Raw genomic sequence first — 54,131 nt, 5'->3', positions numbered from 1 at the left:
CACTGACTGGAAGCAAACACTATTAGATGCAATTCCTATCAACAGACACCCATTGGATGATTCAGACAGCGAATTCATTCAAGCACTTGAAAAATCAGTTGAAACTCTTGAGCAGCTTGTTGAGATTTATCCCGAAGATGATGGCCTCTTCTATGTTCAGTGCTATATGAAGATTTTTGAGCCCTTGGTAACTGATCAACACACGGAAGATGCTGAGGAAATTTGCAGATTTTTCAAAACAAGACGAGATGCCCCACAGTTTGTCAGAGCAAGACTTCATCGATATTTACAATCAATTGAAGTGAAAGACAACCACTTCACAATGGAGACCAAAAGTAAGGAACTTCATGCCATCAATCGTATCAGACTTAGCGGATTCAAGGCTTCGCATTCAGAATACTACAAATTAGCCAGCGATATTATCTATAGCCACTATGAGAGAGAGCTTAATGGCGATACCGTTCTTTATTTAGCCAGAGATGGGAAACAACCAGAGGATTTCAAAAAGGTGACTTGGTATGACGAAGCATCATTGAGAAGACATCATAGAAGTCTTGAAAGAGGTCCGCATGTCCCATTCATCGGCAAAATCTTGAGACAACCTTCTCAAAAACCAAAAATAATCATTGAAGACGAAGCCGTGTTTGATGAGCTTCAAGACATTCGCTTCTACAAAGCTCAGTTCAGATTGCTTGAAGAGACCAACAAGTTTCGTGTCAATCCCATCCTATTGCTTGGCTCACCAGGTATCGGTAAATCACTATTTACCAAGAAACTTGCTGAAGCTCTTCAAACCAGCATGACCTATGTGGACATCTCATCAGCAACAACAGGACGTTTATTAAGTGGGGGAAGCTCTACATGGAATGATGCTAAACAAGGCAAGATCCTTGAAGCTATGGTTGAGAGTTCAACAGTCAATCCAATCGTTGTCTTGGATGAGATAGAGAAGCCCGTTAGAGAAGACAATGATCCCAAGGCACCTCTCTACCAGTTACTTGAAGAGAACACCGCCAAGACCTTTACAGACGAATTTATAGACCATCCAATCGATTGTTCAGGTGTTATCTTCATTGCTTGTGCTAATGAGCTTGAAGGCATTCCAGAGCCATTATTGACCCGATTCAAAGTCTTTGATATCCCAAGCCCAACCAAAGAAGAAAGAACCTCTATCTGCAAGAAAATCTACAATGAGGCAACAAGAGGATCAGCATTGTTCAATCCAAGCATGAGCGAAGATTTGATTGATAGTCTTATGATCAAGTCTTTGAGAGAGGCAAAGCAATATATCAATGATGCCGTTGCCAATGCTCTTCTTGAATATACCAAGGAAGAGTTGAAGGAAATGAAATTCAACGGGGATATGATTGAGGTTCAAGCAAGACACATGAACCTACCACAACAAGAAGCCAAGAGGAAATTCGGATTCTAATAAACAAAAAAAGCTCCAACTTGGGAGCTTTCTTCATGCCGTAAGAATGTTAATCGCACAGATCGACTCAGCACGGAGCTAAATGCTCTATGTTGTTGACGATAACCCTAGTCCGTGTCGTCAAGATGCTTGAAAAACTCTGACGGCTTCATCTGAAGCGCAACAATAATCTTGAGGATGTTGATGAGGGCTAGATTGTGTTCCCCTCGCTCAATACCCCCCATGTAGCTTCTATCTATGCCACAGAGATCTCCAAAGGTCTCTTGCGAGTTGCCCCGTTCTTTCCGTAGACGGCGAACAGTGGCACCAAACAACACGAGAGCAGGGTTTTTTTCATTGCCTTGAACCATGCGCCCATACTGGCCCGTTGATGCACATAGCACCACGGGATATGATTAGCAATGCGGGATATGGTTCCCATTTCGGACCACCCATTCCCACATTAGCGTGACCAGGCACGAACTCAAGCCAGGTTGACCATCCCTTGCATTTGGAGACCCAATGACACACTCAAAGCTCTTCGCAACCGTGGCCGCAGTGCTATCGCTCACGGTTTGCACCACCGCCCTTGCCGACAGCACCGGCATTGCTCGCCGGTCCTCAGAAGGCAAGGTCTACGAGACCACCTTCGATATGACTTCCCAATTCAAAGATGGGGATGCCACCTACAACACATGGCGAGACTTTTATTGGTCTAAAGCCAAGAAGGATTATCAAGGACTGGCGGAAGATTTCTCCTTTGAATACAACAAGAACTCAAATGCCTTCGGCAAGCAAGATCTTCTCAAAGCACTGACACCCAAACTTGACGCCTCATATAGCACGGCACAACGCATCAAGAATGTTTCAATCAAAACACCTTTTACAGCCAGTGTAAAAGCCTACCAACCCGGAAAAGGCTTTGCCATTTATGCCTCAGTAAATAAAACCAACTTCATAGACAAGTACCGCAGTCTTGGATATGGCAGTGGCCGATATTACCTTGTCTTGCTCAATCCCAGCTTCAAGACAAACGGCTTCAATCAAGCCACCGATTACTTCTTCAATCCCGACGAGCAAACAGCACGGAAGCTTGAAGGCTATCTATCGGCTCACCGAAGCAATGCCAATGACCTTGTTCTCATGGATATTCAAGTCAATGGCTATGTTCTCTACACAGAATCACAAGGCAATGATCGTTACACGGTAATTGCCCCAGATTCCATTACTTTGCTTGGCAAGAACCGAGAACCCATTGTCACGATTGAAAGCAAGTACATGGACAAGACGGTTCTCATTCAGAACGACATGGACGGCGACCCGACGATTAAGGCAATTTTTCAGAAGATCAAGAAGGCGTTTGGAGTCAAAGATGCTCCTAAAACTGGCGGCGTCTATTTGAGCTAAACAATCAATCAACAAGGGGAAAGTAATGAAAAAAGCAGCACTGACCACGGCTACCATTCTCACCATGATTCTTGCTGGATGTGGTGGAGGTGGAGGCAGCGATAACAACTCGCAAACCAACACCCAACCTTCACAGCCTCAAATCAGCACCACTCAAGCGAATTCTCAAGCCACTGCCTCAGCTCTCGGGGCAACCACTATCAGCACCGACAACAGCAAGGAAGTGTTTGACCTTGCCGCCGATATTGGAGATACATGGCGACTGACGGTCGACACCAAAACGGGCAACTATCAAGTAGTTCCGAACAACTCTCAATATGGAGTTGCTACCGAGTCGGGAACACTGACCCGCACGGTTTTGGGCAACTTCGTCAACTACACCCTAGCGGGCAAAATCAGTCTCTATCAAGACCTTCAAACAAAGACGATATCGGGGACTATGACCGTTGGAAGCAAGTCAGCTTCCGTTGCTGGCTCTCCCTATCAAGTAGCGAACATGACGGCTCTTGCTGGCACCTACAACTTCCTTGGCACCACACGAGACCCGCAAGGAGGAACCCCAGCAACATTCCTTGGTGGACAGCTCCAAATCAACAGCGATGGAGCTACAGGAACCTATTGCCTTGCTGGGACGGTCTCCAGCTCGGGATGTAACCAGATTGACCCCGCCAAGCCCACGGAGAAGCACAACCTCACTCTGAGCAAGGATGTGAACAGCGGCATCATTACCATGAAGCTTGATGGCGCCAATTTCGGCAATGTCTTCGTGCAAGCTGGTGATCGTGGTCCCGTGCTGGTTGTCGACCACTATGCAACCGTTGCCCCTCTGACCGTTGGCAACCTCTATGCAGTGAAGACCCAAGCTCTCCAAGGCAACGAGTTTGATGGAAGCTGGCTTTGCTCGTATTTCGGCAATCTTGTAGGCACCCTCAAGAACAGCGGAACGACTATCAATGTCACCCAAGGCAACAGCTCTTGGCAAGAAACACTGACCTTGAACAAGGTCAATGGAGCCAGTGCAATGTACGACTTCACGGGCATGGCAACCTCTACCAAGAACGGCGAAAATCAGCTCACAAGTGGAGTTCTTGTGTTGCCTCTGTCGGCAAGCTTGGCAGTGATCGAGAACGACGGGCAACATGCCATTTCCGTTTGCACCCGGATGAATTAAGTTAAGCTCAGCAACACCATGAAAAGCCCCCTAGAGGGGCTTTTTTATTTGTCTGGACAAGTCGCCCCTTCATCTTCAAAAGAACATTCGTTCTTTGCGAGTCAAGCTCGCTGTCAAAGTCTTCCCACCCTACGGGCTTCCTTATTTAAGAAGCTCCAATGCATCCTTTTATCGTCAAGTTTACCGTTTATCTTAAAGTCAATAAACTATGTTGACATATTCCGTTTATTTGTTAAATTAGGTATATATAGATAACAAACAAGGAGAATAACATGTCTATCGCATCATTAAAAAGAAAATTCGCATATTGGGAAAAAGAATTCAAAGATGAATCCAACAATCTATCAACTGTAGATTTCATATTTGGATTTACCTTGCTTGTAACATTAATCAGCATGGCAGCAATTAACTTGGCTCAATCAATCTAAGTTCCTCAACCAAACAATAAGGCTCCCAAGTGGAGCTTTTTTGTTGCCCTCAATAAATCCCTATCTTGCCACTTATCGCTAAGTTTACCGTTTATCTTAAAGTCAATATAAACCAGTTCTTTATGTTGACAAATTCTAAATAATCGTTAAATTGAATAATGAAAGAACCATTTAGGAGAATACCATGACTACAAAAACAGAAATCAAAAGTGCTTTAATTACATTGGCAAAAATTTGGGGCATCAATAACCATTCAATCAAATCAGAAGGCGACACATTCACCTTGATCGACAAATCAAGTGAAACAATAGCCAAGATATATTCTGGCAACAAAGATGAAGTCTACGAAGCAGTCACAGATGACATGCATGAAATCGTATGGACTGACAAGCCCGATTACAACCCATTAACAGATGCAGTAAGAATCGCTTAATACCAACAACTACAAAGGAGACTAGAAAATGACAACCATCACAATCATCAACAACTTAGACAAGTACAACTTCAACTCCCACAAACGCACCACAGCTCATTTCAATGTGTGGAACGACGATGGCAGCGTCTTGTATAGAAACATCAGCTTATGGGGCAATCTTTCAAAAGCAACATGCCTTAAAGTCATCTCAACCAACTATCTTTCAGACGAAGAATACTTCGAGCAATACAAGGAAACTCGTGAAGAAGGACGGCAATGGGTACGAGAGAAATTTGTCGAGAAAAACGGTTCTTATTGGGACTTATTTGCAGAATGAACATTAAACCAACAAAGCCCCAATCAAGGGGCTATTAAATAACGAAGGAGACAACATGAAAACAAACCAGAAGAAAGCGGGAATTGAGAAGATCAAGGCCACAATCAAAGAACTAGGCGAAAGTGGCGTAAAGACCACCCAAAGCAATGTCGCTCAAACATTGGGTATCAGCCGTCAATCAGTAAGCAAGACCCTTGCTTACAACAACGAGAGCAATGAGAAGTATCGCCTCAGTGAAGACGAGCTCGCTATGTTCGTCGGGCAGTTGAAGAGCATGGACACAGCAGCCAAAACCATCAACGAATTGAAAGAGGTTGTCGGTTATCCCCGCACAGCTCAATCCTTCTACAAGCTACTTTGCAAGCACGAGATCCCCTTTGACGACTCTCGCTTTGCCAGTGCTCAGCGATCCAAGGCACGACCAGGCGGGACCAGGCACAAGCTTATCAATCTGAAAGAGGATGTGAGCAACTTGACTATTCAAGAGCTACACAAGCTTATCGATTGCCAAACATCCATTCGTTCATTGCGAGTCATTTGCTACCGCAACAACATCGAATACAAGAAGCTAAGCAACCACAAAGGAGGCAAGAAAAATGTTTGATAGCAACCTAACCCCAGCTCAGAAGAAGAAACGAGCAGCAGCCCAGGTGCAAGGTCGCAGAGAGGACGAGGCTTTAGAAGAGCAGAAACACCAGAAAGACCTTGAGGATGTGACATCCACCTTTGAGATGCCATTGCTTCTTAAAGCCGCAGAACTAGCAGGATGGAAACCAACCAACCGAGAGGAATCTATGAGAAAGCAAGCCGAGGGAGCAACACTATTCTTGATGTCTCTTGCTACTGAGAGCAAGCACAAGTCATGTATGGAGCTTATCACTCAGCTCATAGCAATGGATGCCATGAACAGCAACTACGAACCAGAACCACAACGAGAAAAGAGACCTAGTCCTTTCTTGATAAGAAGACCAACCATGAGATAAGGAGACTATATGGGAAAACACACACAACCAAAAGCACTAAAGGAGATTTACGAAGCCATTGAATCATTGGAAAAGCAAGGAATTAAGCCAACGATCTCAGAGGTTGCCAAATCACTTGGCAAGGCTTATGACACAATCAAGGGCACACTCAACTATCACAAGCAAAAAGATTTATTGACCAAGTTGAGGACCTACCAAGAATATCCAAAACAGAATCGTTCTGACAAGCAAGCAATACATAGAGTTAGAGAGGCAATCGCGGAACTAAATGCCAAGGGAACAAAAACCACCACAGCCTCTGTCGGCAGTCACTTGGGCATAAGTAGACAAAGAGTTCATCAAATCTTGAATGAGTTTGATGAGTTCTCAAGCTTGGATAATTTTCAGCAACGAGATGAACTTGAGCGAATTTCCAAAGAGTTGAAGAATTTTGACACAAAAAGCTTACTTCACTCAGACATAAAGAAGCTACCAATAGATGGTCTAGCTAGTCTCAATTCTTACCAGATGAGTTTATTGCTATCCAAATACAAAATACCTCATGCCAACAACATCATCGATAAAATTAAGTTAATTGACAACACAGAGCAATACACCGCTCAAGAGCTACACAAGATTGTCGGGGGAAATTTCAGAAGATTAAGAGAAGTTCTCTATGCTGAAAAAATACCCTTCAAGAATGGAAGAAGAAATAAAGACACAGTTGCAACTATTCTTCAAAGAATCAGTGAGATTGATACTTCAAAATATACATCACGAGAGCTTTACAAATTATTGAAAATGGATGGATCATTAGCAGCATTTTACAATCTTCTTAGGAGCCACAAGATTAAATGCGCAAGAATAAGAAATAAAGACACAGTTGCAACTATTCTTCAAAGACTCAGCGAGATTGACACTTCAAAGTACAACATAAGTAGCTTGGCTAGGATGATTGGAACCACTCGCCAAACACTTTCCAAGATTGTTGCCGAGCATAATATTCCAGTTTTTAGAGATCGTCGCTCAAAGGATGAGTTTGTGCAACCAGCTTGCAAAAAACAAGATTCCATACAAGAGAGTCAAACCTGGACCCAAGAAAAAATAAGACAGCCAACTAATAACAACTATAAGGAGGAAATATGGCAAAAAACACACAACAAAACATTGAGGAAGTAAAGGTTGCAATCGGCACATTGTCTGAAGCCAACAAAAAAATAACGGTCAAAGCAATCAGCGAGCTTACTGGCATCACTAAAGCCGCCATCTACAAGTATGAAGTCGCTAGGCAATATGTACGACATCACAAGGAGTACAGCCCAAGAGTTTTATTTGTACCTTCCTCCCCACAAGAGGACGACGAGCTAGACAGGATATTGGCTTCAATCGATTCAGACAATCCATTCAATGAACCTGAGCCAGCCAAGGTCAAAGAGAAGCCTAAAGCTGAGTCTTATGAGTTACGCATTCCAAATGCCTTTGAGCGGCAGCAAATATTTCTTGATGTCGTTTCCTTCCGATATTGATGACGAAGACAAGCAAGACATCGCTGATTATCTGGCTATCGTATTGAAGAGAAAGCTTAAAATCTAAAACCTAACCCCTCGGTCTTCAGGGGAATGATTATCAGATTAAATTAAAAGACAACCCATTGAGGTTGTTTTTTTGTTGTTGTTCTTATTGATGTTTCGGGGATATTGATGGATGAAAGACTAAATTTGGTCTATAATTAGTCCTGTAGTCACCAACCAGGACGAAGCCATGAGCGACACCCCGAAGCTGATCCCCTCTGACACTTGGCAGACCCAAGCCCGAGGCGACAACGACAGCGAGTACCAGATCTACAAGACGAATGCCGAAAGCCTTGGCTGGACGGTCAAGACTTACGAAGAATGGCTCAACAGCTAAGAGGAACGGACACCATGAAGCTCTCTGAACAGATCAAGCCCATCTCTTACTTGAAGTCTCACACCGCTGAAATCGTGAAGGACTTCGCTGAGAACCGTAACCCGCTGATCATTACCCAGAACGGGGAAGCCAAGATGGTAGTGATGGACATTGCTACCTACGAAGAAACGCAAGAAACAATGGCTCTCTTGAAGCTCTTGGCTCTTGGCAACAAGCAGATCGAGGAAGGCAAGTTCGTGACCGCCGAAGCCTTCTTTGCCGAGATGGACAAGGAAGGTGAGGAATGACCCGCCCCGTCTTTGTCCTGAGTGCCGCCAAGGAGGACTATCGGGAGATCCGAACCTATGTGCGCAAGAACTTCGGCAACACGGTTTGGCAAGAGGTTGATGCTGAGTACAAGAAGGTTCTCAGCCAACTTGGAGAGATGCCCGAAGCTGGCTCTATCCCCCAAGAAATCGTGACCCTTGGATTGACCGATTGCCGTCAAAGACTCGTGCGACAGACCCGAGTGGTGTATCAAATCAAGGACGACGGCATCTATGTTCATATGTTCGTAGATACCAATAGAGACTTCCAAACCATGCTCTACAAACGACTCATGAAGCTGGTTTAATAAGAGCCCCAATTAGGGGCTTTTTTCATGGTTTCTAGCCTCTCCAATCAGTGAGGTAGACCTACGGCACCACCAACAACAAAAAAGCCCACGTAGGGGCTCTTTCGTGAGTTTCTGAGGGTTCTATTCTTTGGGATAGCTGGGATGGTTGCTTTTGACCCAGATTCCCACCGCTTCCTCACATTCCTTGTTGAACTGGAAGACCGCTTGAATCGGCATATCACCCGTTGAGATCTCGGGGAAGTTCTTTGCAACCTCATCCCAAAATGCTTGTTGAGCTTTCTCAGCCACTTCCTCAACTTGCTTCTTGATATCTTGAATATTCATGATTAACCCATCTTGTTGAATTGATGGCTAAATCATAGCGTACATCTTCAAGACTTGATCATCTTATTTTTCTTGTTAAAGTATATTTATTTATATGAGGAAGAAGAATGAGACAAGGAAGATATGAAAGCAATGGAACCGTTGAATATTTCAAGGACGACAAACTACACCGAGAAGATGGACCCGCCATGATTGATGCTGACGGCTACAAGGTATGGTTTGTCAATGGACTTCGCCACAGATTAGATGGTCCTGCCGTTTTGGGACCAGACGGACATCAAGCGTGGTATGTTGAAGGAAAGCTTCACAGAGAGGACGGACCAGCCCTTATTCTCAAAACTGGAACAAGAGAATGGTTCATTCATGACAAGAGAATCACGGAGCAAGAATTCAATCAATATCTCAAAGCAAAAGAGCTTTGCACTGACAAGACTCCACCACAAGAGCAAGAGAAGATTCCAGCACCTTTCAATACTCAGCTACAAACCAAACTAGCCGCTCTCAAGTGCTTGAGATCAGATAAGCAATCCAAGACCATTGAGCGATAAAAAAAGCCCCGATTTAGGGGCTTCATTCATTCTTGGGGGCTATCACTTCCGAGACTTCTTGATGTCAGCCCAACCCTCAAGCTCATCATTGAGGAAGACGGTTTCGGGATACTTGGCGAGGATGTTTGCCCGCAACTCGGGGCTATCGGGAGCATTCCACGAGCTGTACGACTTGGCGACACCGTTCTCATCAAGCTCGCCCTCTTCAGCCTTCATGAGCTTCTTTTTGGCTTGTTTCTTGAGCTTCGCAATCGCCAGCTCATAGTTCACGAGATCACCGAGGAAGCAATCAGCCGTCGCATATTGGAATTGCGGATAGGTTGCCTTGGCATGGTCATACAAGGCTTGCTCATCCTCCTGATTGGTGAAGCTCACATGAACGGCAGCACCATCGCCGTAATCAGCAGCGTCACCGAGAACCTTGCCATCTTTCATGATGGTAGCAATCCAGCCAGAACCTTCAATTCCAGTCGTGTTCTTGATACCTACGGCACGATAACCAGCCGAGAACTTCTTGATAGCCTCAATCATTTCTTCACCTCATCAATAAAGTAGATAGTGAAGAAACTTTAGCGTACATCTTGCAAGAAGAGTCAACAAGAACAACAAATATTAGTCGTCCAGGAAAAAGCCAGGTATCGCCCAGGTCATCTTAAAGAACATTCGTTCTTTGCGAGTCAAGCTCGCCGTCAAAGTCTCCCACCCTACGGGCTTCCTTATTTAAGAAGCTCCAATCCATCCATTTATCTTGAAGTTTACCGCTTATCTTAAAGTCAATAATCTATGTTGACATAATCCGTTTATTTGTTAAATTAAATATATAACCAAAACAAACAAGGAGAGCAACATGGACTTATTGGCATACTTCAAAAGACACGAAGAAATCAAATACACCATTTTTAGTGAAATTGCAGGATTCTTCAGAATTGAGCTTTGTGTTGGCAAAAGCGAAGAATACTTAATGGATGACTTCAACAACTATTACAATGAAATCGAATATTACCACCTTGCCGATGATGAATTTCTCGATGAGTTTTACAAGCTCAACCAAGGAAAAATCCAAGAGTTTAGCCACAATTGGTACGACTTCAATCAAGTTCCTGAAGATCGAAAGAAAATGACTTTATTGGACTACTACATGAACGAAATGGCGTGGTCCAACTACAACAACATCTTACAGATGGCAAAGGAAGCAGTCTAAACAACAAAAGGACTAACCCACCTCAACGGGCTATCCAATAACAACAATAACAGGAGAAACCACCATGAAACCATCAATCATCAAATTAATCACTACAGCATTGTCAGAAAAAGAGTACAAGATTCACAAAGGCAAAAACAATTGGGACGGGAAAGTTAACTATGTCATCACTCACAAAGACGGCATTACCATCAGATTTGAGCCTTCCGACAACAAAACAATCCAATCATTGATCAATGAGCAATATTACATGATCAATCATTTTGAAAACGAGATAGCCAAGCACGAAAAAATGATTGAAGACGAGCTTGTTGATATGCACCTATTTCAATACAGCCACTCAAAAATGACACTCAATGAAATATGGAATAAAGCAAAAGAGGAATACGATCAAACCATTCAAGGGCATACTCAAAGCATTAAAAAGACAAAAGAAGTCATTGTCGACCTACAAGAGCTATTAGCATTAGCAACCTAAACAGCCCTAAGACCTCCCAACTCACTAGCTCGCTATATGCGGGCTTTAGGGGTGAACAGACAAGGAGGTCATATGCAATTTGAAGTCATAACCGAAAGAACAAAAACCATTACAGAGACCAGCATCCAACTTGTAGAAGCTGACTCCAAAGAAGAAGCTATCCAGAAAGCCGCTGAACTTCCTCATACCAATGTCTCATGCGAATCCACAAACAAGGAGATCACATTCGCAGTAGAAGACCTACCTGGTGCAGAAGAGGGAATCAAAAAATGCCGCTGGCTTCTTGCCAGCATGTGTGCCAAAGACGATGCTGAAGAAGAAGAGGATGATCCAGCCATCTACGACGAGAAATATTTTCAGTTTATTGATTGGTTGAATAAGAACGGTTAAGAACAAGAATAGGAAACCGCCATGTCAAAAAGGCAATGGCCTTAGAAGAGGTCAAGAACCAAATCACCAAGTACGGCTTTACTCTCAATGACCTATCCAGAGAGCTTGAGCAAGGCAAGCAAAGGAAGAGAAAGGCCAGATCGATAAGCGTTCCCGAGGCTACCAATAACAAAATCAAGCTTGACCCACCAAGCCAAGTCAAAATCAAACTCACTGACGAAGACGATTGAGTTTTCAGTTTCTTAAATGAGGATGGTTCATGCCATCCTTTTATCGTTAAGTGAACCGTTTATCTTAAAGTCAATAATCTATGTTGACATAATCCGTTTATTTGTTAAATTAAATATATAACAACAAACAAGGATAATGTCATGAGCTACACCATTTTACAAAGCACAAAAGTTTTTCAATTAGTCGATCAAGACGGCAAATCAATCATTGCCAGCGGTGCCGTTTCAGAAGACAACAATGTTTCACCAAAACGCTACGACACTATCTATTTCAACGCAGCAGCAAAGACAAAAAGCCAGCTTGGTGTTGAAACAGCTCACTATGCACACTCAATCTTAACTGGTTGCCTTCAATTGAAAAATGGAAACGGCATATCAACAGAAGACGATGTTAATACAATCACCCGCCGTTTCTTAAATAACCTTCAAAAAGCAAAAGTCGTTAATGTGGAGAAGATTATTTTCTCCGAGAAAAAGGTCAATGTGATTTTCGGGGAAGAAGGAATCGCACAACTTAAAAAGCATGAGCCAAAATTCAGATTCTATGATGATCAGATGGATGGCACTTGGGGAATGAGCTTGATCCAAGACGACGAGGATGAATTCAAAGCATCCAGTTTCTTAGTGAGTGATAGAACTATTGAGCAATCAATCGAATTATCAAAAACAGACAGCTATCTTCCAGTTTTATTCAAAAAAGGCACTATCACAGAAGACCAGCTTGCAACCCTTATCAAAAATCTTGACAACTGGGTTTATGGCAAGCTTTTACAGAGAACAGACACCCGCTTGAGCCAAGAAAACTATGACAAGCTTATGGCTGAAATGGAAGGAACCGACAACTTTAGATATATCGATTCCAAGCAATTCTTAGCCAAGTAAGAAACACAAGGATTGGTCCACCTTACGGACCTTCCACTTATAAAAACTACAAAGGAGACCTACCATGAAACAAGTTTATGAAGTTTTACTCAATCAAACATACATCCATACCGCTACCGTTCACATTGAGGCAGCATCAGAAGAAGAAGCCAAAACTATTGCCTGCCATATTTCAGACGACGATCTTGCTTCCATAGATTGGGATTGCGAGCCAATCAACGGCACCGAAGCATCACAAGCAAGAGCATTGGAAGAGGAAGAAGTTGAAGACTGGAACATCATCAATAAAGTTCAAGTTGTCGTGAACTTCCATCAACGCGGAAAAAATTGCTATGTTGTTAAACAGCTTGGAAGATGGGTCAAGGGCAACACCTACGAACAGCAAAGAGACAACAAGGGCTTTTATTTATACTTGAGCGAATGCTCAAACATAGAAGAAGCCAGAGCAAAGATGGAAGAGCTAGGATTCTTTGATATCAAGGATTGGAACGATTGATGGCAGACAAGGACTAGCCCACCTACAACGGGCTACCCATATAACAACAAAAACAAGGGGAAAACATGAGCAACTACATTATTTTAGATACAGAGACCACGGGGCTAGACAACACCGCCGAAATCGTTGAAATCTCAGTCATAAACGATCAAGGCGAAGTCTTGCTTGATACCCTAATCAAGCCCACCAAGCCTATTCCTCGAGATGCCACCGCTATCCATGGCATTACCAATGAGATGGTGGCCGAGGCGCCTACATACGACCAGGTACACCACGAGCTCATTGCCCTACTAGAGCAACACACCTGCTACATCTACAACAGCAGCTACGACACCAGGCTCATTCGTCAGACCGCCGGCCTCTATGGTCTCCAGTTTGACAGCTCCAAGTGTTCCTTCTCTTGTGTCATGGAGGACTACTCAGACCGCTTCAATGACGGCTACTGGTCCAAGCTCATCCATGCCTACCACCATGCAATCAGTGTCACCAAGAGCGAGCCAATCACTCTCAAAGCTCACAGAGCCCTTGCAGATTGCCTCATGACATTGGAAGTCATCAAATTTATGGAGCAAGAAGAAGAACAATCAGACAAGGAGGCTTTATGAGCAAGCAACCCATCCACAACCTAGACGAGCTCATCAGATCTATAAAGAGGGGGAAAGCAGTCAAGTTCACCAAATATGACGAGATCCCATTTCAGACATGGTTGACTGACTACTTACAGAAAACAGAGGCTAATTTCTATCATGAATACACCAAGAACGGCTACACCTTCTTTAATGGAAATGCCCCCGTAATCATGTTGTTTCCAGAGAAAGATGGAACTATCGGATGGACATGGTAATAAAGGCTCCCTAGTGGAGCTTTTTTTATTTATGGAGATGGAAACCTACATCTCCCTCTAAGTCATCTTTAAGGAAGCATTCGCTTCTTGCGTGTCAAGCACGCTTGCCTAAGTCTTCCATGCCTACGGCAGATCCGCCAGGAACAACCCCAAAATCTTCCTAAAGAGCCGCACGGCGATTGAATGTACCATCACTTTATATAAACAACCTTCTATCTTTAAGTTTACCGTTTATCTCAAAGTTATATTTAATCTTGATTTAATGTTGACATATTACTTTTATTTGTTAAATTAAATATATAACCAAAACAAGGAGACAATCATGAGTTTATTAGTCAGAGCAGAAATCATCAAAGTCATCATCCAATATCTTCCAGTAGTTCCAAAAACCAACTACTACAAAGACAAGAGCTACACACAAGAGCTTTATGTTGAAACAGCTTGCGATAGATTGGGGGTTGACTACTTCGCCATGCCCAACTATGTGAAACATGAATTATGTGACTTTGCCCACGAGGCTATCGTTCGTGAATACAAGAACATCGCAAAGACTCAGAAACAAGCGGTGTTAGCTTAAGAAATAGGACTAGCCCACCTTAAGGGCTACTCAATGGTTAAATTAAAATACAACAAGGAAAATCAACATGAACTTAAAACAAAAAATACTTGGCATCTTCAGCGATGAAGACATCATAGACAACGGCGAGTACAGATGGATTTCATTTCAATACACCGTCAAGCAAATTGAAGACTACTTCTCAAAACACTTCCCCAATAGCCTCTATGTTGCCAATCTTTCTGGCTATGTTGATCCAGGCGATAAAAGACCATTACGCCACCACTTGAAAAACTTCACAAATGAATCAGCCAACGACATTCTGAGACAAATTGGCATCTACATGAGGAAGAAAGAGCTTTTAAAGGCAAAGAACTATCCATTCTATACAGATGAACCAACCCACTTGCCAATGGATTGTGTTGCAGAAAACAAAGCTTTAATAGACGACGAGGGAAACTTTCATAGAGACTTGGACACAACCATCAGAATCAACATATTGCAAAATTCTTGTATGAAATGGGCAGCAAGAAGATTTTGCTATAACAGCGAGGTCTTATTAGCAGTCTTATGCCAAGGAGAATTGCTTAATGCTTTTGAATGGCACCTTAGAGAAGACTACGCCTTTCTTCAAGACCCTTGGTTTATTGATAAATACAGAGATGGCGAATACTACACTTGCGACAAAGAAGAAATTATTGACTTCATGATCAAGAAGCTCATCCCTATTGTGGAATACGAAAAGCCAATTATTCAGCTATACGAAGCAGCAAGAGGGGCAATCATTGAAGAATCACTCAAAGACTATCTTCCTCACTCCCTAGCAATTGAACAAGTGATGAAGGACGATAAATCAAGAGCTGTTTTTGAGCAAGCTATTGAAGCCGATGAAAAGATGGAAGGTGGAACAAAAATCCAAAACCTTGAATTACTCAGAAAACAAGCGATGGCTCACAATTTGGACAAGGAGCTTCCAGCAAAAGAAACCAACACAAAATCAAGATGCAAGATATGAAAAAGAACAACGATCACACCGCACTTGAGATGCACGAGGAAGAGTTTGACTTATTCAAGATATCAAAACCAAAGCAAGAGCCAGAGACTCATCCCAGCTAGAAACAAAAATATGCTCTACTGGAAGGATTGGACCCAAAGAGCTCAATGCCATTGCTCAAAGAGTGCAAGAAGACGCGATAGTAGCCAAGATAGTCGCTAAGAAATAGACAGCCCCAAAGGCGGGGCTAGTTTGTCCCGACAAGTCGTCCAGAGGGGTAGAGAAAGCATTCGCTTTCGTTGCGGTCAAGCCGCTTGCTGACGCACCAGGCACAGCCAACCCGAAACCTCACACCGCCACCAGGTCGATTGCCACGAGCTCATACAGCTTCACCAGGCACACAGACCATTTCCCAGCTCGGGATCTCCCACATCCCCTCAGAAGAGCTCCAAGTCCCGTTTCTGAGCCTCAGATCTATCCCGCATTGTAAAAATCGACACAAAGGCACTTTTTAGCCCCGTGGAGCGATTTTTCCTCTCAGACACACGAATGCACCAACCAGCCAGAGATATCGCCTTGTAGCCCCATTCTCGCAAGCCGATTCTTCCAGGTTTCCGCTTAAAAGTCGTTCAAGAGTCATCCTGGCGGGGCCAACCCCTCCCGCTGCGCTCGGCTCCAATTTAATGACAGGTTGTCACCTCTCTTCTCAAACAGTAAGTAAAAAGCATCCAGTTATCTTGAAGTTTGCCGTTTATCTTAAAGTTATATTCCATCTTGCTTTTATGTTGACATATTACTTTTATTTGTTAAATTAGATATATAACAACAAACAAGGAGAATTTTATGTTTAATTTTTTTATACCCTTAAATTTGGCACAACATTTTGAAACTCAAAATATTGATTTCAAAGAAAAGCCATTAGAAACCATCGTCATCCATGTTGAAAAAAGAGAATGGAACATCGATGCAATAAACGAGTTACTTGGATTCGACGAAGAAAATCCAGAATCAATGAGCAACTTAGAAATTGCCACCATGCTTCAAACACAAGCTTATTGGGAATACAGAAGACACCGCCATCTTCTAGATTGCAGAAAAGAATTTGTATTGGGATATGCAGCAGAAGATTCAGAAGATGATGGATACCACGACTAAGAACAACAAGGGCTGGCTCACCTATAACGAGCTAATTAACCAACTAAGAGGACACTATGAACAAACTTATTGAGAAAATATTTGAGATGGAAAAGCGTGATGTATTTTATGGGTTGTATCTTTTCTTTTTCCTTGCCCTTGGAACAATGAAGGTCAATGAATCATTTGGCGTATTTTTACTTGCCGTCGACATTTTTTCTCTTGTCGCCTACATCAACATCAATTACTGGGCAGAGATATGTAAGAAAGACGTAGAGCAAGAACACAAGGAAATTGAGCAAGAGTTAAATGGCAGTGAAGAGTTCCAACCCTTAAAAAACAAAACAACCAACAACACCAAAAAGGGGATATTATGAGCATACTTAAATTTATATGGGATTTATTCAAGAACATAGGAAGAGGCTTGATCGTTCTCTTGGGCTTCATTGCCGCACCAATTTTTTGTCTTTTGTTTTTCCACTTCTTCCTTGAAACCGTGCCAGATTGGTTCTTACAGATCTTTTATGGAAGCGCCACAGCTATCCATTATAGAAACTTTGCCGACAGAACCGGCTTTGTAGACATACTTTCTATCTTATTTTATCTATGGTACTTGGGCTATTCAAAGAACGATTAACGATCAAACAACAAGTCACAAAATAAAAAAGCCCCCAACTTGGAGGCTTTCATTTACTTGCTCGCACGAGTTCTCTTTCTTCTTCCCGCCTTATCAAGCTCCTGAGTTGTAATTTCAAACTCAGCCATCTTTCCCAAGATGAGAGCTATCGCTTCTTCTCTCTCTTGTTGGCGTATCTCATCAATCTGAGCTTGAAGCTTTTCCCGTTGAGCGAGTAGTTCCTTGTAGCTTGTTGCCATAGCTTTTATTAGCACCGTTTAGGAAGGCACAGAATAGCACAAGTCGTCCACACATCTTCAAGAGAACATTCGTTCTTTGCGAGTCAAGCTCGCTGTCAGAGTCTTCCAGCCTACGGCACTTCCTTATCTAAGAAGATCAAAAACCTTTTATCGTTAAGTTTACCGTTTATCTTAAAGTTATATTTCATCTTGCCTTTATGTTGACAAACTCAATATAACCGTTAAATTGAATAATAAGGGAATTAAAACTATAAAGGAGACAAATATGGAAACATTCATTCAATGCATCTTGCTTGTGATAGCAATGATAGGGGTAGCAGTAGTTTGGGTTTTAGGTGGGCGAGCATTAAAGGAATTGCTTTGGGATGTCTTGGAGTTCATCATCAAGGTAATCGAGTTCTGCATCAACAAATTGCTTGGAAAAGAATAACAGCAATCAAAAATAACTAGAATAACGGAGAAAATCATGGTCTTAGTACAAGTACAAAACTTAAAAAACGAAGAATACAAGTCAGCACTCAATCAGATGATTGAAGCACTCATCCCCAGCGAAACACCAACAGCGAATAATTGGGAAGTCGGCTTCTTCAATGGGGTAGCAATCAAGTCAGACAAAGAATTCAATGCTTGGAATGAGAGGATGCATCAAGACTGGTTTGAGCTAACTGGCGAACAAGTTGATCTTCACAAGTTCATTTCAGAGTATGAATTAGAGGAAATGAAGAAATCTATCAATGATGTTCATGTCTATGTTGAGAAGATGTCCATCAAAACCCCAGGCATCAAGCTTGGCAAAACTTGGACAAGTGGCTCATTTCAGTTCAGCAAGAGAAAGGCAGCAGACTAAACAATCTCCCTAGTCTATAAAGGTCCTTTTCTCCCAAAAAAACTAACCGCCTTTACAGACTACAAAAGCTCCATTGCGGAGCTTTTTCTATTTATGGAGATAAATCTTTTAATATATCCGATAGATTAGATTGACAAAGCGATTTTTTTCTTTATAACTTGAAATATAACTTTGAACTATAAAGGAGATCGAATGGATGAAAAATCAATCATAGTTCGTGTGCCAAGTTCTTTCTTCAAGCACATGAAGAAGGTCAGTGCTAAGGAGAACACAAGCATACGAGAAATTACAGTGTCAGCTCTACTTAAAGAACTAAAAGCATTAAACCAGGAATACGCATCACCAGAAGACTTCAAATTCAGAAGATTCTGCAATATTCAAGATAAAACCAAAGGAGACAATAACGATGAGTAAGACAATGAGTAAAAAAACAGAGATAGCCCAAGCAATTGAGACAGATGACTTTGATTCCTTGTTGGGGATTCAACATGTTGCAGAGCCAGACAAAACAGCCTTCTTATTTCTAAGTGATGAAGGTAAAGCTGGTAAGTCAACAGCAGCTATCGCCTTCACAACCATCTTGAGAAAGCTTAACAAGACAGTTGATGCTTGGCAGTGTGACCCCGACCACATGAAGCTTTATTATGGCTTCGGAAAGAGAGATGCATCAGGAACACTTATCAGCAAAGAGGCACAAGTTCCTAGTGATTGCGGGTACTTAAATATTCGCACCGAGAGCTTCAAGTTAGTCAACTCTTTGAAGTCACCAGCAAAATACAAGATCTATGACTTGCCCGCAGCTTCAATTGATGAGCTTCCAGAAATCTTCGACAGTTCAGACAGCTTCTTACAAGCCTTTGTGAACAACAATACCAAGATTGTCTTTTGCGTTCCTTTTATCAACGGGATTGACTCTTTATTAGCAGTTCAGAAGTTGAAGAACCTATTTTGTGGGGTCAACAGCAATGCGGTCATTGAATTTGTCTTGCTTCTTAACTACTCAATGATGATTGATGAGAGCGAAACATTAGCGGGGTTAGACTCAGCAATCAAGGGCATGAAAGAAAAGGTCTATGCCGCACACATTAAAACAAAATTCACACCAGGATTTGAGAACATCATTGACTACACAGAAGATGGTCCAAATAGAGACTGGTTTAGTATTCTTGGAAGCCTTGATGAAACAAGCAAGATAACTATGGGAAAATTCCTAAAAGATTATGTAGATACCGTTAAGGCAGTTTATTGATCGAAACACCAACAAGAATCCCCCCAAATGGGGGTTTTCTTATTTCAATCAAAGTTCAAAGCCAACATTCTCCCGCTTGGAGCGAATCTCCCCAATCACTCTCTTGATAGTGCCACTTTCAATTATCTTGTTGAACTTCCAGAACTCAGTCTTGATATTGATATTGTTTTCAGCACATATCTGCATCACATAAGCCCAAATCTTCTCATCTTGCTCAGTCCAATCGTCACCACCACTATTTAGACGTTTGAGCTCTTCAGCCCATTTCCAATCTACTTCCACCATAGGGGTAGGGGAAGCCCCACCAGGCACAGCACGGGGCTGAGAAACACCTACAAGGCTAGTCGTATCTATGGGGCTAGTTATGGGCTTTGATGCTTGCTCAAGAGGGTTAGGAAGACCTGATGTCACATCCGCCTTTGTGCGCTTGCTACGGACACGGCGAACGGTGTCATAGAGCTTGTCGACAGTGAGATTGACGAAGCCAACCTTCATCAAAATCTCTTCAAGCACGAATTGGTACTTAGGCACCCCGTATTGCTGGCACAACGGAAAAATCTCTTGCTCCCAGAAGTCAAGTTCAAGCTCCACGGCATACCGAGGATTGATCAGCTCCATATCCTTGAATCGAGAGATCGATTGTTTACCAATCTCGTGAAGCTCATTCTTATTCATACTCACCACCTTCGGCTCTCATTTTCTTCTTGATATTAGAAATCATCTTTCTCAAATAATCTGGATTAACGTCATACCCCAAAGGAGCAAGTATTTCTTCACAAATAAACTTGTACCTTGGAATCTTGCGAGCAATCAATGCAGGATAAAGCTCGTTCTCTAAACCTGGCAAATATCTCTTCAATTCCTCACGAAGAGAAAGCTTGACCTTACTATCAGAAGAAGCAACCAACACGGACTCACTCAACTTGTCAATGTCCGAGTAATCAATATGCTTCTTGCGAGTTGCCTTCCTACCATCAAGTTTCTTGGTTTTTCTATCAAAACCAATTTCCTTTGCCACCACGGATAAGTTATATCCAATGGTCGAATGAGAGACTTCATATCCAGCCTTAAAAAGAATTTCTTTTATCTTATCGTAATAATCATCCTCTCTACACCATATTCTTAACTCAGTCTCCCAAAAGACAAGCTCTTCTCTAAAAATTTGCTTAAGAGACTTCTTCCCACTCACAGATTTTCTCTTAACTTCATCAATTGCCGACAAGCCTAATTCTCTTATATCACTCATTTAATTGTCTCCGTTTTGTAATAATAACAATTCTTTTATAAGCGACAATTAAATAAAGTCAAGTTTAGATTGCAGCGACATAAAACAAAAATAGCCCAAAAGCACACAAATTAAACCGAAACAAACCAGATATGCCCAGATTTAACCGAAAGAGACCAAAACCATATAAAGATGGTTGTTTTTTTCGGCGGTAAATCTTTTAAAGCACTCATTACATTAAAATGTGGTTCTCGCTAAAATCTCAATAAAATCCTACGGCAATAAGTTTCTTCACGGGAAAGAATAAAAAACCAATACCCGATATGTTTGACAAGCCAAAATTTTCCTTTATAACAAGAAAATAAAACCAAAAAAGGAAAATACATGAGCACAACAATAATACTATCTATCGCAGTCGCCTTCTTGTTCCTTGAAGTCTTTCTAATGAGACTCAAGATTAAGGAACTCCAACAAGTGATAACTTCAGTAGGAAAAGTTGGCTTGATGAATCTCTCATTGCTAACTTCCCAAGAAAAGATCACCGAGGAAGACAAGGCCAAGATCCAAGAGGCATTCAACCATCTACAAGAAGAACAAAACAAGGGGCAAGCATGAGCAGATTAGAGAAACCCTTTGAGGAATACACCCCACAAGAGCAAGTTCTTATCGTTGGACGAGAACTTAAACGCTCCTTTGAGTACAACCAGCAATTGCAAGATGAAATGAAGATCAACAATCTTGCCCTATGCTCACTCACAAACAAGATTGATGAGTATTCAAACTGGAACTATCGCTTATGGGCTCTAGTCTTCGCCATGTTTTTTGTTGGATTTTTAATAGGCAAGGTGTAAGTATGAGAAAAACAACAATCATGGAAAACAACCACGAGGAAGCCTATATCGACAACTGGATGAAGACACAACCAAAGATTGTCAAAGGCAAGCAAAAGGACGTGAAGAGAAGTTCTTTCTATCATGAGGCTATTGCCCTACATGCGAAGTACAGCCTTCAAGACCAGTTCGCGCAAGTCACTGATGCAGAATTTCAGAGACTTCATGACCTTATCAATAGACTCACTGAAGAGAACGAACACCTAAAATTTCAAATTATGGCAAAAGGAGAATGACAATGAAAACAGTACAGGATTTTATGAGCAAGAACTTGGGTGATCTTCAAACAACATTATTGCAAGATGAACTTGACCCCATCTACTTGAGCAATCAACAAAACGGGACTGTTGTTTCCGGCTACGCAAATGGCGAGCAATCCCTCTTCCTAAAAATTGGAGGCAAGGTTTTGCTCTCGGAAGAGCTTCAAGCAAAACACAGAAAGCAGCAGGAAGAGATCCGAGAAATCAAGGAAGAATGCAGCCAAGCCATCAACCAATTCATCGTTTATTTCAACAACGAAATGACGGGAACACCTTGGAATATTCAACGAAATTACTTCAAACAAAGTGGCAACAGAAGAAGCTTGCTACAGCTATCCATTCCCAATACTCAGCCCTATGCAGACCAGCTAGACAAGAATGGAAACACCGATCTTGCTACACCAGGCGAGCTCTTGGCACTGATGGCAATTCTTCAGCACTACCAAGATGAAATCTTCAGAGCAAAGCTTAGTGCCTCGTTGAATCAGAAAGTAGCCAAGACAGTGCGAGGACAGAAGATATGATGCTCATTGACTATATGACCATGAAGAACGGCGATTATCACGAGAAGCAGATCGCCTACAACATGGCCGCTATCTTGAATGAAATCAAGAAGCAATATCCAGAAGACCTAGAACCAGACCTTGATGATCCTAAGTATGCGGATATCGTCAAAGGCTCTCCATATGCTCCCAAGGTGATGGGAGGTTTGGCGAAAGATTTAGGGATACAAGACAGACTCATGACCCTTGATCTTTGGCGAGACTTGTCCCATGGCTACTGCCCCGCTGAATACCTTCCAGAAGACTCCCCATTCAAGAAGCAGATCAAGGACACACCACGAGGCAAGATGGTTGTTCTCAATCGCAATGCTTCCCCTATGGACGAGCTGGGCACCTACCACCCAGAGGAAGCCAAGAAACAGCGTGCTATTGGCACAGAATTCGTTTTTGGCATGGGTGGAAACTTCAGCAAGACATTGGCTCGCTTGGCTACCGAAGACCCTTCCTATATTGAGAAATTCAACGAGATAGCCAACCGAGTATTTAGCGAGAAGGTCATGCCACTTGCTCTTGAGTATGCAATGGTCAGAACTGGCAAGGATGGAGAATCCTTGAACTATGCTCGCTCAATCATGGCCGTCAACTACATGCACATAGAAAACCGTGGCTCAGAACAGAACGGAGTTGAGCCCTATATCCACTTTCACTTTGATGTATTGAATGTGGCAAGAGGTTTTGACGACAAATTGACCGCCTTGTATATGGGTGAAGTTGCCAAACACAAGGACACCTTGAATGCTTGCTTCCAGGCTGAAATCAAGGAAGAGCTTGAGAATAAGATGGGCTTTGTGTTTAAGCCAGTGATTCTTGATGACGAGAAAAACGACGACTTCATACCCGACGACGAGAAAAATATTTGCTCTTATGACCTACCTGATGATTGGGTTCCCAAAATGGTTCAAGACTTCTACAGCAAGAGAAGTGAGGAAATGGCAGCAGCCCAAAAGGGACAAGGTTTCATAGCAACTGAAATCGCACGTGTTACCAGCAGAGACGACAAATCAGAACTCTCTCCTTCCGAAATGTTAGCCAAGTGGAAAGCAGAAATGGATGGCATGGGCTGGACCTCTCAATCCATCAAGCAAAAGTTGGACTTCAACCAGGTGCGCCTTGGTTACTCAACGAGATCTGATGAGGCATTAACCAAGGGCTTTGTTCGTAAGTTCCAGAAAACCGAGATGGACAAGAATGGTCCTGTTGAATATGGAGCCGTTGAGAACGATCCAAGAGAACGAGACCAGCAACTTGTGAAGGGTTTTCTTCGCAAAATGAAAGAGCTTCACTTCACCGAAGGGCAATTCAAAGCCCATATGGTCAAGCAACTCATCAACGATATGGACAAGGACAAGGCTCAACGAGAAGCAGCCCGTATCTTTGAAGAGCAATGTGTCCACATGATCGATAAGACCAAAGTGGACTATTACAAAGACTTCCTTGCTGGAAAGATTACTGACCCGCACGAATACCGCCAAAAACAAATTCGCTATACCCGTGAAATGAGCTTCACAACCAAGGAGGTTTTAGCTCAAGAGCAATACATGCACGAGACAGCCAAAGCTAGATCTGGTGAAGTCCAATTCACTATCCCAGAACAAAAGGCAGCTCAGAGACTTCTTGCTTTTGAAAACCAGATGAGCCGTGAGCTTAACAAGCCCGTCAAATGCTCCAAAGGGCAGAGAGAAAGCTTCATGTCGATCATGACCAAGCCAGGCTCAGCACATTTCATTATGGGTGATCCAGGTACAGGAAAATCATTCGTTGCCCGTGCTATCAAAGAATCCTACGAAGCAGACGGCAAGAATGTTTTCGCAGTGGCACCAACCAACAAGGCAGTCAAAGGTTTAGCCAATGATGCTCGCTTCCAAGAAGGCTCTTATGGAAGTTTGGCGAAGGTGTTGAATGACCTCGACAAGGGCAAAGTGAAGTGGAACAAGGATACCGTAGTTATTGGGGACGAGATGGGCATGGCTTGCCTTGACGACTACCACCGCTTAATGAAGCACGTCAATGAATCTGGTGCAAAAATAATCAGTATCGGAGATGCCAAGCAGATTCAATCAGTAGCACATGGCGGAACATTTAGAGTCATGTCCAACGATTTTGTTTGCGAGCAGCTAACAGAAATCAACCGTCAAAATACCGCTCGCCACCGTGAAATGGTTCAAGACTTCGGATATGGCAGAGTCGGCAAAGGCATGAGAACCTTGTTTGATGAAGGCAGCATCATTATCTGCAAAACTGAGGAAGAGAAATTCCAGAAAATAGCCCAGGACTACATGGAAGATCCAAATGCTTTCATGAAGAAGGCCGCCTATGCTGGAACCAACGCAGATTGCGACAGAATCAACAGCATTATTCGTGACACTTTGAAAGAGCAAGGTCTTCTTTCAAGCGATCCCAAGGATGAGGTAAAGCTTCAAACCAAAGACGGCGAGAAGTCTTTTTGTGTTGGAGATCGTATTGTCTTCACCAAAGGTCAGCTCAGTGACGATGTGGAGCAAGAGAAGGTTGTCAACTCAGAGCTTGGAACCGTGACCGAGTTCAAAACCGTCTTCAACAGACTCACCAAGAAGCATCAAGTTAATGCAATCAAGGTATTGATCGACGGAGCGAATGGAGACGCACCTAAAGAGGTATGGTTGTCCACCAACAAAGAGCACAACGTCAATAATGGATATGCCACCACAATCCACAAAAACCAAGGCTCTACTTACGAAGCTACCGAATACGCACCAACTAATCTTGACAACATGCACTTGGCTTATGTTGGAGTTTCACGCCACAAGAGCGGCTTCAAGATGTATTTGAGTGACGAGCTTGCTAACAAATGGGCAGAAGAACTTGCCGACAAGGAACCCACCAAAAAGATGTTGAAGTGGGCTGAGGATGTAGCAGCCAAAAATGGAATCACTCTTGACGAGGAAATGAAAGGCTCTTTTGTTGATATTCGAAATTTCTTGAACCAGCATGTTCCTCAAATTAAAGGCAAAGAAACTGAGCCAAGACACAGAATGGACGACTTTGCTTCAATCATTGAAGCCATGTCCACTACTGCCTACAAGAAGAGTACCTTCGATTTTCAGATCATGGATGGTTTAGCAGTAGATAAATACTACGATGCTCTTAAACAGAGAAGTGAAGTTCAAAGCAATCCTGAAGCTCACAAGGTCGAGGTTCAAACCAAGGATGGCAAGGAATATTCTGGAAACGAGCCAGTGCTTATCAAGAAGGATGAGATTAAACAGACTGAGGCTAAAGCGGAGCCAACTATCAAGGATTCCAAGAAGCCAGCCAAGCAGAAAACCAAGGCTTCAAAGAAAAAATCAGAACCTACACAGCTTGCCAATAAACAGAAAGACAGTCTTCAGACCATCATGAAAGACCAGGCTAAAAAGACAGAAAAACGCAAGAAGAAGGAAAAAGATGACATCATCCGTTGACAAATCCATTTTCTTCCGTATAAAGAGTTGAAATATAACTTTGAACACGGAGAGGCAAAATGAGATTTTACAAAAAGGAAGAAATTGACGAGAGAGAGAAGGAATTCCAAGATAACTTATCACAGATGACTTGGAGATTTGACGAAGAGCCACTTGATGGAGCTGGGCTTGAAGGTTTCGGATGGAAGACATTCAAGCAAGGATTCACATTGAAGAATCTCTTCTTCAGAGCAAAGCAAAAGCTTGGCCTTGACAAACCTTTTAAAGTTTAATAATTGACGGTCTCCATATAAACAAGCCCCTTGCAAGGGGTTTTTGTTCATCTACAGCCTTGTAGACTTGAACAAATGAAATAATCTGCTAAGTGTATGTCTACAAAAACAAAAAAGGACACACATGAAGCAGAAGCCAGTTTTGAAGTTGCCAGGAACTTCTTATTTAATTGATGGGCCATATATCAATGTCGGCTCAGTAATCGCATTAGTCATCTTATCGTTTTTCTTTTTCATGTCGGCAGCACTTCTATTGAGCTGGCATGACATTCCACTGCTACCACTCCCAACAAACAACCGCGTACCGCTCTACCACCTTCTCATGTTCTACGAGATGTGGTTCGGCAAGCTTGTTCCATTTTTCCAAGGCGAGAACTACCAGCAGTACGGAGCATGGATTAGCTGGCTAGGCGACAGAGGCGAGCTTGGAAGGCTTGGGTGGAGATGGTTGTTCTCTTTCCTTGCGGGAACCATTGCGGCCGTCAAGATAGGTTTTGCAGCTTGGAAAGCCACTGAGGTTGAGATTCAGACCCGTGGCCGTGAGCTCGTTGAGGGAGAGGACGCTTATCCAACCTTCAAACGAGACCTAGCCAACCAGCTCAGACGAGAGGCAGATGACGGCATCGAGCCAGCCTTCATCATGGAAACAGACAACGGCTACAACCCCAATGACCCCGATCTGGACCAGCTCAAGCCCAATGAGAAGGTTTGTATGCCAGATGGTCAACGCAGACCTCACTTCCTTTTTGCAGCAGGCTCACGCCGAGGCAAGACGCAAGTTATCAAAAAGAGAACACACGAATTCAAACGAAGAATTCTTGCTGGGGAACTCATCAAGCTCTTCATAGTGGACACAGCCAAGGCAGATTACAGCCGAGACATACCCATTGAAATGATGCATATGATTGCTCCACATAATAAAAATGGAGTTGCCTGGTGGGTGGCAAAAGATTTTGAAAACAAGCTACATGCTGAGGAATTTTGGAAAGGCCAAATTCCCGACAGTGACAAAGACCCATTCTGGCCTAACACCGCTCGCTCAGTCGGTGTAGGTTCAACAGTAGCGCTTATCGACACATGCGGAACAGATTGGAGTTTCAATAATGTCGTTCACTACTTGAAGCTCACACCTGAAGAGCTTGAGCCCATCATCAGACGCCACTATCCCGAAGCACTTCAAATTATCCAAATGGGGGAAACAACTCTCTCAAACGTGCTGGGAACAATGGAGAGTTTCACAAAGCACTTGCTTCAATTAGCTGAAATCTGGGATGGCTATCAATACAAGCGAGACATCAATCAAATGTCCGTTCGCTTACTACAAGACCAATACGACGAAAATCAGATTCGCCTTGCTGAGCATCTAATTCCGATTTTCAAAGAGAAAAATAAAGATGGAGAACCACCAGTCATCGTTGAGAATGTCATTCCTCACCTTGTTTTTAGAGGGCTCATTCGCTCATTAAACAAGGACATTGGCAACGAGGAAGGCTTAAGATGGAAATGGGCGAATATGGTTGAAATTCTCAAGAAACCATACCGTGAAATCTTCGCCTTTGCTATTGAGTCATTGACCCCAGACGAGAGGACTCTATTTATCAATGATGCCATCAAGCTTCCCATCACTCAAGCAACCATGCGATTGCTTCAGCGAGGATTCAGCTTCAACACCGACGATGACATGATTGAATTTGTCGGCAAGCAGTTCTCAAAGCCAGAAGAGAAACAAGCAAACCTTGTATTCAGAGCTTTGATTAGAAAGCACAGACACGACGAAATCCCATTTGTCGGCATGGTCGAAACCTTGGAGCATTGGGAGGATGTGATTCTTGATGTGGTAGCAAACAATCTCAGTAGTCACGAGCTTGCTTCAATTACGAACACGAACGACCACCAAACCTTGATCACCAAGCTCGCACCAATTTTCACGTGGTACGACACATGGGACAAATTTGAGACTCAACCTAGATTCTCATTTAGAGATTGGATCTACGACGAGAACCCAGAGAAAAAGATATTTGTCTTGAAGACTTCTGGGCAATATTCAACATTAACCAATCCCCTTGTCCGAGGCATGTTGTTCTATGCCAAGGGTATCATTGACGATGACGCTTTCCTAGACGACAAGGATGCTGGTTTCGTTCGCCAGTTCTACATATTGATGGACGAATTCCAAGCATTAGGAAATATCAGCGACTTTATTTATCCGGCACTTGAGCGATTTGCATCCAAGGGTGTTTCTGTCATGCTTGCTGTACAAGCACTTTCCCAGCTCATCAAGATACAAGGATATGGGCAAGAGTTTGTGGATTTCTTACTAGGAAACACGGGCAATATTTTCTTTATCGGCTCCAATATGGGCAAGGATACTGAATTAATCAGCAATGCCGTTGGTAAGAAATGGTTCAAGAAGCTTCATGGCTCAGTCACATATCAAGAAAACGGCAAAAGTTTTTCCCAAAACTGGCAAGAACATGAGGGCATTGTCATCACTCCCGATGAGGTCAACAGCAAGCTTGGTCTTGATCAAAACGGTTATCCACAATTGACCTTCTCTCAGAAGATATGGAATTTCTTTGCCAAGCTACTTCCAGAACAATATGCAAAGGGCTTGATAACCTCACCCAAGAAGCTGCCCATTCGTTATTTGTACCTTGGAGCTAATATGCCCAAAGCTTACATACTTGAGACCCCTGTATGTAGCTACAAAACAGTAACGAACCCAGAACCCGCAGACTGGATAGACCGCAAGAAGAATCCCAAGCCAAACGACTTCAAGAAAGTGGCACACGATATCTTGGCGAACGGAGCCCTACACGATCTCGAGAAGGACAAGCAACCAATCAACCGCTGGGTATTGAACGAGCTACCCACCTCTCAGCAACCAGAACTCGACCAGGTTGTCGACGCTGGCACTTGGGAATCAGAAACACCAGAGGAAGCCTACCAAGTTCAGCACGAGCTCACGGAGGAAGAGAACCAACAGATGCTTGAGAGCTTGAAATTGAGGGACGAACGAGCACCTATCTACATCTTGAGCAAGGATGAAGAAGACGCCACGGGAGAAGTAGCCAAGGATGCGATTGTTGAGTCAGTGGTGGACAGTCATGCTCTATCAGCTATCAAGCACACCGCAGATATCTTGATAGGTAGCAGTGTCACCAAAACCAACGATAAAGAGAAGTTCAAGCAAGTTGTTGAGGAAAGAAGAAGAGAAATCCGTAGAGAGAAAGAAACACAAGGCTCTTCGCCTTTTTAAATAAGGAAATAGGGAAAAACAGCAATAAGCGATAGCAAAAAATCTAAAAGGTCAAGCCATATAAAATAAGCTCCATTTTTGGGGCTTTTTTATTGTCTTAGCCGTCCACATCTTCAAGAAAGCATTCGCTTTTTGCGTGTCAAGCACGCTTTTTCCGTATTTTCAACCCATAAATGGGCTAGTTTCACAAGTTCTTGCTTTTATCACTCAATCAAGATTAAATACTTGCCAATAAAGCCTCTTCCCGAGATTTTAGGTCAAAACTCTATTAAATTTCACCCGACCTTTTTCCGACCTTAAAAGCAAGGTCGGAAACCACGAAGAGCTTTAATTGACGGGCTTTTACAAGGACTTGATCCAGCCTTTCCGACCTACCACCTAAAAAACTAAATTCTGCATATAGGTACATCTATCTCTATATGAGGGATCTACATAGGGCTATATAGGCTATTTTTCCCTATAGGACTTTACTTTTAAACGGTAAGGTCGGAATTCTAAAAAATAATCCTTGAAGAGCTTTAATTGACGGGGCTTTCCAGCTACCCGACCTTAACAAAAAAGGTCGGAAAAAGGTCGGGTAAGGTCGGTTGAAAAAATCCCCATTTACAGCTTATTAAATAAGGAATACTCAACAGCGACGGGCTTCCGCAAGGAAAAGACCTCTTTCAAAGAGCCTAACGGCGATTGAGTGAAAAAGAGAGGTTTTTTGGTGTTTTTCTTGAAAATCTATCAAAAAAAGAGCAAATATCTTGATTTAGACCTCTCTTCTTCAAGTTCTTCGCCAAAATCCAACATCAAAAATAATGCCTTGTAGACTTGATTTTAATGAATCTTTTGATACATTAAATGTATAAAAACTCATATAAGGAGACCGCTATGTTTGATATGAAAGACGAGCATTATCAATGGCACAAATCAACAATAGCTCAATGGGACTGGACACCAGAAACCAAAATCAATGTCCAAATTGAGCCAATTCAAGAATACTCACTTGATGCATTAAATCATGAATTGAATGACAACATGATTCTTGATAGTGACAAGCCACGCGATTTTTTCAATTTCGCCATTATCAAATCCGTCTACGACACTGACAATGGCCCAGACTTCGCCATCAATGATTTAACCAAGTTATACGGAGACTATGCGACAAACAAAGATGTTGAAGTCAAAGACATTTTGAAGCAGTCCCACAACCACATGATCAACACTCACATGGAAGAGTTGTTGAACACAACACCAGAAGCTTATCCTGAATTAAAGCGCAAGCACGATCTTGAGCGAGAAGTTTATGAAATGAATCTCGCAAAGACTGAAGAAAGAGAACCCAACCTAGACAAACTTCAAGATAGCTACTTCGCGTACAAAACGAACTTTGACTTTGAGACTCATGTTAACGACACAATCAATCAAATTGCTCAAGGAATCCAAGACAAGCTTGATGGATTGAATCATTGGATACCTTCAAGCGGTTATGAGGTTCCAGTGATTCCCGATATCAATGTGAAGTCTCAAGTAATCGAAGACCCAGCACAACCTAACCAAGACAACCAGGTTAAAGCCGAGATTCCAGAAAGCAAAATCTCAGCTCAAATGCAAGCATGGTTAGATCGTGATGGGTATTCACAAGGTCAGAAAGACATTATTGCGAGAGTTGATTCACAGAATCAGCAAGACAGAGTGGCAGCTAAGGAAGCAAGAGAAGCAGAAGAACAAAAACAATTGCTACTTGAAGAGTATCGCCAATCTAAATATCCAACCGTAGCAGAAGCAAAAGAGCAAATTCACGACAATATTGACGATGCCAAAGGTCCTCGAAACTTCTTAGATAACACACAAGGCATGTTTGTAAATGTTGCCCCAGAGTCCCGATATCGTGATGTTGAGACTGGTGAAGTTCATCAGCTAAAAACCACTGGCGAAATCATTGAGAGAAATCAGCAGTACAACGAAGTCTACAGTAATGCAAAAAGCACACGAGCATTCCAGAATAAGGATTTGATTGCTGGACAGAACATCGATGCAGCCGTTTCTATTGCAGCGGGTGAGCTTCGCCTAACTCAGCAGAAAGAGATTTCCAACTTCAACGGAGACTTTGAAGCCTTGAAGACCCAAGAGGCAAAACACAAGGTAGAGCAAACCTACTTCAATGTTCGCCACACTGAGCTTGTCGACCAGAAAATTCCATTTAAGGAAGAGAAGCAATTCCAAGCTGCCTACACCAAGTACAGCCAGCTTGAGAATGCCGAGTACATCAGCAAGATTGAAAAGATGTATCCAGAAGAGACCAAAGCTATCTCTAAACAGCACGAGCAGAGTCAAACACTTGAAGCCGTTGCTCACACTGTTCCTCTTACCATGAAACCTAACCGCGAGGGATACAGCTCAGTTGAGGATGTGAAGTCTCGCCTACAAGCATACGAAGCACGTCGCCAGGAAAAGCTTGCAGCTATCGACCAGGCACCAGCTCAAGAGTCTATCCAGAGCATCCTTGCCTCTCAAAATGCCCCACAAACCGCTCAAACGGTGCAAGAGGTAGCTCAACCTATCCAAGCCGTAGAAATCGCTCAAAACAGCCCAAAAACAGCCGAGAAAGTTGACCCTAACCATGTAAGAGGTGTTGTAGTTGACTACGGCAGTGCTCCTTACTTGCATGATGACAAAAACAACCAAAGCTATTATGTGACCGTTCTTGAGAATGGAAAAGAAAGAACAAAATGGGGAATCGACATTGGACCAGCATTAGATAGAGCTGAGGTGCAAGTAGGTGACTTCATTGATCTCCAAAAAACAGAGACAGTCCCAGCTCAAGCAACTACAAAACAAGGTGAGAAAGTTTCTACTCACAGAAATTCTTGGGAAGCCACCGTTGAAAAACCAGCTCAAACAAACGAGTCTGAAATGTTTGAGTACAACGGGGACACTTACCGAACTAACGAGAGAGAGAACGCAAATCAGCAAGCTCAAACACCAGTCGAGCAGAAGCCTCAACAAGTTCAGCCTCAGCAAGAAAGTCATCCATACGACGACATGATGAAGAGCATTGGACAGCAGCAAAAACAGAAGCAAGAGCAGCAGGCTCAAAAGACCGAGTCCAAACCTCAAGAAACTGATGAGCAACGCCGTGCAAGATTGTTGGCAGAGATCGAAGCAAGCAAGCCAATCAGTCACTATGTTGATGACTTTGACAAGATGATGAAGCAAGCCGCACAAAAAAACCAAAGCCAATCTCAGTCAAAATCAAAAGCCATCAGCATGTTCTAACCAACAGCTCGAATAAAGAAGCCCTAGCTAAAATCTAGGGCTTTTTCTTTTTCCGGACGCATATCAGTGCATGAGACTGAAAACTTTCAATATTAAGTCATGGGCAAACATAGCCAACAATACCGCCCCAGAGATTTTTGCAAGACCTTTCCAACCAACAGCTTTTGCTATAGAAGAAGCTATTGATCTACGAAATTCTTTGACTGCCTTCTCAGTCAATACATGCTCAATATCCACAAGCTTTTTATCAAGCAAGGCTTTTGCCTCTGTTGTTTTTGTTTCGACAGCATTGTTGATGTCAATCTTTCTCTCCTTGTAAGCCGTTTCTATAATCTTGACACCATCTGAAACATAGCTTTTCATATCAATCATGCCTTGATTGAGCTTGGAAGATGCTTCGGAAAGGCTTTCAAGGGACTCCTGAGCCTCAGCAACACCATGACCAACCATGTCTATGATTTTATTTTCGAAATCAGCAAGTTGCTTGTTGACGACCCCAGGCACAGAATTTAACAAGATATCTCTTGCGACATAACCAGCCTCAGTAGCTTGAGCAACAGTCTTGAAGCCAATGAATGAACTAAAGACATGAGCCAACATGACCTCATTGTTGATAAAACCTTTCTCCCTAACCAGAGCCATGAGCTTCTTTTTGTATTCTTCGTTGAACATAGGATCACTCAACATAGTAAGAAATAGATCGGCTTCTGGTTCAGGCCAAAGCACTAACACATCAGACAAGCTTTTCTGCAATGCCTCTTTTTCTTTCTTTTGATCTTCAGATTTTATATATTCATTATACGACTCCACTTAAACTCTCCTTGTGTGTTTTATTTATTCTAGATTATTGACAAATCCCTTTTCATTCCATATATATATTAAAAGAAATCCAAAAAGTCAAATAAATAGGAGGTTTTATGGATATGGAGAATTTATATTGCGAGCTTAGAGAGCTTGGAAAAGAGTTTGAAATGAAGAACGGCAAGATGTACTTCAATGGCGAATACAATGGCACAAACTTTGTTCGTTATATCTTCGTCAAGCGAGACACATTAGAGCTAGACATCTATGTATGTGTCGCAAAGAAGTACGGAGAAGAACAAACAAAAGAAGACAGAAGCGCCTCAGCAAGAGAGAAAAATCGCTGGGTTCGTGAAGAGTTCAACAAGTGGGGATTGAGCTTCAAGCTTCCCGAGTGGAAACCAGAACCACGACAGGCCACACCAGGCGGTTCCCTTCCTCAGATCAAGTCAAGTGTTTCCCCAGCAACCCAACCAGCTATCCCCCCAGCAAACAAGGGCAGTGTTGATGACTTTGATTGGGGCTTTGTAGATAAACAAGAGAAGGACGACGATAACTTTGATCCTTTCGCAGACCACAAATAACCAATAACAACAAAGGAGACAACATGCAGATAAACAAAAAAACAAACCTCACTTTGACAAGCCGAATCATGGTGCTTATTGCCAAGTTTGGTATGCCAGATGCGTCAAAGCTAGTTTTACCGAAAGGGAATTTTGTCGACAACGACGAAATGTACTCCCTTCAACAAGACCGAATTGATGCTAATCCAGATACTTTCCACCCATCAAATGTAGGCAGACGAGAAGTAAGCATAAGAAATCAATTGGTATCAAGAACTCGCCGTCGAATGTGGAAAAAGGCTTGCCGAATCGCCATGATTGAATGTTTCCTTGGCATTGTCTTTTGGGGCGTTATCAACTACGGAGTCGATAAGGCAAGAGAAGGCGTCAATCATGTTGAGCAGTCTATTCAAGATTCAAACCGTTCAGCAGATATCAAAGCAGCAAGCAAGCAAATGACAATTGACAACATCAAGAACCAAGTTGCTCAGTTGAAGGCAGATTGTGAATCTGGGAAGAAGGATGTGGCAGCTTGCCAAGCTGAAATGAGTGTCTTGAAACAACAATACGAACAAGCAAACAATTAAAGGAGACGATATGGACGCAAATGAAATAAAAGACGAAATACAGCAGAAGCTAGAAAAAACTAGCAAGTACATGAAGGGGTTGTTCCCAATCCAACAGTATGCCAATGAAGAAGAGGAAATCATCAACGATTGCTTTGAGCGTCATGATGTTCCCAAAGTTGATCACCCACGAGTCAGAGATTTGAATGACCGACATGGTGATGGTTTAGTGAATTCAAATGGCTTTGCTACCGCTGGGATTCTTGTTCAAGAAGATTTTCATGTAGGTGGAGACAGTCCCGTGGTCCCAATCGTTTTAGGTATGGCGGGCTTTGTTTTTGGATTGTTTCAGTTCTTAAACAATATACATCTTCAAACAATCGCCATGATAGTAATAGCTTTGTATGCGCTACTTGCTATTAAAGTTAAGAGACCCATGTTTTTTGATTTTAAGAGTTTTGGATTGTTTACGGCGCTCATCATTTTAGCTTTAATTTTCGGAGCATATGAATTCTTCACTCACATGGATACCTTGATGCAAGCCTATGCCATGCATGGAGCTCAAGCCTCATCAATATTCTCACATTTCAGTTTCTTGTCTTTGTTGTTGCCTTTCTGGTCAATGCTAATTCCCTATGTGTATTACAAAAGAACTTTTGGTCGACATGTTCTTGAATTAGCGGATGTCGGCACAACGCACAATGGAGCAATTGCTTCCAATCTTCGCTCTCAAGGTGCAGCTAGAAGCAAGCAAATGGCAAAAGCTCTTGAAGACTTGACTTGGTTCGTGAAGATTGGTCGAGCAACAGGAAAATTATCAGCAAGAGGTGATTCTTTCGCACCAGATAAAGGTTTGGATTTTGGTCAAACAGTCCAAGACCAGAGACAGCACGGATTCTATTTCGGAGCACCAGGAACAGGTAAAACTACCTCCCTTAAGAACATCATGGCTGGGGTAATCAAGGATGAAATCTGGAAGGAGGAATTAGAGTTCGCCGTTCAGATGGTTCCAGAGATCAAAGGTGAGAAACCAAAAGATAGAGCTCTTCGTGCCCTTGCCTTGTATGAAGACGAAATGAGAGCTGAAGTGGAAAAACGATTCCGCGAAAAAATCGCCAACTACGAAGACGAAAAATTATTAGATGATGCAGAAAAAGAAATAACTACAAAGGAGACAATATGAGTATTACAGCCGCATTAGATACCACCAGAGAAATAGATGGGGTTCCTAACAAGAAGGGATTGAGACAGAAGCTTGCCGAAGGCTTCTCAAACTTGAAAAGCAAATTTAGCAAGACTCCAATTGCCAAAGGAGTTGATGAGTATCCCGTCAACTACAAAAACGGTATGTTGGTTCTTGACGGTAAGGGACCTTTACCTTGGGAAGTTCGCAAGATTTTGGACTTGGTTGTTAGCCCAGAGACAGTCAAAAACTTTAACTACTTCGAAAACCAAAAACCAGAAATTTTCGCCAAGACGATTTTGAACTTGTTTGCTGGAGCAGAACACAAAGCAAACTCAGTGTGGATGAATGCTGGTGAGAGCTTGCTTTTCTACGGCATGGTATTTCACCAGGCACTTGTAAAGTACAAAGGGATTAGCAATTCCCCAGCAGCTCACATTCAGACCATCTTTGATATGGCGAAGCCTTCTCAAATGGTTGCATACCTTGACGAAAACGATGAGCCACAAGAGAAATATTCTCATCCAATCTTGGATCAGTTTGCGGAAGGCCAAGCAAAAATAGATTTGATGAAAGACGGCACTATCTTGAACGATGCCTTGAAGAAATACATTCGCTTTAACGAACTGGCAGACGAAACAAAAAATTCTGTTGTCTTTAATGTGGAAAGCTGGTTGATGATATTCCTTCAATCTGAATACCTAAGACCTTGGGCCAACTCTGAGACATCAGACTTTAACCTTAGCGATATCTTGATGGGAGCAAAGATCGGTATAGCACTTGAAGAATCCAAGTATGGATCTGCGGGACTTGCTATCCAATCTTTAGCGAAGGCACGTCTTTACAACGAAATCAAAAACAGAGGAAACAATGCTCTTGAAAGAGGTTACAGCCGTGTCTTCTTGTTTGTTGACGAGTGCCAACGATTCCTTGATGAGATGGATTTAGCTATCTTGCCAGAAGCACGTTCTCTTGAGCTTGTTTGCTGGTTCGCAAGCCAAAACATTGACTCTATCTACGAGAAGTACGGCAAAGACGGTGGAGGTAAATTTATGGGTGCTTTTGCTTCAATCTTCTCATTCAAATCCACAGAAGCAACCTACGCTTATGTTCAACATAAAATTGGCAAAGCAAGAGTGATTGAGAAGATAGGCGGAAATCCAATCATTGATTTTGAAAAGAATGCTCAGCTTCAAATGGGTACACCTTGGTTTGATACCACCAACCCACAAAGAAAAAAACTTAAAGCATTTTCTTTCTCTGAGCTTGATGGTTTCTTCCATAGAAACTCAGTGGCACGAGTTCGTAAGGTAGAAAGTGATCCCAAGAATCCAATGTATAATCAAACCAACAGATCAGGTGAAATGCCATGTGGTGCAAGTATCCAGCTATCCAAAGAACCACAACACATCTTCAATGAGAATTGTATTCAAGAGCTTGAAACACCATTCACAGCAATTGGTATCGCCCAACGAGGCATGGTGACAAGAAGAAGTATCTATGAAGCAGTTGCCTACAATGATGACTTCCAAGAGATTGACAATTCTATTGAGTCTGCAAATGAAATCATCAACAAAGCTCAGCATATGGTTCACAAAGAAGCGGCATAAACAACCTAAAGACATAAGCCCCCATTGAGAAATCTTGGTGGCTTTTATTATTTATGGGGTTTTCTTTTAATATATCAGAGGGATGATATTGACATAATTTCATTTTCCTTTATAAATTTAAATATAACTTTAAAGGAAACAATATGAAATTAAATCTAACCAAGAAGAAGGTTGCCTTGATTGGTGGAGGCATATTGATTGCATCAGCTATTGGGACTGGCTCATATTTCGCATTGAACAAGAAGAAAGCTGACAATGATATGTTCGTCATGAACATTCCCAAGGCTGAAGTCAAAAAACAACCTCAAGAGCAAGCTCCATCAGTTCCAGCTTCTACACCTACCCCCCAGCCCGTAGCAGAGACGCCAAAAGCTATTCCCAAGAGATGGCAAGACATGACTTTCAGGGAGTGCATGGCTTATAACGACGAATACAACCTTCAACACAGTAATAACTTGAAGAACACAAAGGACGGCATCCAGGCTTTACATGAGATGGAAGCCTACAAGCCACCACATTGCTATGACTTACCAGATGCACCAAACAAGATTAGCAAGGCTCCAGTTCCACAACAAGAACAAGCTCCCATCGCCAAGCCCGTTGAGGATGTGAAACCTATCCCAGAAGAGAAACCCGTTCACAAAATTGAGAAACGAGCCAAGAAGGTTCATGTAGAAGCTCGCCAAGAAGCAGCTCCAACCGTTCATAGTTCACCAGTTCAACCAACCCCTCAACCAGCAACCAAAGCTTGGTATCAGTAAGGGGGACGGCATGGATAAAAAGAACAAAAACAAAATCCTTGCTCTAGTTTTGACAGTATTACTAACTGGACTTACTGGATGCAACGACGATAAGAAAGACACCAAGAAGGCAGATGATGCGGACATGTTCTCAATGAACCTTCCAGCACAACCTAAACAGCCCCAAAATCAGCCCGTAGAGCCTCTAAAAGCCCAAGGTGATACCAACACAACAACCGAGGCTCAAAAAACGGCTGTAGGCGGTTCTATCGGCAAGATTGCTTATCAGAAGAGCAGCAAATCAACCTCTCGCCAGGTAGCGATTGCCGAGCTTGCCAAGGGCAACTACTACGAATCTGTTGTCTCAGAAGTTGAAGGCTTCAGATCGACCTTTTATCACGACAACATTGGTGTGGCCACCGGGAATGGATGGAATGTGAGCTTCCAAACGAAGACAACGAATTCAGCGATCACCAAAGCAATCGGGATGTCTCCATCCGACCAAGCAGCAATTGTTGCGATAAGCGGCAACAAGAACCCCAGCCCTTCATTGATACCCCGCACCCAGATCAGCCCCGAGCAAGCCACCAGAGCCGCCCAGGTCATGCGAGATATGAACTTCAATCCCGTAGCTGTACGAGCTCTTGGGCAATCCACATGGAATAAGCTCAAGCCCAACCAGCAAGCGGTCATCAACTACCACGTCTACAAGACTGGAAACTTGAACTGGACCCACTTGAAGGCGGATATCAAGGCTTGTGCGAACAGCCAATCTCAAGCTGACTGCAAACGGGCGGCCGAGGGCTTCACATACAGCTACATGCTCAATGGAGTTCGCAAGTACGACACCCGTTCTCAGCTCTACATGGGAGCCTTGTTCCAAGATCCACAAGCCTATGCTTACTTGCTTGGCACTACCGCAGCACCAGCAGATTTTCAAGCTGTCACTTCTAACAGCGGCATGAAGATCGACCCAAGCAAAGCAGCAGATCCACAGATCGAGCAGCAGGACACTTTCACCCCTTTGAAAGAGCAGCTTCTTGAGGAAGGTAAAAGCTTTGATTTGAATGTGGTAACACCAGAGCGAGAAGCAGTGCCAGAAAAAAAAAAGCATGTGGGACGGGGGACATCCAGCAATCTAATAGGTGTTCCCATGATGTAAATCGTCATAGTGGAGCAGTCTATTTATCTTAACCACTTATCAGGAATAACCGACCACACAAGCCCTCTTCGGAGGGTTTTTTCATCCCTCCCATATATGAGAATTTGACAAGCCTTTTTTTCGAGGTAGAAGTTAAACATTAAATTATTTAATGGGAGGTCCATCATGGGCGCAATGAAAGAAATGGCTGGTCAAGGAACACAAGCAAGAATCAATACTGGTTTTCAAGATGGAATCTCCGTTATTCCTGATCCTGAGCACGGTAGATATGTTATTGAAGCACCCTATGACTACGATGTGAATTTCGTATTCAAAGGAAAGAACAAGGACGGCTCAAAATTTGCCGAAGAACTTGATACTGGCGGAAAAAAGAAAACCATGTTTGCCGTAGGCTTAGATGCTTTGGCAAGTGAAGAAGACATCAAGAACTTCAATTTCAAGGTTCGTGATGCTCGCACAGCTTTCTCAAGAAAAGAAAGAGACATGCAAGCAGTCATTGACCGTAAAGAGCTTATGTTGTCTGAAATGGCAATCGACAAGGGAGTAACCAGCCCAACCGTTGTACTTCAGTTTGGAGTTCCTACCGAGAAAGTCAAAGACGAGCAAGGCAATGTCATCAAGGATGAAAGAACTGGAAAGGACAAGGTTGCACCTTCCAGAATCGGCGGCGAAATTATCGGCTATATCAAAGGCCAAGACGGAAAGCTTACCAATGAGCAAGGAAGCTACTATGTATTGTTTGGTGACACCCAAGGCAAAGACGAAATCAGATTCTTGAGAGCTATTCCAACTTCCAACTTACTAGCACCAGGCGAATTTGCAAAACGCGACGAAGTGATTGCTCAGAAGTTTCCAGTTGGCTCAATGAAGTATGTTGAGTTTGATGAGAAATGGAAAGCAAGCAAGATCAACGAATATAAACCAAGAAACAAAGATATTGAAAAGACTGAATTCGCAAAGGCCGAAGAGAGATTGAAGCAGCTTGCAATTCAATCCAAAGCACCAGAAGACAAAGCAGATAAAGCCATAGATCAGTTAGCCGAAAAATCCTCAAAGACAAAACCAGCTACCAAGTCTAAAGGCAAGGCAGCATCAAAAGAAAAAGAATTTGACGACATACCGTTCTGATTGATTCTTCGCCATTCTTTTAAGCCACTTTCACGAGTGGCTTTTTATTTTTCCGACAGAATTATTTTCATCTATCGGATAGATTAGATTGACAAAATTCATTTTTTCTTTATAACTTGAAATATAACTTTAAAGGAGACTATATGAAGAAGACAATCTTAACAAGCTTAATCGCCACAAGTATTTTATTGACTGGTTGTGCTGGCTTAGTTCCAACAAGCAATCAATACACAGCTCAACAGAGCAATTCCATTGTTCATGTGAGCTACGGCACCATCATTGCCATGCGTGATGTTCAAATCAAAGAGAACACAAGCGGAGTGGGAGCTTTAGGCGGGGGTGTTGCTGGTGGAGCAATAGGTACACAAGTCGGTGGTGGAAGAGGCAAAATTCTTGGCGGCCTTGGTGGAGCTATCTTGGGAGCTATCGGAGGTCAAGCAATCGAGAGAGCTTTATCTAATAACAAAGCTACTGAGTTCGTGTTGAAGATGGAAGACACTGGAGCAACCGTTGCTATCACTGAAAAGACAGATGAGAAGTTTGCTGTTGGTCAGAGAGTTCAACTTATCGGCACCGACAAGAACAATGCTCGCATTGCTGCAATCCAGTAATACTCCAGGCACACACGAAAAAAATTAAAGCTCCGACTAGGAGCTTTTTTGGTCTTCAAGAGGAAGGATATCGGGTTAAACATTATCGGCTGAGTGCAACCGTCTTTTGTTGTTCTCGCTCCCTTGTGGTTTTTCCAAGTTTAGCCATCATGTCATCGTAAGCCTTGGAGGTAGCTTTTTGTTGTTCAAGGTCTTTCACATACTCATCTCGTTTTGTGAGTTGGAAATCAACCGATTTGGCGGCAGCTTGTGAGGCTTTGACAATAAAGCTCTTGTCGTTTTTGAGAGCTTGGAGCCAGCTCTTAACATAGGCAGCATGGTTGTCATGAGTTCGGCCGTCATAGGGAAGCCCAAGCTCAGCACCCATGAAATACGAGCTCAGCTCAGCAACAAGCTCTTCACGAGCATATTTGGCACTTCCGAATTCTCCCGTTTGGTCTCTGTTGAGTCTTGAAGGATGCCCCGTGGAGTGACCGAATTCATGCAAGGCAGTGCGATAGAACAAGGCATCGTTCTTGAACAGCTCACGATGAGGCAAGACGACACGATCCGCACTAGGTTGATAGAAAGCCTTGCCCTCTGAGTGGAAGTGTAGATCGACTCCCCCTTTGGCCTTCATGGCTTCAATAACCTTCTCAGCTTCCTCTTGTTGCTGGAAGGCGGGTCTCTCACGGAATTGGTAAGGCTCAAGCCCCTCTATCTGGGAGCCGTTGAAGACCGTTCCAGAGTAGGCAAGCACCCAAATTTTGGCTTTTTCTTTACCTTCACCCTCATCACTGCCGATCTCTACTTCTCCGTCTTTCTTTGCCTTGATTTCAATTTGGACGGCTTTGAAGACTGGTGAGCCATGTTCTCCCTTCCTCACATGGAGCTTTTGTCCCGTTTCTTCGGCAAGGGATTTGATGTTGTTGAATGTGTAGAAGCGAGGATCGTCATAGCCGTTCTCCAATAGGGAAACGAAGTTGATGCCTCTATATTTTGTGCCAGTGACGGGATTGAAAGGAGCTTCATTGCAGACGAACCAAGGTTTTTCATAATTGATATCGTCCTCAAGCCTTTTAATAAGCTTGTCAGTCAACTCTTGAAAGTGGTCTTTTCTTTCTTTGTTTTCTTCATTCTTATTTTTATTGTAATAAGCCATATTAAACCTCATTGTTGATAAATTTATTATCATCAATTTGAGGCTATTGTCAAATCAATAGTCGACAAAAGGGTTCCCTCTTGATCTTTTGAATTTTTTTAATATAACTTATGAATGACAAGAGGAATACCATGAATAAGAAGAACATCCTATTATCGCTACTGAGTTTGCCACCATTTACCGCTTTTTTCATTGTCGGTTTTTTGTGGATATATGCCAAGAAATCCATCAACAATCTTTTTTGCGAACACCTTGGGGATTGGTTTGTTGTTGAGAAAGAGGATATGACTTCCGTTCATGACGCTCTTCCTGTTCTAATTTTTGCATCAGTAGTTGGTATCGCTTGTTGGAATCTTCTTCCACACAATCACATTCTCAATATGTCTAGCTGGCTTGTCCAAGCTCTACCAGGAGCAATGTGGAGAGCAGCCAATTCCCCCATGCACATGACATTACTATAAGGAGACAGCATGACATACACAGTAACAATGAGAAGAACAAAAGTCGTACTAGAAGAGATACAGGTTCAGATTGAAGCCGAAAACCCAACTCAAGCAATTGAGGACGCCTTCGGTACATCCTATCCAGATGATCAATGGGCAGTTGCTCTTGATGAGCAAGTTCTAATCAATCTGGCAGACCACAACGATTTGAAGTATCAGAACTTCATGAAGGCGACAGCAAAAGCCGTCATAGAGGGGGATCTATGATGCAGAAGAAAGAACAAAGCAAGGAACATAGCAGAGTCTTGAAGCTAGAACCTTTCCCCAAGCACCGCCAACAAATCGCTGAGATTGCCGACTACTTCAAGGTATCTCACTCTCTAGCTCTTCAGATTGCCATTGCTGATGTTCATGACATCTTCTCAAAGAGGAAGGCACTTAAACGATATGACACCGACACCAGAGACAAGACGGCCAAAAACTTTTTCCTAATCTACGACGAGACAGAAGACGGCAAGATTGATGACATTCTTGATGATAAAGAGATTTTTTATTCGGACCTTGCGAGACTTGCTATTTCAGATTTCTATATGAAATTCAAGAGTGGTAGATTGAACTATAAATCCAAGGCTTTCGCCCACTATCTAAAGTGGCCTGCTAAATAAAAAAAGACGATATCTTGAATACACCACACGCCCCGAAGAGGGGCTTTTTTATTGGTTAAACGAAAAATCTTTTAATATATCCGATATATTAGATTGACAAATTTAATTTTTTCCTTATAAAAAGGAGTAGTTCAATTAAATTTCAACAACAAAGGAGAAGCCATGAACAAAGTATCAGTATTAGAACTATTTTTACCAGAGGATCAATCTATTGAATTCTCAAAACATGTAGCTGCCATTCGCAACAAGATAGCCCAAGGTGATGGACTTGTCACTGGAACAATTTTCTCACAGGTTCTTTTGTCCGCACACACAGCCTATCAAACAAATCAAATCAGCCTTGCTCAATACATTGATGAGATTTTCAAGTTAGCAGCCGTTCATCATGTTGCTATCGGCACATTAAAAGCTTCACAAGAAACCACAAAACACTAAACCAACCAGATCAAACAACAAAGGAGACAGTATGAAATTAAAAACAATCGTTACCTATGCTTTATCAGCAACCTTAGCATTCACAGCAACCAGCTCATTCGCTGGTGAAGTGACTGACAGAATCATTCACAGCAAGACTTTCAACGTTGGCTCAAGAGAGTCTTCAATTCCCTATTCAGAGAAGACAGCAAACGGATACAAGGGCTACAGCCAAGAGATTTGCGCAATCATCCATGCAGAATTCGACAAGCAGCACAAAGTAACCACGACAATTAACTATGTTCCCGTTGATGGCACAACAAGATGGCCTTCTGTTCAATCTGGCAATGCTGATGCTGAATGCGGATCTACCACAGTGAAAGAAGAGAAGAAAAACAATTTTGACTTCGCAGTGATCGATTCTGACAGTGTTGTAGTTGCAACCTTAGCAAACAATACCAACGTCAAGAATTTAGAGAGCTTGAAAGATGCTCGTGTTGATGTAGTTGCTGGGTCTACTGGCGAAATCGCAATCAATCAACTTAAAAACAAAAACGGATGGAACACTCAAATTAACTCAGTTAAAGAATATTCATTGGCATTGAAGGATGTTGAGAGCGGCAAGGCAGATGCATTCATCACTGACAAAGACTTACTTGTTGGCACTATCAAAAAATCTGGTTCAACCAATTTCAAAGTTCGTGACGATATCGTGTTAGTTCCTCATGAACCTATCGCTATCGTAACTAGCAAGAAAGATCCTGAGTTCTCAGCATTCGTTAAAGGCAAAGTGTTAAGCATGATCAAGGACGGAAGCTTATGGAAGTTACACGACAAATATTTCGGACCATTAGGCTTGAGCTTGACTGAAGTTCAGAAGCAAGCAATCGCAGAACAGCGTTAAGCAACTGCATCGCCAGAAGTACAAGGGGACTGCGAGTCCCTTTTTTTATAACCACAGGAGACCAAACAACATGAATTTTGAATTTTTAACCGAAGCCGTTCCCACTGGCGAGAAGGCAACCTACTTGGATTGGGTATTGAGAGGGATGGGTATGTCCGCTGGAACGGGGCTTGCCGCCTTTGCTATCGCCTTGATTCTGGGTATTGCTCTAGGAGTCGCAAGAACCCGACCAGGCATGACAGGAAAGCTCACAAACGCTGTCTTTGCCGTAGTTCGCTCCATACCTTTGATGTCCATGCTTTTCCTTGCCTACTACGTGATTCCAGCCGTTTTCTTCCCCGAGGCAGTCAAGCACATAGCTTTCATGACATTGACCCTTACAGCGGGAATTTTGGGGCTTGCCGTATTCACAGCTTGCAGAGTCAGTAGCCACATCACGAGCTCACTTACAGCACTACCAGCAGACCAGGCGAAGGCAGCTCAAGCACTTGGATTCTCTACATGCCAGAGCTACACCCTTGTCTTGCTTCCCCAGGCTATCAAACAAGCTATGCCAGCTTTGACAAACGAATTCTTGAGTTGCGTGAAGAACACCTCAGCCATCTCAACAATCGGCTTGATAGAGCTATCTAGACAGACTCAAAACATCATTGACAATACCTCAGCGATTTACGAAGCATTTTTAGCGATATGCACTTGCTACCTCATCATCAATGGAGTGATTCTCTTAATGACAAAGACCATCAATGAATATTGCTTCACAAACAAGGAGACTATATGAATTTTTCACAAATTTTTTCAGCCTACCCAGAGCTAATACAAGGAGCCAAGACAACAGCTCTCATCTTCAGCATAGCCCTTGCTTTCGGTATCAGTTTTGGCTCATTACTTGCATTAGGAAGAAACAGCCAAAACAAGCTTATTCAGATCCCAGCAATGCTCTACATCAACACTTTCCGAAGCATACCTTTAATCATGGTTTTGCTTGGCTTCTATCTAGCCATTCCAACCTTTTTTAAGAGCCTTGGATTCACGGATGTAGCATTGCCAGCAGCCATCATTTCATTCTGCCTATTTGAGTCAGCTTACTTCGCTGAAATCGTCAGAGCTGGGATCAATGGAGTATCCCCAGACCAGACAGCAGCAGCGAAATCACTTGGCTTGAGCAAGTTGCAAACGAGCTTTCTTGTAGTGTTGCCCCAAGCCTTCAAGAACAGCAGAAAGAGCTTGGTCGACCAGTCCGTCTCATTGATACAAGACACACCACTTGTCTATGTCATAGGTTTATCCGACTGGTTCACAACAGCGGTACATATTGGAGACAGAACCGGACACATTGAATCTGGGATTTTGGTTGCAACAATCGGATTCATGGCTATCTGCATCACCATATTCAAATTCAACAAGAGCAAGGAGGTAGCATGAGCATCTATCACTTACTAGATTGGCACGAAGGCTATGCAATCTCCACAGCTATTCAAGAGGTTGAGCAAGCCGTAGCACAGAACAAGGCAGTGGAAGTCTACATTGACGATCATGATTATTTTTATGAGGCTTATGTAAGCCTTAATCATAGAGACGTATGCAGCTTTGGTTATGAATATCTAGATGGAGTTGCGAGATTGTTTTCCAACATAGATAGCCATTGGACATACCACTACAGCACAGACCAGGCGGTCAGAAGAATTCTTGACCACCTAGAAGAAAGAAAAATCATCAACAACAAAGGAGAAACAGCATGATTGAATTTTTACAAGTAGAGAAGTATTTCGGAAGCAATAGAGTCTTGAACATTCCCCGCTATGTCATTGCACAAGGGGATGTGATAGTGGCTTGTGGTCCCTCTGGTTCAGGAAAATCAACCTTCATCAAGACCATAAACAAGCTTGAGCCTATCCAAAAGGGATGCATTTTGATCGACGGCAAGGACAACGGGGACTATGAGAGCCGTGAGCTTGCAACGAAAGCTGGCATTGTCTTCCAGCAGTTTGAGCTATTCCCAAACTACACAGCCTTGGAGAATGTCACTCTCGCCCAGGTCAAGGTATTGAAGAGAAGCCATGAGGAAGCCATGCACAACGCCATAGAGCTTCTTAAACGAGTCGGCATGACCGTACACATGGATAAGCTACCAAGTCAGCTCAGTGGAGGTCAGAAGCAGCGTGTAGCCATTGCTCGCTCTCTTGCCATGAACCCAGAGATCTTGCTTCTAGACGAGCCAACCGCTTCACTAGACCCAGAGAACATCAAGGCATGTCTTCAGCTCTTAGGGGAGCTTGCGAAAGCTGGAACCACCATGATCGTAGTAACCCACGAGCTCAACTTTGCTCGCAAGGTCTCCAACCGAATCGCTTTCTTTGACAAGGGGGAGATTCTTGAGGACAGACCCACAGAGGAATTCTTTGAAGCACCAGCAACAGAGAGAGCAAGAGCATTCTTGGACAACTTGAACTACTAAGCCTTAAATTCCGTTTATCAGACAAAGAAGCCCTTCGAGGGCTTTTTTTATTTCTCCAACAAGTTTCTTTTAATATATCCGATAGATTAGATTGACAAACTAGATTTTTTCCTTATAACTTGAAATATAACTTTCAAAACAAGGAGAAGATATGAAAAAAATCGCATTAGCAGTTTTAGTAGCCGGATTATCAGCAAGCACTTTTGCAGCAACAAAAGAAGACATTAACAAGTCCATTGATTCATGCAAACAATTAACCGTTCAATACACACACCCAAGCTCTCCTATCAAGAGCAAACAGTTTGGTTTGATTGAGACTCACGGATACGATGGCAATGCAATAGACCAGCTATACACAGTCTTTGATTTACCAGAACAAAAAAGACAAGCCAAGGATGTTGTCTCAAGTGCATTTGAAGACAAAGACCCCGTTGATTTAGTCAAAACAGATGTTGGTTGCACAGTCAAAGTTTCATTAAAGGACGAATCCGCATTGAAACCAATCGTAGAGCAGAAGTAATCCAAACTAACAATAAAAACAAGGAGACTTTATGAAATTAAAAACAATCGCATTATTAGCAACACTATCAGCAGTAGCAACTAGCTCTTTCGCTGATCCAGTAACCGACAGAATCTATCAAAATCATGTAGTCAATGTCGGAGTTAGACCCAGCTCCACCCCCGTATCTTACAAGGTGAACGGTCAATACATGGGTGAGGCAGTTGATATCTGCAACCGTATCTTTGACAAGCTCAAAGAAAAAGACCCAAGCTTGAAGCTTAACTATGTTGAAGTTTCAGCAAAGACCCGTATCCCCATGTTGAAGGAAGGCAAGATCGACATGGAATGTGGATCAACAACCAACTCTTCCTCTCGCAGAAAGGATGTTGCCTTCTCAATTCCCTACGAAATTGCGGGCATCGGTATTGTTGTAGCAAACGACTCAAAGATACGCGGTTTTAGCGACAACAGAATTGGCACCGTGGCTTATGTTGATGGCACAACAGCAACAGAATCAGTATTCAGTGCGAACAAAGGCGTTAAAGCAAGCTGGGAAGGACATAAAACCAAGTACGCAAAAGGAAAAGATTATCTTGACACCTTGGCATTAGTAGAAAGCGGAAAAGCAGATGCTTTCATTGGTGACGACATCTTGTTAGCTGGGGCAATTGCCCAGAGCAAGAACCCATCAAAATTCAAGTTGCTTCCAGAAAGAATAACAACCGAACCCTATGGCGTCATGACAACATTAGAGTCAAAGGATCTTCAAGTTGTTATAGACCAAACCATCATGGGACTAATGAACAATGGGGAATTCAACAAGATTTACAACAAATGGTTTATGCAACCCATTCCACCATTCAACAAATCATTGAATGTCCCAATGAGCAACCCATTGAAGGACGTAGTGAGATTTCCAACAAACTCCGTTGGGAACTAAAAAGAAGCCCCGAAAGGGGTTTTTCTTTTAATATATATTATGGATGATATTGACAAGAACTAAAATTCTTTTATAAATAAGATTGCCAAAAACATAAACTATAAAGGAGGCAGCAAAATGAAGATAACAAAAACAATGATGGCTTTAGCTATCGCAACAATTACAAGCACTGCATTAGCGGCAGGGCCAGGAAGTACAGAATACGGGACAGGAGCCTTCGCACCAGGTTCAAATTCAACAGCAATAGGTAACAACGTCAATTGTGCGAGCTCTGGGGATACCAATGCGACTTGTGTCGGTGCAAATTCTGGAGCTTCTAACAATGGAACAGTTGTAGGTGCCAATTCAACCGCCGGCCACAATGCAACTACCATCGGATCGAATGCAGTAGCAGACGACAACTCCGCAGCATTCGGCACTGGCTCTATGGGCTCTTCTGGTGGATTAGCAGTGGGTATAAATGCTTCTACTGGAACAGCAAACAACGCCGTAGCATTAGGTAACAACACCACAGCAACCCGAGACAATGAGGTTGCAGTTGGAGGAAGAACAATCGGACAAGTTGGTACTGCAACTCAAGCAGATCAGGCAACCAATCTTGGACAAGTTCAAGCTATCGCCAACCAGACCTTGAACAGTGCAAACCAATACACTGACACTGAAATCTCTAAAATCAAAATCACTGGCGGGGCACCAGTAGCAGCAGTTGATTACACAAACACCACTTCTAGCGATCTTGTTCTTAACAGCAACGGTGGAGCTGGAACAACAATCAGCAATGTAGCTGACGGCGTTCAAAATCACGATGCAGCGAACATGGGGCAACTTCGCTCAGTTCAGTCTCAGTTGAATGGTCGCATTGACGGCTTACAGAAAAGAATTGATGGAGTTGGAGCAATGGCAGCAGCACAATCAAGTGTCGTTTATAACAACGGCGGAAGTCATGTTCAGATGGGTGTCGGAGTTGGTTTCTCTGGAAGTAGTCAAGCCTTAGCAATCAAAGCAATGATTGCTTCACCAAGCAGACGTTTTATCTACTCTGTTGGAGTTTCAACCTCTACTGGTGGACAGACAGCAGTTGGAGCTGGAATGAGCTTTAATTTCTAAAAAGATCGTCGCCTACTCAATTTATGCCCTTTCTCTCTTTGTTTGTTAGACTGAGTAGGTAACAAAAAAGCCCCATGTAAAAATGGGGTTTTCTTTTGGTCTTTAGTGGAATGATTGTCCGATTAAATTAAAGTCAAACAAGGGGATTATTTGATGGGCTCTTGTTAAACAAGAAAGCCCCTAAATGGGGCTTTTCCATGTGTATCGACAATAGAGCTTTTCTGATACACTGCCCATGTCATTGCTCTAGGAAAAGAACATGGAAAACCAAGCAAAAGAAATTGAGACGGTTCACTTGACTGGTGAATTTGAGGACGCTTTTTCAGCTTGGGATAATCCACCAGGCAATGAAGAGCTTGATGAGCAAGACTTGCTCTATCTTTTGATTGATAACGACAACGATAATTTAACACCCGAGCAAGCTCAAGAAAGTATCTCCAATTTGATCGGAAACACTCAATCCGACCTAACACCCGAACAAGCACTTGAAAAAGACTTGGCAACATTGAGAGCCAAGTATTCCATACTGATCTATGGCGGAAGACCTTTGGTTTGTTTTCGCCATCCCTTGCTTGGACTTCAATTCCAGAAATTTGAAGCCTTCAACAAATATCATGCCCACATGTTCCACATGATTGAGGTCATTGGTAAGGACGGCAAGAGAAAAGAACCTAGAAAAGTATATTCCACCAGTGCTTTTGTTGAAGACAAGAGAACAACTCGCTACGAGAATATTGTCTTTGATCCAACCGAGAAGGCAGCTCCTACCTCTTGGAACTTGTGGACAGGCTTCAAGGTTAAACCAATAGAAGGAAATGTCGATCTGTTCATGAAGCTCATCGAGGCTTTGTGTGACGATGACAAGGAATGTATTGAATATCTTTTGAACTATCTTGCTCACATGGTTCAAAAGCCTTGGGAATTGCCACAAAAAGCTATCGTCATGAGAGGGGCACAAGGTATCGGCAAGGGTACAATCATGTCAACCCTTGGAAAATTGACCGATAACTTCAAGCACCTCTCTACAGCAGATGCTTTGACGGGCAACTTCAATGGGCACATGGTTGATGCCTTTATCGTGTTCTCTGACGAAGCCGTTCACAATGGCGACAAAGCAGCAGAAGGACGCATGAAGGCAATGATTACTGAGAGCACCTTGACCATCAATGCGAAGGGCAAGGATGTTATCTCAGTGAGGAACTACATTCGCCTCTTTGTAGCTTCTAACGAGGATTGGGCTGTACCCGTTGGAGAAGGTGATAGACGGTATTTTGTTCTTGATTGCTCACCACGATACAAAGGACAAGTTCAACCGGGCGAGTTCTTTTATGAATATAACAAATGGCTTGAAAATGGAGGTCTTGAGGCTATTTTTTACATGCTCAAGAACAGAGACATTTCTGAATTCAACACAAGACTTTCGCCTAAGACGGCTGGACGAGTTCAGTTGCTTATCAAGGGCTTGAATCCTTCCCTGAAGTTTGTTTATGAGTGCTTGAACGGAACCATTGAGCTTGACGACAGCACCCAGCGATTCACGGAAGACGGCAAGATTCGTTGGTTTAGAAAGAGCATCTACAAGGCAATGCTTGATTGGTTGCCGACCCAAGGTATACGGGACAAGCCCACGGCTGATGATTTCGGCAAGCACATCAACAAGGCTCTTCAGTTTGAGCTTGACAACCCGAAGTGGAAAACGAACTGGAAGACGAGAGAAGACTACTTCTACGAGATGCCTTCTAGAAAGGTCGCAATGGAGCGATTTGCTCAGACCGTGGCAGATGCAGCCCCCGAAGTGGTCTTCTTCGCATACACCGAGCAAACATAGCCGAAAAAAATCGCTTAGCGACGGTAGAACACGAAAAATCTCCGTAACCCTTTGATTTTCATAGAGAAAAGTGTTCTACCCGACCGTAGAGCATCGCGTAGAACGGCACGAGCTCACGGAGGATATGAGAAAGCCCCTTTCGGGGCTTTTTTTCATTGCTGGACGATAGAGTTCCACAATTTTGCACCAGTCTTATGAGGTCTCAACTTGGCGTACTTCTGCAAGGTTGAAAGTTCAATGTGGCCCGTTATCTTCGCAATCTCAATGTCAGACAAGGTCGTATTTTCAAAGAACCAGCTCACTCCCTCATGGCGAAGATCATGAATGGTCAGATCCTTTGAACCCGCATTGAAGCAAATATTCTTGAAGCGGGTATAGAAATAGCCCGGACTTGACCAGAAAGAAAACACATAGTCATCGTCCTTTTTTCCTTCCTTGTAAGGAAGAAGTTCATCTACAATCAAATTGTAGAGTTCAGGACGAAGAGAGGCGTAACGATCTTCCGCACCTTTTTTGTGAGCAATCTTCTGGTTTTCCTTCGGAATGAAGATGTACGACTCTTCAGGACGATCCTTATTCAGCTTGATATCCTTCCACTTAATCATCATCGTTTCGCCAACACGGAAGGCAGAAAACGCGAGAAAGCGAATGAGAATCTTGGATTGCTCAACATTGACATAGAGCTTATTGCAAGCCTCAAGCAACTTCTCAAGCTCTCCTTCTTCAAGCCTTCTATCACGAGGATCACCCCAAGCAGGAGGGGGAGCAACCTCATCAAAAGGCTTGGAGTTGAACTGATAATCATGCATTTTTGCATGATGCTCAAGCGACATTTTGATGTCGTAATAATACTTGCGAATGGTTCCGGGCTTATAGACCCGCTTTACCTCATTGCCATTCTCATCAATCGTTCGATTGCCGTTGAACAGCTTATGAGATTTTTTCTTCTTGGCTTGATCAGGTATTTCTTGATTGAGCTTGAAATCCATCCACTTGAACAGAAATCGTGTCTTGAATTCCTCAAGAGACACCTTGCCAATTTCAAGAATCAATCGCTCAATCCGCCCCTTCTTGTTTTCCGAAATTTTTGGGTTGTCTTTCAAAAATTCTTGGAAGACTTCAGCAAGGGTAGTTTTCTTGATTTTATTTGGTGAAATGCTTTCACCATTAAGAAGCTTGGCTTCAGTCTTGGTAATCCATTCCTTTGCTTCTTTTAGGGAAGAAAATGTTTGTGATAGATTGACGCCGTTCTTGCGAACCTTGGCTTGATAGGACTTGGAGCCGTCTTTCTTGGTACGGCTTACAACCGTGCCAGAACCAACCTTGATGCTCTCTTCTTTGGGGGTAAATTTTGTGGCTTGCTCGGGGGCAGTTACGAGTTCGTTTTCCATGTTGTTGCGTTCCTTTCCCTTGTGGTCCCGTGGAGTCGTCGGAATGGCATTTGTCCCATTCGTGTCCCATTCTAGCGTACCGGACTTGGAAAACAACCGCTATGCCTTGTAGAATAAGGCTTTGCCAGATTTGAAAGTTGTCCCTCCTAAGCGCTAGATACAGGTTCGATTCCTGTCGGCGGGACCAACATCAAGTCTGCGGCAGTTTTCCTGAAGTTTCCCCCTTTGCGATAAATCCAGGCTTTTCGGCCTGGCGGCCTGCCAGAGGTTGCCACGATCCGCGCGCATCTGTCGTCGTCAACGCCGCAATGTCGTTGCCCGCAACGGGCTCCCGCGTGCGGTGGCACCGCTCACCGCTCCAAATTCCACCGCGGCAAGCACCACAAGCGCGCTCGCAAGCGAAATGCCGCTTTCTGCCTCTCAGTTGGCCGATCAGCGCGGCTTGAGTCAAACATTCGACGTAAAGCTTCCGCAATTTATTTTGTGTAAGCACTAGATATTTCTTATATCTGAATTTCTAGTATTTCCGTGTTCGTGATCTCAGTAATCAAAAGATAAATATCTGTAAATCATAAAAATATTATTTCAGATTTTATTCAGTTTCTGTTGTTTGCGCGACGCATTGGCTGTTCTCGCTTGTCGGATAGCGGCGTAAGGTTTTGACGCACGAGAATGTCGGCCGGGCGTCGCAAGCGACGGCCTGTTCGGAGAACGCGATCACGGCTGGTAAGGAGCAAGCAACAGTGATGGATGTGACGGATGAACTGAAATCATGGGGCGACGGGCTGCCAAGGTCCGATGCGCGGCAGTCCTATGTCATGAACTTCGGCTTCTCGGAATAAGCAAAAGCATGGCAAAGACGACACCAGCAAACACGCCCGATACCAAAGTCAAGCTGCTGGCCTTTGCCTTTCCGTTCCGAAAGAAAGGAGAAGGGAATGCAGCAGGTAAGAACATAACCGACGAGCATGAATTCCACGCGCTGCTGAAAAAGGAAGCATCTGGCCACTACGCCGTCAGTGCCAAGGGCATGTGGCACGGCGGCATTCATATCTCGGAAGGCGGTGCGGGTGCCTCCCTGGACCTGAAGTACGGCG

The 54,131-nt window shown here is 43.0% G+C and carries 70 protein-coding genes (1 of these 70 running past the window's edge); 61 read left to right on the top strand and 9 right to left on the bottom strand.

Annotated features, from left to right (window positions below):
* Positions 1–1,432: the 3' portion of an AAA family ATPase gene (locus tag F7R19_RS15205; protein WP_150981137.1), read on the top strand. It extends 416 nt beyond the left edge of the window; only the last 1,432 of its 1,848 coding nucleotides appear in the window; its start codon lies off the left edge, out of view; it ends in the stop codon at positions 1,430–1,432.
* Between the two features lie 107 nt (positions 1,433–1,539).
* On the opposite strand, the gene F7R19_RS15200 is transcribed toward F7R19_RS15205, so the two are convergent.
* Entirely contained in the window at positions 1,540–1,782 is a 243-nt protein-coding gene (locus F7R19_RS15200) for a helix-turn-helix domain-containing protein (protein WP_064804239.1), read from the bottom strand.
* A gap of 151 nt (positions 1,783–1,933) precedes the next feature.
* Here F7R19_RS15200 and F7R19_RS15195 point away from each other — a divergent pair, with 151 nt between their 5' ends.
* The 12 genes from F7R19_RS15195 (at position 1,934) to F7R19_RS15150 (ending at position 8,652) form a co-directional block, all read left to right on the top strand.
* Entirely contained in the window at positions 1,934–2,818 is an 885-nt protein-coding gene (locus tag F7R19_RS15195) for a hypothetical protein (protein WP_064804241.1), read from the top strand.
* Between the two features lie 25 nt (positions 2,819–2,843).
* Positions 2,844–3,989: a hypothetical protein gene (locus F7R19_RS15190; protein ID WP_064804243.1), complete on the top strand. Its 1,146-nt coding sequence runs from the start codon at positions 2,844–2,846 to the stop codon at positions 3,987–3,989.
* A 272-nt stretch (positions 3,990–4,261) separates the two neighbouring features.
* On the top strand, positions 4,262–4,417 hold the full coding sequence (locus F7R19_RS29765) for a hypothetical protein (RefSeq protein ID WP_156669019.1): 156 nt from the start codon (positions 4,262–4,264) through the stop codon (positions 4,415–4,417).
* 184 nt (positions 4,418–4,601) lie between these two features.
* Positions 4,602–4,850, top strand: a complete 249-nt coding sequence (locus F7R19_RS15185) for a hypothetical protein (protein ID WP_150981136.1) — start codon at positions 4,602–4,604, stop codon at positions 4,848–4,850.
* Between the two features lie 28 nt (positions 4,851–4,878).
* A complete protein-coding gene (locus F7R19_RS15180) occupies positions 4,879–5,169 on the top strand; it encodes a hypothetical protein (protein ID WP_064804245.1) in 291 nt (96 codons plus the stop codon).
* A gap of 55 nt (positions 5,170–5,224) precedes the next feature.
* Positions 5,225–5,773, top strand: coding sequence for a helix-turn-helix domain-containing protein (locus tag F7R19_RS15175; RefSeq protein ID WP_064804247.1), 549 nt, complete (start codon positions 5,225–5,227; stop codon positions 5,771–5,773).
* Positions 5,766–6,152, top strand: coding sequence for a hypothetical protein (locus tag F7R19_RS15170; protein ID WP_064804249.1), 387 nt, complete (start codon positions 5,766–5,768; stop codon positions 6,150–6,152). Before F7R19_RS15175 ends, F7R19_RS15170 begins: the two co-directional genes overlap by 8 nt.
* A 9-nt stretch (positions 6,153–6,161) precedes the next feature.
* Positions 6,162–7,310: an RNA polymerase sigma factor FliA gene (locus tag F7R19_RS15165; RefSeq protein ID WP_150981135.1), complete on the top strand. Its 1,149-nt coding sequence runs from the start codon at positions 6,162–6,164 to the stop codon at positions 7,308–7,310.
* Complete coding sequence (locus tag F7R19_RS15160; RefSeq protein WP_150981134.1) at positions 7,274–7,657, top strand: DUF6262 family protein; 384 nt, start codon at positions 7,274–7,276, stop codon at positions 7,655–7,657. Before F7R19_RS15165 ends, F7R19_RS15160 begins: the two co-directional genes overlap by 37 nt.
* Before the next feature lie 235 nt (positions 7,658–7,892).
* On the top strand, positions 7,893–8,039 hold the full coding sequence (locus F7R19_RS29760) for a hypothetical protein (protein WP_156669020.1): 147 nt from the start codon (positions 7,893–7,895) through the stop codon (positions 8,037–8,039).
* A 14-nt stretch (positions 8,040–8,053) separates the two neighbouring features.
* Positions 8,054–8,326, top strand: a complete 273-nt coding sequence (locus F7R19_RS15155; protein WP_064804253.1) for a type II toxin-antitoxin system Phd/YefM family antitoxin — start codon at positions 8,054–8,056, stop codon at positions 8,324–8,326.
* Positions 8,323–8,652, top strand: coding sequence for a type II toxin-antitoxin system RelE/ParE family toxin (locus F7R19_RS15150; RefSeq protein WP_064804255.1), 330 nt, complete (start codon positions 8,323–8,325; stop codon positions 8,650–8,652). The genes F7R19_RS15155 and F7R19_RS15150 overlap by 4 nt, the downstream gene beginning before the upstream one ends.
* 123 nt (positions 8,653–8,775) lie before the next feature.
* Here the strand turns inward: F7R19_RS15150 and F7R19_RS15145 are convergent, their stop codons facing one another.
* Complete coding sequence (locus F7R19_RS15145) at positions 8,776–8,979, bottom strand: hypothetical protein (protein ID WP_064804257.1); 204 nt, start codon at positions 8,977–8,979, stop codon at positions 8,776–8,778.
* Positions 8,980–9,086: 107 nt separating this feature from the next.
* Between F7R19_RS15145 and F7R19_RS15140 the strand changes: the two genes are divergently transcribed.
* A complete protein-coding gene (locus F7R19_RS15140) occupies positions 9,087–9,527 on the top strand; it encodes a hypothetical protein (protein ID WP_141718658.1) in 441 nt (146 codons plus the stop codon).
* A gap of 42 nt (positions 9,528–9,569) precedes the next feature.
* Here F7R19_RS15140 and F7R19_RS15135 read toward each other — a convergent pair whose 3' ends face one another.
* Positions 9,570–10,058 (bottom strand): hypothetical protein, encoded by a 489-nt coding sequence (locus F7R19_RS15135; protein WP_064804259.1) that lies wholly within the window; start codon positions 10,056–10,058, stop codon positions 9,570–9,572.
* 316 nt (positions 10,059–10,374) lie between these two features.
* On the opposite strand from F7R19_RS15135, the gene F7R19_RS15130 reads away from it, so the two are divergent.
* From F7R19_RS15130 to F7R19_RS15075, 12 genes are all read left to right on the top strand, one after another.
* Positions 10,375–10,728, top strand: a complete 354-nt coding sequence (locus F7R19_RS15130; protein WP_064804261.1) for a hypothetical protein — start codon at positions 10,375–10,377, stop codon at positions 10,726–10,728.
* A 64-nt stretch (positions 10,729–10,792) separates the two neighbouring features.
* Positions 10,793–11,206 (top strand): hypothetical protein, encoded by a 414-nt coding sequence (locus F7R19_RS15125; RefSeq protein ID WP_064804264.1) that lies wholly within the window; start codon positions 10,793–10,795, stop codon positions 11,204–11,206.
* Positions 11,207–11,278: 72 nt separating this feature from the next.
* Positions 11,279–11,596, top strand: coding sequence for a hypothetical protein (locus tag F7R19_RS15120; protein ID WP_064804266.1), 318 nt, complete (start codon positions 11,279–11,281; stop codon positions 11,594–11,596).
* A gap of 35 nt (positions 11,597–11,631) precedes the next feature.
* Positions 11,632–11,826, top strand: coding sequence for a hypothetical protein (locus tag F7R19_RS15115; protein ID WP_064804268.1), 195 nt, complete (start codon positions 11,632–11,634; stop codon positions 11,824–11,826).
* A gap of 141 nt (positions 11,827–11,967) precedes the next feature.
* A complete protein-coding gene (locus F7R19_RS15110; RefSeq protein ID WP_150981133.1) occupies positions 11,968–12,708 on the top strand; it encodes a hypothetical protein in 741 nt (246 codons plus the stop codon).
* A gap of 64 nt (positions 12,709–12,772) precedes the next feature.
* Entirely contained in the window at positions 12,773–13,204 is a 432-nt protein-coding gene (locus tag F7R19_RS15105) for a hypothetical protein (protein WP_064804272.1), read from the top strand.
* 65 nt (positions 13,205–13,269) lie between these two features.
* The gene (locus tag F7R19_RS15100) at positions 13,270–13,809 is read left to right on the top strand and encodes a 3'-5' exonuclease (RefSeq protein ID WP_064804274.1); all 540 of its coding nucleotides are present in this window, start codon (positions 13,270–13,272) and stop codon (positions 13,807–13,809) included.
* Positions 13,806–14,048 carry a hypothetical protein gene (locus F7R19_RS15095; protein ID WP_064804276.1) on the top strand — a complete coding sequence of 81 codons (243 nt, stop codon included), beginning with the start codon at positions 13,806–13,808 and terminating at the stop codon, positions 14,046–14,048. Before F7R19_RS15100 ends, F7R19_RS15095 begins: the two co-directional genes overlap by 4 nt.
* 322 nt (positions 14,049–14,370) lie before the next feature.
* On the top strand, positions 14,371–14,625 hold the full coding sequence (locus tag F7R19_RS15090; protein ID WP_064804278.1) for a hypothetical protein: 255 nt from the start codon (positions 14,371–14,373) through the stop codon (positions 14,623–14,625).
* Positions 14,626–14,692: 67 nt separating this feature from the next.
* Entirely contained in the window at positions 14,693–15,619 is a 927-nt protein-coding gene (locus F7R19_RS15085) for a hypothetical protein (RefSeq protein WP_064804280.1), read from the top strand.
* Positions 15,620–16,441: 822 nt separating this feature from the next.
* Positions 16,442–16,753, top strand: coding sequence for a hypothetical protein (locus F7R19_RS15080; RefSeq protein ID WP_150981132.1), 312 nt, complete (start codon positions 16,442–16,444; stop codon positions 16,751–16,753).
* Positions 16,754–16,809: 56 nt separating this feature from the next.
* Entirely contained in the window at positions 16,810–17,109 is a 300-nt protein-coding gene (locus F7R19_RS15075; protein WP_150981131.1) for a hypothetical protein, read from the top strand.
* Between the two features lie 313 nt (positions 17,110–17,422).
* On the opposite strand, the gene F7R19_RS15070 is transcribed toward F7R19_RS15075, so the two are convergent.
* Positions 17,423–17,608 carry an H-NS family nucleoid-associated regulatory protein gene (locus tag F7R19_RS15070; RefSeq protein WP_082932833.1) on the bottom strand — a complete coding sequence of 62 codons (186 nt, stop codon included), beginning with the start codon at positions 17,606–17,608 and terminating at the stop codon, positions 17,423–17,425.
* A gap of 265 nt (positions 17,609–17,873) precedes the next feature.
* Between F7R19_RS15070 and F7R19_RS29755 the strand changes: the two genes are divergently transcribed.
* The 4 genes from F7R19_RS29755 to F7R19_RS15055 all read left to right on the top strand — a co-directional run bounded on the left by F7R19_RS29755 (position 17,874) and on the right by F7R19_RS15055 (position 19,704).
* On the top strand, positions 17,874–18,038 hold the full coding sequence (locus F7R19_RS29755) for a hypothetical protein (RefSeq protein ID WP_156669022.1): 165 nt from the start codon (positions 17,874–17,876) through the stop codon (positions 18,036–18,038).
* Positions 18,039–18,074: 36 nt separating this feature from the next.
* Entirely contained in the window at positions 18,075–18,455 is a 381-nt protein-coding gene (locus F7R19_RS15065; RefSeq protein WP_064804286.1) for a hypothetical protein, read from the top strand.
* 192 nt (positions 18,456–18,647) lie between these two features.
* On the top strand, positions 18,648–18,869 hold the full coding sequence (locus F7R19_RS15060; protein ID WP_150981130.1) for a hypothetical protein: 222 nt from the start codon (positions 18,648–18,650) through the stop codon (positions 18,867–18,869).
* Entirely contained in the window at positions 18,862–19,704 is an 843-nt protein-coding gene (locus F7R19_RS15055; RefSeq protein WP_064804288.1) for a hypothetical protein, read from the top strand. The genes F7R19_RS15060 and F7R19_RS15055 overlap by 8 nt, the downstream gene beginning before the upstream one ends.
* 48 nt (positions 19,705–19,752) lie before the next feature.
* Here F7R19_RS15055 and F7R19_RS15050 read toward each other — a convergent pair whose 3' ends face one another.
* Both F7R19_RS15050 and F7R19_RS15045 read right to left on the bottom strand, forming a co-directional pair.
* On the bottom strand, positions 19,753–20,379 hold the full coding sequence (locus F7R19_RS15050; protein ID WP_064804291.1) for a hypothetical protein: 627 nt from the start codon (positions 20,377–20,379) through the stop codon (positions 19,753–19,755).
* Positions 20,372–20,950, bottom strand: coding sequence for a hypothetical protein (locus F7R19_RS15045; protein ID WP_064804294.1), 579 nt, complete (start codon positions 20,948–20,950; stop codon positions 20,372–20,374). The genes F7R19_RS15050 and F7R19_RS15045 overlap by 8 nt, the downstream gene beginning before the upstream one ends.
* Before the next feature lie 363 nt (positions 20,951–21,313).
* Between F7R19_RS15045 and F7R19_RS15040 the strand changes: the two genes are divergently transcribed.
* The 8 genes from F7R19_RS15040 (at position 21,314) to F7R19_RS15005 (ending at position 32,877) form a co-directional block, all read left to right on the top strand.
* Positions 21,314–21,544: a hypothetical protein gene (locus F7R19_RS15040; protein WP_064804296.1), complete on the top strand. Its 231-nt coding sequence runs from the start codon at positions 21,314–21,316 to the stop codon at positions 21,542–21,544.
* A complete protein-coding gene (locus F7R19_RS15035) occupies positions 21,541–21,780 on the top strand; it encodes a hypothetical protein (RefSeq protein ID WP_064804298.1) in 240 nt (79 codons plus the stop codon). The genes F7R19_RS15040 and F7R19_RS15035 overlap by 4 nt, the downstream gene beginning before the upstream one ends.
* A gap of 20 nt (positions 21,781–21,800) precedes the next feature.
* Positions 21,801–22,055, top strand: a complete 255-nt coding sequence (locus F7R19_RS15030) for a hypothetical protein (protein WP_141718669.1) — start codon at positions 21,801–21,803, stop codon at positions 22,053–22,055.
* A gap of 2 nt (positions 22,056–22,057) precedes the next feature.
* Positions 22,058–22,603 (top strand): hypothetical protein, encoded by a 546-nt coding sequence (locus tag F7R19_RS15025; RefSeq protein WP_064804302.1) that lies wholly within the window; start codon positions 22,058–22,060, stop codon positions 22,601–22,603.
* Complete coding sequence (locus tag F7R19_RS15020; RefSeq protein ID WP_064804304.1) at positions 22,600–26,082, top strand: AAA family ATPase; 3,483 nt, start codon at positions 22,600–22,602, stop codon at positions 26,080–26,082. Before F7R19_RS15025 ends, F7R19_RS15020 begins: the two co-directional genes overlap by 4 nt.
* 59 nt (positions 26,083–26,141) lie before the next feature.
* A complete protein-coding gene (locus tag F7R19_RS15015) occupies positions 26,142–26,354 on the top strand; it encodes a hypothetical protein (RefSeq protein WP_064804306.1) in 213 nt (70 codons plus the stop codon).
* A 124-nt stretch (positions 26,355–26,478) separates the two neighbouring features.
* Positions 26,479–29,613, top strand: a complete 3,135-nt coding sequence (locus F7R19_RS15010) for a type IV secretion system DNA-binding domain-containing protein (protein ID WP_150981129.1) — start codon at positions 26,479–26,481, stop codon at positions 29,611–29,613.
* An 876-nt stretch (positions 29,614–30,489) separates the two neighbouring features.
* Positions 30,490–32,877: a hypothetical protein gene (locus F7R19_RS15005; protein WP_064804311.1), complete on the top strand. Its 2,388-nt coding sequence runs from the start codon at positions 30,490–30,492 to the stop codon at positions 32,875–32,877.
* A gap of 63 nt (positions 32,878–32,940) precedes the next feature.
* Here F7R19_RS15005 and F7R19_RS15000 read toward each other — a convergent pair whose 3' ends face one another.
* Positions 32,941–33,687 carry a hypothetical protein gene (locus F7R19_RS15000; RefSeq protein WP_064804313.1) on the bottom strand — a complete coding sequence of 249 codons (747 nt, stop codon included), beginning with the start codon at positions 33,685–33,687 and terminating at the stop codon, positions 32,941–32,943.
* Between the two features lie 107 nt (positions 33,688–33,794).
* Here F7R19_RS15000 and F7R19_RS14995 point away from each other — a divergent pair, with 107 nt between their 5' ends.
* The 8 genes from F7R19_RS14995 to F7R19_RS14960 all read left to right on the top strand — a co-directional run bounded on the left by F7R19_RS14995 (position 33,795) and on the right by F7R19_RS14960 (position 41,241).
* On the top strand, positions 33,795–34,262 hold the full coding sequence (locus F7R19_RS14995) for a hypothetical protein (protein ID WP_064804316.1): 468 nt from the start codon (positions 33,795–33,797) through the stop codon (positions 34,260–34,262).
* 23 nt (positions 34,263–34,285) lie between these two features.
* Positions 34,286–34,828: a hypothetical protein gene (locus F7R19_RS14990; protein WP_150981128.1), complete on the top strand. Its 543-nt coding sequence runs from the start codon at positions 34,286–34,288 to the stop codon at positions 34,826–34,828.
* A 10-nt stretch (positions 34,829–34,838) separates the two neighbouring features.
* Entirely contained in the window at positions 34,839–35,990 is a 1,152-nt protein-coding gene (locus F7R19_RS14985; protein WP_150981127.1) for an EccA family type VII secretion system protein, read from the top strand.
* Entirely contained in the window at positions 35,987–37,600 is a 1,614-nt protein-coding gene (locus F7R19_RS14980) for a TraM recognition domain-containing protein (RefSeq protein ID WP_064804322.1), read from the top strand. The genes F7R19_RS14985 and F7R19_RS14980 overlap by 4 nt, the downstream gene beginning before the upstream one ends.
* 143 nt (positions 37,601–37,743) lie before the next feature.
* A complete protein-coding gene (locus tag F7R19_RS14975; RefSeq protein ID WP_150981126.1) occupies positions 37,744–38,361 on the top strand; it encodes a hypothetical protein in 618 nt (205 codons plus the stop codon).
* Positions 38,362–38,371: 10 nt separating this feature from the next.
* Positions 38,372–39,502: a hypothetical protein gene (locus F7R19_RS14970; protein ID WP_064804326.1), complete on the top strand. Its 1,131-nt coding sequence runs from the start codon at positions 38,372–38,374 to the stop codon at positions 39,500–39,502.
* 165 nt (positions 39,503–39,667) lie between these two features.
* Entirely contained in the window at positions 39,668–40,630 is a 963-nt protein-coding gene (locus F7R19_RS14965; protein ID WP_141718679.1) for a hypothetical protein, read from the top strand.
* 143 nt (positions 40,631–40,773) lie between these two features.
* Positions 40,774–41,241, top strand: coding sequence for a glycine zipper 2TM domain-containing protein (locus F7R19_RS14960; protein WP_141718680.1), 468 nt, complete (start codon positions 40,774–40,776; stop codon positions 41,239–41,241).
* Positions 41,242–41,323: 82 nt separating this feature from the next.
* Here the strand turns inward: F7R19_RS14960 and F7R19_RS14955 are convergent, their stop codons facing one another.
* Positions 41,324–42,382 (bottom strand): ArdC family protein, encoded by a 1,059-nt coding sequence (locus tag F7R19_RS14955; protein ID WP_064804333.1) that lies wholly within the window; start codon positions 42,380–42,382, stop codon positions 41,324–41,326.
* A 131-nt stretch (positions 42,383–42,513) separates the two neighbouring features.
* Between F7R19_RS14955 and F7R19_RS14950 the strand changes: the two genes are divergently transcribed.
* From F7R19_RS14950 to F7R19_RS14890, 13 genes are all read left to right on the top strand, one after another.
* Positions 42,514–42,843, top strand: coding sequence for a hypothetical protein (locus tag F7R19_RS14950; protein ID WP_141718682.1), 330 nt, complete (start codon positions 42,514–42,516; stop codon positions 42,841–42,843).
* 9 nt (positions 42,844–42,852) lie between these two features.
* Positions 42,853–43,092: a hypothetical protein gene (locus F7R19_RS14945; RefSeq protein ID WP_064804336.1), complete on the top strand. Its 240-nt coding sequence runs from the start codon at positions 42,853–42,855 to the stop codon at positions 43,090–43,092.
* A complete protein-coding gene (locus tag F7R19_RS14940; protein WP_064804339.1) occupies positions 43,089–43,490 on the top strand; it encodes a hypothetical protein in 402 nt (133 codons plus the stop codon). The genes F7R19_RS14945 and F7R19_RS14940 overlap by 4 nt, the downstream gene beginning before the upstream one ends.
* 162 nt (positions 43,491–43,652) lie before the next feature.
* Positions 43,653–43,925, top strand: coding sequence for a hypothetical protein (locus F7R19_RS14935; protein ID WP_141718684.1), 273 nt, complete (start codon positions 43,653–43,655; stop codon positions 43,923–43,925).
* Positions 43,926–43,956: 31 nt separating this feature from the next.
* Positions 43,957–44,808 carry a transporter substrate-binding domain-containing protein gene (locus F7R19_RS14930; protein WP_082932835.1) on the top strand — a complete coding sequence of 284 codons (852 nt, stop codon included), beginning with the start codon at positions 43,957–43,959 and terminating at the stop codon, positions 44,806–44,808.
* Positions 44,809–44,878: 70 nt separating this feature from the next.
* Complete coding sequence (locus F7R19_RS14925) at positions 44,879–45,589, top strand: ABC transporter permease subunit (RefSeq protein ID WP_064804343.1); 711 nt, start codon at positions 44,879–44,881, stop codon at positions 45,587–45,589.
* Entirely contained in the window at positions 45,586–46,233 is a 648-nt protein-coding gene (locus F7R19_RS14920) for an amino acid ABC transporter permease (protein WP_064804345.1), read from the top strand. Before F7R19_RS14925 ends, F7R19_RS14920 begins: the two co-directional genes overlap by 4 nt.
* Positions 46,230–46,550: a hypothetical protein gene (locus tag F7R19_RS14915; RefSeq protein WP_064804347.1), complete on the top strand. Its 321-nt coding sequence runs from the start codon at positions 46,230–46,232 to the stop codon at positions 46,548–46,550. Before F7R19_RS14920 ends, F7R19_RS14915 begins: the two co-directional genes overlap by 4 nt.
* On the top strand, positions 46,547–47,266 hold the full coding sequence (locus F7R19_RS14910) for an amino acid ABC transporter ATP-binding protein (RefSeq protein WP_064804349.1): 720 nt from the start codon (positions 46,547–46,549) through the stop codon (positions 47,264–47,266). Before F7R19_RS14915 ends, F7R19_RS14910 begins: the two co-directional genes overlap by 4 nt.
* Before the next feature lie 151 nt (positions 47,267–47,417).
* Positions 47,418–47,786 carry a hypothetical protein gene (locus F7R19_RS14905; protein ID WP_150981124.1) on the top strand — a complete coding sequence of 123 codons (369 nt, stop codon included), beginning with the start codon at positions 47,418–47,420 and terminating at the stop codon, positions 47,784–47,786.
* A 31-nt stretch (positions 47,787–47,817) separates the two neighbouring features.
* The gene (locus F7R19_RS14900; protein ID WP_082932836.1) at positions 47,818–48,708 is read left to right on the top strand and encodes an amino acid ABC transporter substrate-binding protein; all 891 of its coding nucleotides are present in this window, start codon (positions 47,818–47,820) and stop codon (positions 48,706–48,708) included.
* A 117-nt stretch (positions 48,709–48,825) separates the two neighbouring features.
* Positions 48,826–49,815 carry a YadA family autotransporter adhesin gene (locus F7R19_RS14895; RefSeq protein WP_082932837.1) on the top strand — a complete coding sequence of 330 codons (990 nt, stop codon included), beginning with the start codon at positions 48,826–48,828 and terminating at the stop codon, positions 49,813–49,815.
* A 259-nt stretch (positions 49,816–50,074) separates the two neighbouring features.
* A complete protein-coding gene (locus tag F7R19_RS14890) occupies positions 50,075–51,643 on the top strand; it encodes a DUF5906 domain-containing protein (RefSeq protein ID WP_064804351.1) in 1,569 nt (522 codons plus the stop codon).
* 152 nt (positions 51,644–51,795) lie between these two features.
* Here F7R19_RS14890 and F7R19_RS14885 read toward each other — a convergent pair whose 3' ends face one another.
* The gene (locus F7R19_RS14885) at positions 51,796–53,034 is read right to left on the bottom strand and encodes a tyrosine-type recombinase/integrase (protein ID WP_064804353.1); all 1,239 of its coding nucleotides are present in this window, start codon (positions 53,032–53,034) and stop codon (positions 51,796–51,798) included.
* A 659-nt stretch (positions 53,035–53,693) separates the two neighbouring features.
* Here F7R19_RS14885 and F7R19_RS14880 point away from each other — a divergent pair.
* Both F7R19_RS14880 and F7R19_RS14875 read left to right on the top strand, forming a co-directional pair.
* Entirely contained in the window at positions 53,694–53,876 is a 183-nt protein-coding gene (locus tag F7R19_RS14880; RefSeq protein WP_150981123.1) for a hypothetical protein, read from the top strand.
* Between the two features lie 8 nt (positions 53,877–53,884).
* Positions 53,885–54,131 (top strand): hypothetical protein (locus F7R19_RS14875; protein ID WP_150981122.1); only part of this gene is annotated, 247 nt, incomplete at its 3' end.

Origin of the sequence: Cupriavidus pauculus, from assembly GCF_008801835.1 — a bacterium.
Lineage (GTDB): Bacteria > Pseudomonadota > Gammaproteobacteria > Burkholderiales > Burkholderiaceae > Cupriavidus > Cupriavidus pauculus.
The sequence above is the reverse complement of the archived record's forward strand: the minus strand, read 5'-3'. Positions and strand labels throughout refer to the sequence as shown.

Excerpts from the sequence above, each read along its gene's own strand:
- F7R19_RS15200 (WP_064804239.1), bottom strand. The coding sequence starts at position 1,782 with ATGGTTCAAGGCAATGAAAAAAACCCTGCTCTCGTGTTGTTTGGTGCC.
- F7R19_RS15195 (WP_064804241.1), top strand. The coding sequence starts at position 1,934 with ATGACACACTCAAAGCTCTTCGCAACCGTGGCCGCAGTGCTATCGCTC.
- F7R19_RS15190 (WP_064804243.1), top strand. The coding sequence starts at position 2,844 with ATGAAAAAAGCAGCACTGACCACGGCTACCATTCTCACCATGATTCTT.
- F7R19_RS29765 (WP_156669019.1), top strand. The coding sequence starts at position 4,262 with ATGTCTATCGCATCATTAAAAAGAAAATTCGCATATTGGGAAAAAGAA.
- F7R19_RS15185 (WP_150981136.1), top strand. The coding sequence starts at position 4,602 with ATGACTACAAAAACAGAAATCAAAAGTGCTTTAATTACATTGGCAAAA.
- F7R19_RS15180 (WP_064804245.1), top strand. The coding sequence starts at position 4,879 with ATGACAACCATCACAATCATCAACAACTTAGACAAGTACAACTTCAAC.
- F7R19_RS15175 (WP_064804247.1), top strand. The coding sequence starts at position 5,225 with ATGAAAACAAACCAGAAGAAAGCGGGAATTGAGAAGATCAAGGCCACA.
- F7R19_RS15170 (WP_064804249.1), top strand. The coding sequence starts at position 5,766 with ATGTTTGATAGCAACCTAACCCCAGCTCAGAAGAAGAAACGAGCAGCA.
- F7R19_RS15165 (WP_150981135.1), top strand. The coding sequence starts at position 6,162 with ATGGGAAAACACACACAACCAAAAGCACTAAAGGAGATTTACGAAGCC.
- F7R19_RS15160 (WP_150981134.1), top strand. The coding sequence starts at position 7,274 with ATGGCAAAAAACACACAACAAAACATTGAGGAAGTAAAGGTTGCAATC.
- F7R19_RS29760 (WP_156669020.1), top strand. The coding sequence starts at position 7,893 with ATGAGCGACACCCCGAAGCTGATCCCCTCTGACACTTGGCAGACCCAA.
- F7R19_RS15155 (WP_064804253.1), top strand. The coding sequence starts at position 8,054 with ATGAAGCTCTCTGAACAGATCAAGCCCATCTCTTACTTGAAGTCTCAC.
- F7R19_RS15150 (WP_064804255.1), top strand. The coding sequence starts at position 8,323 with ATGACCCGCCCCGTCTTTGTCCTGAGTGCCGCCAAGGAGGACTATCGG.
- F7R19_RS15145 (WP_064804257.1), bottom strand. The coding sequence starts at position 8,979 with ATGAATATTCAAGATATCAAGAAGCAAGTTGAGGAAGTGGCTGAGAAA.
- F7R19_RS15140 (WP_141718658.1), top strand. The coding sequence starts at position 9,087 with ATGAGACAAGGAAGATATGAAAGCAATGGAACCGTTGAATATTTCAAG.
- F7R19_RS15135 (WP_064804259.1), bottom strand. The coding sequence starts at position 10,058 with ATGATTGAGGCTATCAAGAAGTTCTCGGCTGGTTATCGTGCCGTAGGT.
- F7R19_RS15130 (WP_064804261.1), top strand. The coding sequence starts at position 10,375 with ATGGACTTATTGGCATACTTCAAAAGACACGAAGAAATCAAATACACC.
- F7R19_RS15125 (WP_064804264.1), top strand. The coding sequence starts at position 10,793 with ATGAAACCATCAATCATCAAATTAATCACTACAGCATTGTCAGAAAAA.
- F7R19_RS15120 (WP_064804266.1), top strand. The coding sequence starts at position 11,279 with ATGCAATTTGAAGTCATAACCGAAAGAACAAAAACCATTACAGAGACC.
- F7R19_RS15115 (WP_064804268.1), top strand. The coding sequence starts at position 11,632 with ATGGCCTTAGAAGAGGTCAAGAACCAAATCACCAAGTACGGCTTTACT.
- F7R19_RS15110 (WP_150981133.1), top strand. The coding sequence starts at position 11,968 with ATGAGCTACACCATTTTACAAAGCACAAAAGTTTTTCAATTAGTCGAT.
- F7R19_RS15105 (WP_064804272.1), top strand. The coding sequence starts at position 12,773 with ATGAAACAAGTTTATGAAGTTTTACTCAATCAAACATACATCCATACC.
- F7R19_RS15100 (WP_064804274.1), top strand. The coding sequence starts at position 13,270 with ATGAGCAACTACATTATTTTAGATACAGAGACCACGGGGCTAGACAAC.
- F7R19_RS15095 (WP_064804276.1), top strand. The coding sequence starts at position 13,806 with ATGAGCAAGCAACCCATCCACAACCTAGACGAGCTCATCAGATCTATA.
- F7R19_RS15090 (WP_064804278.1), top strand. The coding sequence starts at position 14,371 with ATGAGTTTATTAGTCAGAGCAGAAATCATCAAAGTCATCATCCAATAT.
- F7R19_RS15085 (WP_064804280.1), top strand. The coding sequence starts at position 14,693 with ATGAACTTAAAACAAAAAATACTTGGCATCTTCAGCGATGAAGACATC.
- F7R19_RS15080 (WP_150981132.1), top strand. The coding sequence starts at position 16,442 with ATGTTTAATTTTTTTATACCCTTAAATTTGGCACAACATTTTGAAACT.
- F7R19_RS15075 (WP_150981131.1), top strand. The coding sequence starts at position 16,810 with ATGAACAAACTTATTGAGAAAATATTTGAGATGGAAAAGCGTGATGTA.
- F7R19_RS15070 (WP_082932833.1), bottom strand. The coding sequence starts at position 17,608 with ATGGCAACAAGCTACAAGGAACTACTCGCTCAACGGGAAAAGCTTCAA.
- F7R19_RS29755 (WP_156669022.1), top strand. The coding sequence starts at position 17,874 with ATGGAAACATTCATTCAATGCATCTTGCTTGTGATAGCAATGATAGGG.
- F7R19_RS15065 (WP_064804286.1), top strand. The coding sequence starts at position 18,075 with ATGGTCTTAGTACAAGTACAAAACTTAAAAAACGAAGAATACAAGTCA.
- F7R19_RS15060 (WP_150981130.1), top strand. The coding sequence starts at position 18,648 with ATGGATGAAAAATCAATCATAGTTCGTGTGCCAAGTTCTTTCTTCAAG.
- F7R19_RS15055 (WP_064804288.1), top strand. The coding sequence starts at position 18,862 with ATGAGTAAGACAATGAGTAAAAAAACAGAGATAGCCCAAGCAATTGAG.
- F7R19_RS15050 (WP_064804291.1), bottom strand. The coding sequence starts at position 20,379 with ATGAATAAGAATGAGCTTCACGAGATTGGTAAACAATCGATCTCTCGA.
- F7R19_RS15045 (WP_064804294.1), bottom strand. The coding sequence starts at position 20,950 with ATGAGTGATATAAGAGAATTAGGCTTGTCGGCAATTGATGAAGTTAAG.
- F7R19_RS15040 (WP_064804296.1), top strand. The coding sequence starts at position 21,314 with ATGAGCACAACAATAATACTATCTATCGCAGTCGCCTTCTTGTTCCTT.
- F7R19_RS15035 (WP_064804298.1), top strand. The coding sequence starts at position 21,541 with ATGAGCAGATTAGAGAAACCCTTTGAGGAATACACCCCACAAGAGCAA.
- F7R19_RS15030 (WP_141718669.1), top strand. The coding sequence starts at position 21,801 with ATGGAAAACAACCACGAGGAAGCCTATATCGACAACTGGATGAAGACA.
- F7R19_RS15025 (WP_064804302.1), top strand. The coding sequence starts at position 22,058 with ATGAAAACAGTACAGGATTTTATGAGCAAGAACTTGGGTGATCTTCAA.
- F7R19_RS15020 (WP_064804304.1), top strand. The coding sequence starts at position 22,600 with ATGATGCTCATTGACTATATGACCATGAAGAACGGCGATTATCACGAG.
- F7R19_RS15015 (WP_064804306.1), top strand. The coding sequence starts at position 26,142 with ATGAGATTTTACAAAAAGGAAGAAATTGACGAGAGAGAGAAGGAATTC.
- F7R19_RS15010 (WP_150981129.1), top strand. The coding sequence starts at position 26,479 with ATGAAGCAGAAGCCAGTTTTGAAGTTGCCAGGAACTTCTTATTTAATT.
- F7R19_RS15005 (WP_064804311.1), top strand. The coding sequence starts at position 30,490 with ATGTTTGATATGAAAGACGAGCATTATCAATGGCACAAATCAACAATA.
- F7R19_RS14995 (WP_064804316.1), top strand. The coding sequence starts at position 33,795 with ATGGATATGGAGAATTTATATTGCGAGCTTAGAGAGCTTGGAAAAGAG.
- F7R19_RS14990 (WP_150981128.1), top strand. The coding sequence starts at position 34,286 with ATGCAGATAAACAAAAAAACAAACCTCACTTTGACAAGCCGAATCATG.
- F7R19_RS14985 (WP_150981127.1), top strand. The coding sequence starts at position 34,839 with ATGGACGCAAATGAAATAAAAGACGAAATACAGCAGAAGCTAGAAAAA.
- F7R19_RS14980 (WP_064804322.1), top strand. The coding sequence starts at position 35,987 with ATGAGTATTACAGCCGCATTAGATACCACCAGAGAAATAGATGGGGTT.
- F7R19_RS14975 (WP_150981126.1), top strand. The coding sequence starts at position 37,744 with ATGAAATTAAATCTAACCAAGAAGAAGGTTGCCTTGATTGGTGGAGGC.
- F7R19_RS14970 (WP_064804326.1), top strand. The coding sequence starts at position 38,372 with ATGGATAAAAAGAACAAAAACAAAATCCTTGCTCTAGTTTTGACAGTA.
- F7R19_RS14965 (WP_141718679.1), top strand. The coding sequence starts at position 39,668 with ATGGGCGCAATGAAAGAAATGGCTGGTCAAGGAACACAAGCAAGAATC.
- F7R19_RS14960 (WP_141718680.1), top strand. The coding sequence starts at position 40,774 with ATGAAGAAGACAATCTTAACAAGCTTAATCGCCACAAGTATTTTATTG.
- F7R19_RS14955 (WP_064804333.1), bottom strand. The coding sequence starts at position 42,382 with ATGGCTTATTACAATAAAAATAAGAATGAAGAAAACAAAGAAAGAAAA.
- F7R19_RS14950 (WP_141718682.1), top strand. The coding sequence starts at position 42,514 with ATGAATAAGAAGAACATCCTATTATCGCTACTGAGTTTGCCACCATTT.
- F7R19_RS14945 (WP_064804336.1), top strand. The coding sequence starts at position 42,853 with ATGACATACACAGTAACAATGAGAAGAACAAAAGTCGTACTAGAAGAG.
- F7R19_RS14940 (WP_064804339.1), top strand. The coding sequence starts at position 43,089 with ATGATGCAGAAGAAAGAACAAAGCAAGGAACATAGCAGAGTCTTGAAG.
- F7R19_RS14935 (WP_141718684.1), top strand. The coding sequence starts at position 43,653 with ATGAACAAAGTATCAGTATTAGAACTATTTTTACCAGAGGATCAATCT.
- F7R19_RS14930 (WP_082932835.1), top strand. The coding sequence starts at position 43,957 with ATGAAATTAAAAACAATCGTTACCTATGCTTTATCAGCAACCTTAGCA.
- F7R19_RS14925 (WP_064804343.1), top strand. The coding sequence starts at position 44,879 with ATGAATTTTGAATTTTTAACCGAAGCCGTTCCCACTGGCGAGAAGGCA.
- F7R19_RS14920 (WP_064804345.1), top strand. The coding sequence starts at position 45,586 with ATGAATTTTTCACAAATTTTTTCAGCCTACCCAGAGCTAATACAAGGA.
- F7R19_RS14915 (WP_064804347.1), top strand. The coding sequence starts at position 46,230 with ATGAGCATCTATCACTTACTAGATTGGCACGAAGGCTATGCAATCTCC.
- F7R19_RS14910 (WP_064804349.1), top strand. The coding sequence starts at position 46,547 with ATGATTGAATTTTTACAAGTAGAGAAGTATTTCGGAAGCAATAGAGTC.
- F7R19_RS14905 (WP_150981124.1), top strand. The coding sequence starts at position 47,418 with ATGAAAAAAATCGCATTAGCAGTTTTAGTAGCCGGATTATCAGCAAGC.
- F7R19_RS14900 (WP_082932836.1), top strand. The coding sequence starts at position 47,818 with ATGAAATTAAAAACAATCGCATTATTAGCAACACTATCAGCAGTAGCA.
- F7R19_RS14895 (WP_082932837.1), top strand. The coding sequence starts at position 48,826 with ATGAAGATAACAAAAACAATGATGGCTTTAGCTATCGCAACAATTACA.
- F7R19_RS14890 (WP_064804351.1), top strand. The coding sequence starts at position 50,075 with ATGGAAAACCAAGCAAAAGAAATTGAGACGGTTCACTTGACTGGTGAA.
- F7R19_RS14885 (WP_064804353.1), bottom strand. The coding sequence starts at position 53,034 with ATGGAAAACGAACTCGTAACTGCCCCCGAGCAAGCCACAAAATTTACC.